The organism is Tamlana sp. 2_MG-2023 (assembly GCF_030548465.1).
Classification (GTDB): domain Bacteria; phylum Bacteroidota; class Bacteroidia; order Flavobacteriales; family Flavobacteriaceae; genus Pseudotamlana.
In genome coordinates, this window is the sequence record NZ_JAUOSF010000004.1 from 1 (window position 1) to 57,300 (window position 57,300).

At 35.0% G+C, this 57,300-nt stretch carries 60 protein-coding genes, 1 tRNA gene and 1 riboswitch; of the genes, 35 read left to right on the forward strand and 26 right to left on the reverse strand.

Translation table 11 applies throughout. From position 1 onward, the window contains the following. Both Q4566_RS07335 and Q4566_RS07340 read left to right on the forward strand, forming a co-directional pair. On the forward strand, window positions 1-225 hold a 225-nt coding region (locus tag Q4566_RS07335; protein ID WP_303419992.1), incomplete at its 5' end, for a hypothetical protein. 29 nt (window positions 226-254) lie between these two features. Continuing rightward, window positions 255-629 (forward strand): hypothetical protein, encoded by a 375-nt coding sequence (locus tag Q4566_RS07340; RefSeq protein ID WP_303419993.1) that lies wholly within the window; start codon window positions 255-257, stop codon window positions 627-629. A gap of 26 nt (window positions 630-655) precedes the next feature. Here the strand turns inward: Q4566_RS07340 and Q4566_RS07345 are convergent, their stop codons facing one another. The 3 genes from Q4566_RS07345 to Q4566_RS07355 all read right to left on the reverse strand — a co-directional run bounded on the left by Q4566_RS07345 (window position 656) and on the right by Q4566_RS07355 (window position 2,813). Next, entirely contained in the window at window positions 656-1,687 is a 1,032-nt protein-coding gene (locus tag Q4566_RS07345; RefSeq protein WP_303419994.1) for a nucleotidyl transferase AbiEii/AbiGii toxin family protein, read from the reverse strand. Continuing rightward, the gene (locus Q4566_RS07350; RefSeq protein ID WP_303419995.1) at window positions 1,680-2,282 is read right to left on the reverse strand and encodes a DUF6088 family protein; all 603 of its coding nucleotides are present in this window, start codon (window positions 2,280-2,282) and stop codon (window positions 1,680-1,682) included. The genes Q4566_RS07345 and Q4566_RS07350 overlap by 8 nt, the downstream gene beginning before the upstream one ends. A gap of 457 nt (window positions 2,283-2,739) precedes the next feature. Then, window positions 2,740-2,813 (reverse strand) — tRNA-Arg (locus Q4566_RS07355). 77 nt (window positions 2,814-2,890) lie between these two features. On the opposite strand from Q4566_RS07355, the gene Q4566_RS07360 reads away from it, so the two are divergent. From Q4566_RS07360 to Q4566_RS07380, 5 genes are all read left to right on the forward strand, one after another. Further along, entirely contained in the window at window positions 2,891-3,616 is a 726-nt protein-coding gene (locus tag Q4566_RS07360; RefSeq protein ID WP_368506590.1) for a Crp/Fnr family transcriptional regulator, read from the forward strand. A gap of 90 nt (window positions 3,617-3,706) precedes the next feature. Beyond that, the gene (locus Q4566_RS07365) at window positions 3,707-4,264 is read left to right on the forward strand and encodes a YeeE/YedE family protein (protein WP_303419996.1); all 558 of its coding nucleotides are present in this window, start codon (window positions 3,707-3,709) and stop codon (window positions 4,262-4,264) included. Window positions 4,265-4,280: 16 nt separating this feature from the next. After that, window positions 4,281-4,694 carry a DUF6691 family protein gene (locus tag Q4566_RS07370; protein ID WP_303419997.1) on the forward strand — a complete coding sequence of 138 codons (414 nt, stop codon included), beginning with the start codon at window positions 4,281-4,283 and terminating at the stop codon, window positions 4,692-4,694. 3 nt (window positions 4,695-4,697) lie between these two features. Continuing rightward, entirely contained in the window at window positions 4,698-5,489 is a 792-nt protein-coding gene (locus Q4566_RS07375) for a sulfite exporter TauE/SafE family protein (protein WP_303419998.1), read from the forward strand. Between the two features lie 76 nt (window positions 5,490-5,565). Next, window positions 5,566-6,978: a rhodanese-like domain-containing protein gene (locus Q4566_RS07380; RefSeq protein WP_303419999.1), complete on the forward strand. Its 1,413-nt coding sequence runs from the start codon at window positions 5,566-5,568 to the stop codon at window positions 6,976-6,978. Between the two features lie 221 nt (window positions 6,979-7,199). Here the strand turns inward: Q4566_RS07380 and Q4566_RS07385 are convergent, their stop codons facing one another. The 5 genes from Q4566_RS07385 to hutH all read right to left on the reverse strand — a co-directional run bounded on the left by Q4566_RS07385 (window position 7,200) and on the right by hutH (window position 13,265). After that, window positions 7,200-7,475, reverse strand: a complete 276-nt coding sequence (locus Q4566_RS07385; protein ID WP_303420000.1) for an ATP-dependent Clp protease adaptor ClpS — start codon at window positions 7,473-7,475, stop codon at window positions 7,200-7,202. Between the two features lie 11 nt (window positions 7,476-7,486). Beyond that, window positions 7,487-8,323 carry a 50S ribosomal protein L11 methyltransferase gene (prmA, locus tag Q4566_RS07390; RefSeq protein WP_303420001.1) on the reverse strand — a complete coding sequence of 279 codons (837 nt, stop codon included), beginning with the start codon at window positions 8,321-8,323 and terminating at the stop codon, window positions 7,487-7,489. A 205-nt stretch (window positions 8,324-8,528) separates the two neighbouring features. Continuing rightward, a complete protein-coding gene (gene hutI, locus Q4566_RS07395; RefSeq protein WP_303420002.1) occupies window positions 8,529-9,770 on the reverse strand; it encodes an imidazolonepropionase in 1,242 nt (413 codons plus the stop codon). Next, window positions 9,770-11,767 carry a urocanate hydratase gene (locus Q4566_RS07400; protein ID WP_303420003.1) on the reverse strand — a complete coding sequence of 666 codons (1,998 nt, stop codon included), beginning with the start codon at window positions 11,765-11,767 and terminating at the stop codon, window positions 9,770-9,772. The genes hutI and Q4566_RS07400 overlap by 1 nt, the downstream gene beginning before the upstream one ends. A gap of 7 nt (window positions 11,768-11,774) precedes the next feature. After that, a complete protein-coding gene (gene hutH, locus Q4566_RS07405; RefSeq protein ID WP_303420004.1) occupies window positions 11,775-13,265 on the reverse strand; it encodes a histidine ammonia-lyase in 1,491 nt (496 codons plus the stop codon). Between the two features lie 330 nt (window positions 13,266-13,595). Between hutH and Q4566_RS07410 the strand changes: the two genes are divergently transcribed. From Q4566_RS07410 to Q4566_RS07420, 3 genes are all read left to right on the forward strand, one after another. Further along, window positions 13,596-14,492 carry a LysR family transcriptional regulator gene (locus Q4566_RS07410; RefSeq protein ID WP_303420005.1) on the forward strand — a complete coding sequence of 299 codons (897 nt, stop codon included), beginning with the start codon at window positions 13,596-13,598 and terminating at the stop codon, window positions 14,490-14,492. Window positions 14,493-14,652: 160 nt separating this feature from the next. After that, window positions 14,653-16,479, forward strand: coding sequence for a DEAD/DEAH box helicase (locus tag Q4566_RS07415; RefSeq protein ID WP_303420006.1), 1,827 nt, complete (start codon window positions 14,653-14,655; stop codon window positions 16,477-16,479). A gap of 277 nt (window positions 16,480-16,756) precedes the next feature. Further along, window positions 16,757-17,536: a carboxypeptidase-like regulatory domain-containing protein gene (locus Q4566_RS07420; protein ID WP_303420007.1), complete on the forward strand. Its 780-nt coding sequence runs from the start codon at window positions 16,757-16,759 to the stop codon at window positions 17,534-17,536. Between the two features lie 105 nt (window positions 17,537-17,641). On the opposite strand, the gene Q4566_RS07425 is transcribed toward Q4566_RS07420, so the two are convergent. Then, entirely contained in the window at window positions 17,642-18,298 is a 657-nt protein-coding gene (locus Q4566_RS07425; RefSeq protein ID WP_303420008.1) for an RNA methyltransferase, read from the reverse strand. 173 nt (window positions 18,299-18,471) lie between these two features. Between Q4566_RS07425 and Q4566_RS07430 the strand changes: the two genes are divergently transcribed. From Q4566_RS07430 to Q4566_RS07455, 6 genes are all read left to right on the forward strand, one after another. Further along, on the forward strand, window positions 18,472-19,143 hold the full coding sequence (locus Q4566_RS07430) for an NAD-dependent deacylase (protein ID WP_303420009.1): 672 nt from the start codon (window positions 18,472-18,474) through the stop codon (window positions 19,141-19,143). 136 nt (window positions 19,144-19,279) lie between these two features. Further along, a complete protein-coding gene (locus Q4566_RS07435) occupies window positions 19,280-20,098 on the forward strand; it encodes a 2OG-Fe(II) oxygenase (protein WP_303420010.1) in 819 nt (272 codons plus the stop codon). Window positions 20,099-20,236: 138 nt separating this feature from the next. Continuing rightward, the gene (locus tag Q4566_RS07440) at window positions 20,237-20,485 is read left to right on the forward strand and encodes an FUSC family protein (protein ID WP_303420011.1); all 249 of its coding nucleotides are present in this window, start codon (window positions 20,237-20,239) and stop codon (window positions 20,483-20,485) included. A gap of 147 nt (window positions 20,486-20,632) precedes the next feature. Continuing rightward, window positions 20,633-21,190, forward strand: a complete 558-nt coding sequence (locus Q4566_RS07445; protein ID WP_303420012.1) for an REP-associated tyrosine transposase — start codon at window positions 20,633-20,635, stop codon at window positions 21,188-21,190. 111 nt (window positions 21,191-21,301) lie between these two features. After that, window positions 21,302-21,679, forward strand: coding sequence for a hypothetical protein (locus tag Q4566_RS07450; RefSeq protein ID WP_303420013.1), 378 nt, complete (start codon window positions 21,302-21,304; stop codon window positions 21,677-21,679). An 8-nt stretch (window positions 21,680-21,687) separates the two neighbouring features. Continuing rightward, the gene (locus tag Q4566_RS07455) at window positions 21,688-22,596 is read left to right on the forward strand and encodes an IS3 family transposase (protein WP_303420014.1); all 909 of its coding nucleotides are present in this window, start codon (window positions 21,688-21,690) and stop codon (window positions 22,594-22,596) included. A gap of 363 nt (window positions 22,597-22,959) precedes the next feature. On the opposite strand, the gene Q4566_RS07460 is transcribed toward Q4566_RS07455, so the two are convergent. Continuing rightward, on the reverse strand, window positions 22,960-24,195 hold the full coding sequence (locus tag Q4566_RS07460) for a glycosyltransferase family 4 protein (RefSeq protein WP_303420015.1): 1,236 nt from the start codon (window positions 24,193-24,195) through the stop codon (window positions 22,960-22,962). Between the two features lie 42 nt (window positions 24,196-24,237). Then, window positions 24,238-24,711: a heme-binding domain-containing protein gene (locus tag Q4566_RS07465; protein WP_303420016.1), complete on the reverse strand. Its 474-nt coding sequence runs from the start codon at window positions 24,709-24,711 to the stop codon at window positions 24,238-24,240. A 37-nt stretch (window positions 24,712-24,748) separates the two neighbouring features. Between Q4566_RS07465 and Q4566_RS07470 the strand changes: the two genes are divergently transcribed. From Q4566_RS07470 to Q4566_RS07480, 3 genes are all read left to right on the forward strand, one after another. After that, a complete protein-coding gene (locus tag Q4566_RS07470) occupies window positions 24,749-25,321 on the forward strand; it encodes an adenylosuccinate lyase (RefSeq protein ID WP_303420017.1) in 573 nt (190 codons plus the stop codon). 78 nt (window positions 25,322-25,399) lie between these two features. Continuing rightward, window positions 25,400-26,743 (forward strand): adenylosuccinate lyase, encoded by a 1,344-nt coding sequence (purB, locus tag Q4566_RS07475; RefSeq protein ID WP_303420018.1) that lies wholly within the window; start codon window positions 25,400-25,402, stop codon window positions 26,741-26,743. Between the two features lie 6 nt (window positions 26,744-26,749). Next, complete coding sequence (locus tag Q4566_RS07480; protein WP_303420019.1) at window positions 26,750-26,932, forward strand: hypothetical protein; 183 nt, start codon at window positions 26,750-26,752, stop codon at window positions 26,930-26,932. 70 nt (window positions 26,933-27,002) lie between these two features. On the opposite strand, the gene Q4566_RS07485 is transcribed toward Q4566_RS07480, so the two are convergent. The 4 genes from Q4566_RS07485 to Q4566_RS07500 are packed head-to-tail and all read right to left on the reverse strand — an operon-like array spanning window position 27,003 to window position 29,137. After that, window positions 27,003-27,545: a DUF4252 domain-containing protein gene (locus Q4566_RS07485; RefSeq protein ID WP_303420020.1), complete on the reverse strand. Its 543-nt coding sequence runs from the start codon at window positions 27,543-27,545 to the stop codon at window positions 27,003-27,005. A 12-nt stretch (window positions 27,546-27,557) separates the two neighbouring features. Further along, window positions 27,558-28,121, reverse strand: a complete 564-nt coding sequence (locus Q4566_RS07490; protein ID WP_303420021.1) for a DUF4252 domain-containing protein — start codon at window positions 28,119-28,121, stop codon at window positions 27,558-27,560. 37 nt (window positions 28,122-28,158) lie between these two features. Next, entirely contained in the window at window positions 28,159-28,641 is a 483-nt protein-coding gene (locus Q4566_RS07495) for a hypothetical protein (RefSeq protein WP_303420022.1), read from the reverse strand. After that, window positions 28,628-29,137 (reverse strand): RNA polymerase sigma factor, encoded by a 510-nt coding sequence (locus Q4566_RS07500; protein WP_303420023.1) that lies wholly within the window; start codon window positions 29,135-29,137, stop codon window positions 28,628-28,630. Before Q4566_RS07500 ends, Q4566_RS07495 begins: the two co-directional genes overlap by 14 nt. Window positions 29,138-29,314: 177 nt before the next feature. Between Q4566_RS07500 and Q4566_RS07505 the strand changes: the two genes are divergently transcribed. From Q4566_RS07505 to Q4566_RS07515, 3 genes are read left to right on the forward strand one after another with little or no spacing between them, the layout of a single operon-like run. Next, window positions 29,315-30,832, forward strand: coding sequence for a S41 family peptidase (locus Q4566_RS07505; RefSeq protein WP_303420024.1), 1,518 nt, complete (start codon window positions 29,315-29,317; stop codon window positions 30,830-30,832). Window positions 30,833-30,845: 13 nt separating this feature from the next. After that, window positions 30,846-32,324, forward strand: a complete 1,479-nt coding sequence (locus Q4566_RS07510; protein ID WP_303420025.1) for a S41 family peptidase — start codon at window positions 30,846-30,848, stop codon at window positions 32,322-32,324. Then, entirely contained in the window at window positions 32,317-33,042 is a 726-nt protein-coding gene (locus tag Q4566_RS07515; RefSeq protein ID WP_303420026.1) for a diphthine--ammonia ligase, read from the forward strand. Before Q4566_RS07510 ends, Q4566_RS07515 begins: the two co-directional genes overlap by 8 nt. 76 nt (window positions 33,043-33,118) lie before the next feature. Here Q4566_RS07515 and Q4566_RS07520 read toward each other — a convergent pair whose 3' ends face one another. Continuing rightward, the gene (locus Q4566_RS07520; RefSeq protein WP_303420027.1) at window positions 33,119-34,981 is read right to left on the reverse strand and encodes a TonB-dependent siderophore receptor; all 1,863 of its coding nucleotides are present in this window, start codon (window positions 34,979-34,981) and stop codon (window positions 33,119-33,121) included. A 64-nt stretch (window positions 34,982-35,045) separates the two neighbouring features. Continuing rightward, window positions 35,046-35,291: riboswitch (cobalamin riboswitch) on the reverse strand. Between the two features lie 90 nt (window positions 35,292-35,381). Between Q4566_RS07520 and Q4566_RS07525 the strand changes: the two genes are divergently transcribed. From Q4566_RS07525 to cobC, 4 genes are read left to right on the forward strand one after another with little or no spacing between them, the layout of a single operon-like run. Further along, window positions 35,382-35,885, forward strand: a complete 504-nt coding sequence (locus tag Q4566_RS07525; protein WP_303420028.1) for a bifunctional adenosylcobinamide kinase/adenosylcobinamide-phosphate guanylyltransferase — start codon at window positions 35,382-35,384, stop codon at window positions 35,883-35,885. Between the two features lie 6 nt (window positions 35,886-35,891). After that, entirely contained in the window at window positions 35,892-36,908 is a 1,017-nt protein-coding gene (gene cobT / locus Q4566_RS07530; RefSeq protein WP_303420029.1) for a nicotinate-nucleotide--dimethylbenzimidazole phosphoribosyltransferase, read from the forward strand. 10 nt (window positions 36,909-36,918) lie between these two features. Next, window positions 36,919-37,680, forward strand: coding sequence for an adenosylcobinamide-GDP ribazoletransferase (locus Q4566_RS07535; RefSeq protein WP_303420030.1), 762 nt, complete (start codon window positions 36,919-36,921; stop codon window positions 37,678-37,680). Beyond that, window positions 37,665-38,231, forward strand: a complete 567-nt coding sequence (gene cobC, locus Q4566_RS07540; protein WP_303420031.1) for an alpha-ribazole phosphatase — start codon at window positions 37,665-37,667, stop codon at window positions 38,229-38,231. Before Q4566_RS07535 ends, cobC begins: the two co-directional genes overlap by 16 nt. A 276-nt stretch (window positions 38,232-38,507) precedes the next feature. Here the strand turns inward: cobC and Q4566_RS07545 are convergent, their stop codons facing one another. Continuing rightward, window positions 38,508-39,158 (reverse strand): diphthine--ammonia ligase, encoded by a 651-nt coding sequence (locus tag Q4566_RS07545; protein ID WP_303420032.1) that lies wholly within the window; start codon window positions 39,156-39,158, stop codon window positions 38,508-38,510. Window positions 39,159-39,283: 125 nt separating this feature from the next. On the opposite strand from Q4566_RS07545, the gene Q4566_RS07550 reads away from it, so the two are divergent. The 6 genes from Q4566_RS07550 (at window position 39,284) to Q4566_RS07575 (ending at window position 44,632) form a co-directional block, all read left to right on the forward strand. Beyond that, window positions 39,284-40,384 (forward strand): ABC transporter substrate-binding protein, encoded by a 1,101-nt coding sequence (locus Q4566_RS07550; protein WP_303420033.1) that lies wholly within the window; start codon window positions 39,284-39,286, stop codon window positions 40,382-40,384. Beyond that, complete coding sequence (locus tag Q4566_RS07555; protein WP_303420034.1) at window positions 40,385-41,413, forward strand: iron ABC transporter permease; 1,029 nt, start codon at window positions 40,385-40,387, stop codon at window positions 41,411-41,413. It begins immediately after the preceding gene. Beyond that, window positions 41,413-42,207, forward strand: a complete 795-nt coding sequence (locus Q4566_RS07560; RefSeq protein WP_303420035.1) for an ABC transporter ATP-binding protein — start codon at window positions 41,413-41,415, stop codon at window positions 42,205-42,207. Before Q4566_RS07555 ends, Q4566_RS07560 begins: the two co-directional genes overlap by 1 nt. A 96-nt stretch (window positions 42,208-42,303) precedes the next feature. Beyond that, a complete protein-coding gene (gene rmuC / locus Q4566_RS07565; protein ID WP_303420036.1) occupies window positions 42,304-43,695 on the forward strand; it encodes a DNA recombination protein RmuC in 1,392 nt (463 codons plus the stop codon). A gap of 14 nt (window positions 43,696-43,709) precedes the next feature. Then, a complete protein-coding gene (locus Q4566_RS07570; RefSeq protein ID WP_303420037.1) occupies window positions 43,710-44,084 on the forward strand; it encodes a 6-phosphogluconate dehydrogenase in 375 nt (124 codons plus the stop codon). An 11-nt stretch (window positions 44,085-44,095) separates the two neighbouring features. Then, window positions 44,096-44,632 (forward strand): acyl-CoA thioesterase, encoded by a 537-nt coding sequence (locus tag Q4566_RS07575; protein ID WP_303420038.1) that lies wholly within the window; start codon window positions 44,096-44,098, stop codon window positions 44,630-44,632. 60 nt (window positions 44,633-44,692) lie between these two features. On the opposite strand, the gene carB is transcribed toward Q4566_RS07575, so the two are convergent. Then, on the reverse strand, window positions 44,693-47,545 hold the full coding sequence (gene carB / locus Q4566_RS07580; protein ID WP_303420039.1) for a carbamoyl-phosphate synthase large subunit: 2,853 nt from the start codon (window positions 47,543-47,545) through the stop codon (window positions 44,693-44,695). 113 nt (window positions 47,546-47,658) lie between these two features. Further along, window positions 47,659-47,820, reverse strand: a complete 162-nt coding sequence (rpmH, locus tag Q4566_RS07585) for a 50S ribosomal protein L34 (RefSeq protein WP_042495769.1) — start codon at window positions 47,818-47,820, stop codon at window positions 47,659-47,661. Between the two features lie 301 nt (window positions 47,821-48,121). Here rpmH and Q4566_RS07590 point away from each other — a divergent pair, with 301 nt between their 5' ends. Then, a complete protein-coding gene (locus tag Q4566_RS07590) occupies window positions 48,122-48,697 on the forward strand; it encodes a DUF2892 domain-containing protein (protein ID WP_303420040.1) in 576 nt (191 codons plus the stop codon). 103 nt (window positions 48,698-48,800) lie between these two features. Here Q4566_RS07590 and Q4566_RS07595 read toward each other — a convergent pair whose 3' ends face one another. Further along, complete coding sequence (locus tag Q4566_RS07595; RefSeq protein ID WP_303420041.1) at window positions 48,801-49,724, reverse strand: lytic transglycosylase domain-containing protein; 924 nt, start codon at window positions 49,722-49,724, stop codon at window positions 48,801-48,803. 36 nt (window positions 49,725-49,760) lie between these two features. After that, on the reverse strand, window positions 49,761-50,426 hold the full coding sequence (locus Q4566_RS07600; protein WP_303420042.1) for an alpha/beta hydrolase: 666 nt from the start codon (window positions 50,424-50,426) through the stop codon (window positions 49,761-49,763). Between the two features lie 115 nt (window positions 50,427-50,541). On the opposite strand from Q4566_RS07600, the gene Q4566_RS07605 reads away from it, so the two are divergent. After that, complete coding sequence (locus Q4566_RS07605) at window positions 50,542-50,838, forward strand: GNAT family N-acetyltransferase (protein WP_303420043.1); 297 nt, start codon at window positions 50,542-50,544, stop codon at window positions 50,836-50,838. Window positions 50,839-50,900: 62 nt separating this feature from the next. On the opposite strand, the gene mtaB is transcribed toward Q4566_RS07605, so the two are convergent. Further along, window positions 50,901-52,226: a tRNA (N(6)-L-threonylcarbamoyladenosine(37)-C(2))-methylthiotransferase MtaB gene (gene mtaB / locus Q4566_RS07610; RefSeq protein ID WP_303420044.1), complete on the reverse strand. Its 1,326-nt coding sequence runs from the start codon at window positions 52,224-52,226 to the stop codon at window positions 50,901-50,903. 151 nt (window positions 52,227-52,377) lie between these two features. Here mtaB and Q4566_RS07615 point away from each other — a divergent pair, with 151 nt between their 5' ends. Further along, window positions 52,378-54,000, forward strand: a complete 1,623-nt coding sequence (locus Q4566_RS07615; protein WP_303420045.1) for an ABC transporter substrate-binding protein — start codon at window positions 52,378-52,380, stop codon at window positions 53,998-54,000. On the opposite strand, the gene Q4566_RS07620 is transcribed toward Q4566_RS07615, so the two are convergent. From Q4566_RS07620 to Q4566_RS07635, 4 genes are all read right to left on the reverse strand, one after another. Next, window positions 53,984-54,682 carry a lysoplasmalogenase family protein gene (locus Q4566_RS07620; RefSeq protein ID WP_303420046.1) on the reverse strand — a complete coding sequence of 233 codons (699 nt, stop codon included), beginning with the start codon at window positions 54,680-54,682 and terminating at the stop codon, window positions 53,984-53,986. The two genes, Q4566_RS07615 and Q4566_RS07620, sit on opposite strands and share 17 nt — an antisense overlap. A gap of 91 nt (window positions 54,683-54,773) precedes the next feature. Further along, a complete protein-coding gene (locus Q4566_RS07625; protein ID WP_368506627.1) occupies window positions 54,774-55,487 on the reverse strand; it encodes a lysoplasmalogenase family protein in 714 nt (237 codons plus the stop codon). 167 nt (window positions 55,488-55,654) lie between these two features. Continuing rightward, window positions 55,655-56,830, reverse strand: coding sequence for a GlmU family protein (locus Q4566_RS07630; protein WP_303420047.1), 1,176 nt, complete (start codon window positions 56,828-56,830; stop codon window positions 55,655-55,657). Window positions 56,831-56,981: 151 nt separating this feature from the next. Further along, window positions 56,982-57,233 carry a type B 50S ribosomal protein L31 gene (locus Q4566_RS07635; protein WP_216066866.1) on the reverse strand — a complete coding sequence of 84 codons (252 nt, stop codon included), beginning with the start codon at window positions 57,231-57,233 and terminating at the stop codon, window positions 56,982-56,984. Between the last annotated feature and the right edge of the window lie 67 nt (window positions 57,234-57,300).

Sequence of the window (57,300 nt, forward strand, 5' to 3'; positions counted from 1 at the left end):
CTTCGTCTCATAATACTGTTCAAATTTAAAAATTATTATTCTACTTTTAAACAGTTCGATTTTAGGGGAAGCTTACAAAATAACGAAAACTGTTTAGCAGATTTAAACATCATGAAAATTGAGATTGGTATAAATAAAATGCAACAAAGCCAAAAACATAGTGCGCAGCTCATGCAGAGTTGCTTGCGGGAGGTTTTTGAAGATAAAAAAGAGGTATGTGTATAGTTTCAAATAACATCAAGTTTTGCACCTGTATGGATGCTAACGTAGATTTAGAAACACTTAATCATTACTGGGTGCTACACCGGTATAACAAAGATAAAATGCTAGATGTTATGGGCATGCCAATGCTACCTAGTCATTTAAACTCTAATTTTGAAGGAAATGAAAAGGCAGTACTAGAAGCTTTAAATACGCCAGGCACCTTTGATAAAGACATTGCTTTTAAACAAAAAGACCGGCTGGAAGTGGTCTTGTTTAATCATGAAAACACAACCTCTGAAACCTTGTATTTCAATTTTGAATTCACAGGAAAAACTTGGAAAGCAATAGAAGCCGATTGCTTTGCTATTATGAGTCGCTTTGATGAAGTGCAGCAGGGAGAAATTAAAGAAGATGATACTAAATAATAAATTGAATGAAGTTAACCTTTAACCTAAAAAGAAACTTCAAATTCCCAATTAAGGGCTTGTAAATTCACCTTTAGAGCTTCTAAATTTTCAATTAAGGCTTGAAATGAGGGTTTCTCTTCTTCGTATATCATGTCCTGCTTCATTTTAGTATAATCATCTTCCCACGCCTTGATAACGGTTGCTATCGGAATAGGGTTCAGCGTTTTAGGATTGTGTAAATTGTAATCTACATGTCCTACTCTTGCATATTTATAACGGTGTGATACAATGGTTTCATATAACTCCTTATCATTAAAAGCATGATCGGCAACCCCTGCTTGAGATAGTTGGAATATATCATACAAATGTCGGCTTAACCTATCTACTCGAATTTTTTCTTGAGGACGATGAAATTCCTCATGTAGCAGAAAAAGCTTTTCTAAAAAAGTACGTTCTGGGTTTACCGTTGGCACATTAAAAAGTGGAGCAACAAAATCTTTACCTTGATACACTTCATCTACTATAGAACCAAATACTCTTTCAGAAAAAGGCTCTCTTAATGACCTACAACTTATTTCTATTTGTACCCGAGGTAATATATAATCTGAAGCTAAAGTAATAACGTTAGGATAATATATTTCTAAAACTCTTGGATCCTGATCGCTATCCTGTGCTTCAATAATTTTAAAATTCAAATCATGATATCCACGGTTACTAAATTCCTGCTTTAAATCTTCGAAAAACGTGCCAGTGGTATATATACCTGCTTCTTTTCTAAGTTTCTTGATTTGAGTTTTTGAAATATCCCCATCGTAGCCATCAAAAAATGTTTTATCTATGGCTAAATCAATATCTTCAGAAAAACGATGAATTAACTTCCATGCTTTGCTTAAAGAAGTTCCGCCTTTAAACACCAAATGCTTGGCTATATCCATTTGAAAAATAATTTCTAAACTCCTGCTCACCCACCAATCTTTTTCAACAGCAAAAGGTGTCATTCCTTGTTCGGCTGCAATAGCATTAAAAACAGCAACCTTTTCTGTATTCGCTATCGTATAAAATGTGGGCTTAGTCATTAATCAATGCTTTTTTCATTATTTTTTGAATCCAAACAGGAGCTAGAGCAATATCATGCCCTAAATGCGTTTGATTTTCTTCCTTTAGCAAATTTATTATTTTATCTTCTTCTTTTTGACTTACTTTTTTATTTCCTATTTCCTTTAACGCCTGAATAACTAAACGGCTTATAGCGCCTTTTGCTAATAGATTTTTAGGTGTCGTTTTTTTAAATTTAATACTGCGCTTTCCTAATTTTATTTCCCGAGGTGAACCATCGGTTAGCAACACAATATTCATAGGAACTTGAGTACTTAAACCTAAAGCATTTAAAGCATAGCTTCCAGTAGGTACCGTTCTTATTTTATCGCGTTTAGCAATAGCTTCCGCAATTTCTTCTGCAGTAGGAATTATGGGGCCAATTAAAGCACTAATTTTTGGACGCACATATATACCATGCGCTACTCTTGTAATAACTTTTTTATCTTCTAACCTATCTAGCGCTTTACGAACAGCTTCAGCAGTACCATAATGCACATAGTCTCCAGGCATTACCAAAACCCCTTTTGGCTTACTCTTTATAGATTTTTCTATTTTATTTTCAACACTTTCCATGGAACAATAAAATTTATTATGTCACAAATTTAGTAAATATTTGTGACATAATAAGCAGTGGTTTATTTAATCTATTAATGGTCAACCACACTAAAAACTTTATTTCGAAAGGCTCTTTTTGCTAAATTATTTACTTGATGATACTATTTAATGTTTAAATATTAAATAATTTAGAATGTAGTAAGTGTACTAAATGTAGCTCAAAAAAAAAGATTTTTTTTTTGAGTGGAAATGCTAATTTTAAAAAAGTGTGAATATTGTGTGAATATGAAAAACAAAAAAGGGCTTACATTTCTGTAAACCCTTATAAACTCTAGTGACCTCGACTGGATTGACTGTGTCTTTCCAGATAAAGCTCCGCTTTGAAAATCAACAAAAGAAAACACACTGCTCTAAAAAACAAAAGCAAGCTATGTTTTTTAGCTTGCTTTATTTTCAACTTGTGTTGATTTATTCGTGACCTCGACTGGATTCAAACCAGTAACCTCTTGAGCCGTAATCAAGTGCGCTATTCAGTTGCGCCACGAGGCCTTATTTTGTGGGTGCAAATATACATTATTATTTAAAACATATGCAAACTTTTTTTATAAAAATCTAATTGATTATTTTTGAAGCGTCTAAAAATATTGAGCTTAGCTTCAGTTAAAAATGAAGATCAGTTAAAAAACTTAATATTCAACTTTCAAAACCTACATCCTATTCCTATGGAAACGAATTTATTAACAGAAATTTACAAGCACCACTTAGATGAGAACCTCATCAAAGAGATTATTGAAGTAGGCGTGTATAAAACATTTGAGAAAGATGAAATTATTATAGACATCAATCAAACCCTTAAATATATGCCGCTTTTATTGAGTGGAAATATTAAGATTTTACGGGAAGATCAAGACGGTAATGAACTGCTTATCTATTTTTTAGAAGCTGGTGAAACCTGTACCATGTCGTTAACCTGTTGTATTGGCACCACAAAAAGTAAAATTAGAGCGGTTGCTGAAAGTGACTCGGCTCTTATTATGGTTCCAGTTGCGTACATGGACAAATGGTTTCAAAGTAATGAAAGCTGGCGCCACTTCATTTTAGAGAGTTATCAAAATCGTTTTGACGAAATGCTAGAGGCTATAGACAATCTGGCTTTTATGAAAATGGACGAGCGTTTATACAAGTACCTAAAAAATAAAACCGTGCTTCATGAGTCGAAAAACATCATCATCAAGCATCAAGACATTGCAGAAGATTTACACACCTCTCGCGTGGTAGTTTCGCGCCTCTTAAAACAATTAGAAAACGAGCAAAAAATAAAATTAAGTCGGAATAAAATCGAGATTTTATAAACGCTTACCACCTCCCTACCCTGCTTAGGTAACATTTATCACAAACCAACCGCTTTCAAGGTTCTACTTTTGTGGCATAAAACTAAAAGCATGGAACATATTTTAAACCCGTGGCCTTGGTATATTTCTGGGCCGCTAATTGCCATTGTTATGGCACTACTACTCTATTTCGGAAAAACATTTGGCATGTCCTCAAACCTCAGAACGCTTTGTGCGATTGGAGGTGCTGGAAAATTTGCCGATTTCTTTAAATTCAACTGGAAAGACCAGCTTTGGAACCTAACAGTCGTTCTAGGTACTATTATTGGTGGTTTTATTGCCGTTCATTTTCTCTCGAATGATAGTGGCACCATATTAAATCCTACCACCATTTCAGAACTTCAAAATATGGGTTTTGAAAACCCCGGAGCGACCTTAGTTCCAGATGAAATGTTCAGTTTTGAAGCGATATCATCAGCAAAAGGATTAATTCTTTTAATTCTAGGCGGACTCCTTGTAGGCTTCGGAACACGTTACGCTGGTGGTTGTACTTCTGGACACGCCATTACTGGCCTAAGTAGTTTACAAAAACCATCACTTATAGCTGTTATCGGCTTTTTTATAGGGGGTTTAATTATGGCTAACTTCATATTACCGCTTATTTTTTAATTCAAAACCTAATCAAATGAAATTCATAAAATTTTTACTCGTTGGTATATTCTTCGGAATTGTATTGGTGAAATCTGAAGCCGTTTCATGGTTTCGTATTTACGAAATGTTCCGCTTTCAATCTTTTCACATGTATGGCATCATCGGTTCAGCTATTGCAGTTGGCGTCGCCTTTTTACAAATTTCTAAAACCGGGCGTATTAAAACTATAAAAGGCGCCGATCTTTTTGTTCCAAAAAAGGACAACGGTGTTACGCGATATATTATTGGAGGTATCATTTTTGGTTTAGGCTGGGCGCTAGTAGGCGCATGCCCTGGACCTATGTACATACTACTAGGTACTGGTGTTTGGAGCATGTTAATCGTTATTGCTGCAGCTATTGTTGGCACATTTATTTACGGCGTACTTAAAAACAAACTACCTCACTAAACTATGGACAGTATTCACTTTATTGGATATATTGGCGCATTAATCGTTGGTCTGGTTTTAGGCTTAATTGGTGGTGGCGGATCTATCTTAACGGTACCTCTATTGGTTTACCTTTTGGCTTATAATCCTATTGTAGCAACAGCCTATTCGCTTTTTGTTGTAGGGATTACGTCGTTGGTGGGCACATACCATAAGTACAAAAAAGGTTTGGTAGATTTTGAAATTGGCTTAGCCTTTTCATTCCCTTCATTTTTAGCCGTATATCTATCACGCCGATTTTTAGTTCCCAATATTCCTGATACCCTGATGACTGTTGGAAGCTTTGAGCTCACCAAAGACATTGCGATCATGGTCTTTTTTGCCTTTATCATGCTTTTTGCTGCCATATCCATGATAAAAAAGAAAAAAAATTTAACACCATCTACTGGTAAACAAGCCTATTACAAAACCTTCATACAAGGGGTTACTATAGGTGCTATTACAGGTTTAATAGGTGCTGGCGGTGGTTTTCTCTATGTGCCTGCTTTAGTACTTTGGGCTAATATTCCTATGAAAAAAGCGGTAGGAACCTCATTAATTATAGTCGCTATCAACTCTTTAATTGGTTTTTTAGGCGATGTGCAAACCTTAGACATTGAATGGGTTTTTCTCTTAACCTTCACAGCCATTTCTGTAATAGGTATCCTAATCGGTAGCTATTTTTCAAAATTTGTTAGCGCTAGAAAACTTAAAACAAGCTTTGGTTATTTTGTGCTCATAATGGCGGCATACATTATTTACAGAGAGCTTATGTAGCTCAATGTCATATAAGTTACAAAGTAATCCATTAGAGTTTTCTAATTTTGAAGTAACAAATAAAAAATATAACATTATGAAAATCGAACAAATTTATACAGGATGTTTAGCACAAGGTGCTTATTATATAGAATCTAACGGTGAAGTGGCTATTATTGACCCACTTCGTGAAACACAGCAATACGTGGATAAAGCTTCCGCGGAAAATGCCACTATCAAATATATTTTTGAAACACATTTTCACGCCGATTTCGTTTCTGGGCATATTGATCTTGCTGAAAAAACAGGAGCCACTATTGTTTATGGTCCTGGCGCTGATACCGATTATGATATCCACACCGCTAAAGATAACGAAGTTTTTAAACTCGGAAACATTGCCATAAAAGTATTGCATACCCCAGGACACACCTTAGAATCTTCAACGTTTTTGTTGATTGATGAAAACGGAAAAGAGCATGCTATTTTCTCGGGAGACACTTTGTTTTTAGGTGATGTTGGGCGTCCCGATCTTGCTATAAAATCAGATTTAACCAAAGAAGATTTAGCAGCCATGCTTTTTGATTCTTTACGTAAAAAAATCATGACACTTCCAGACGACGTTATTGTTTATCCTGCGCATGGTGCCGGTTCTGCCTGCGGAAAAAATCTAAGTAAAGAAACCGTTGGGGTTTTAGGTGATCAGAAAAAAACAAATTACGCCTTAAGAGCCGATATGACTAAGGCTGAATTTGTAAAAGAAGTGCTTGATGGTATTGCACCACCACCACAGTATTTTGCAAAGAATGCCATGATGAACAAATCGGGTTACGATACTTTTGAAACCATTTTAAAACAAGGGAATACCCCTTTAACCCCTGAAGCTTTTGAACATTTAGCAAACGAAGAAGGCGCTCTAGTTTTAGATGTTAGGAATGAAAAAGACTTTGTAAAAGCCCACATACCGAATTCTATTTTTATTGGAATTCACGGCGGATTTGCCCCTTGGGTTGGCGCTTTAATTACCGATTTAAAACAACCTATCCTTCTAATTACTCCTGAAGGCAAAGAAGAAGAAACCGTGACGCGTTTATCTCGTGTTGGATACGATAATACTTTGGGGTACTTAGAAGGTGGTATCGAAGCTTGGGAAAAGGCAGGAAAAGATATTGAAACCATTGAATCTATTCCTGTTGAAGCATTTTCTAAACGTTTTAAAGCTGAAAACATTCAGGTTTTAGATGTTCGTAAAGATGGAGAATACAAATCGGAACATTTAGAAGGTGACTCTGTTAAACATTTTGCTTTAGATTTTATTAATGACAACATGAATGCCATTGATAAAAATCAAGAATATTATCTGCATTGTGCAGGAGGTTACCGTTCGGTAATTGCAGCTTCTATTTTAAAAGCACGCGGTTTTGATAAATTAGTTGATATTGCAGGTGGCTTTGCTGCTCTTAAAGATTCTGATTTACCAACAACAGACTTTGTTTGTCCTTCGACATTATAAATCTAGCACACCTTAATAAGGAAAAGATTGTTTGAAAGATTTTCTTTTTCGTCAACCTGAACTTGATTCAGCTTCTCACAATGATAGGAATCAGCATGATGAGATTCTGAATCAAGTTCAGAATGACGTAAGTGCGAAACGGTTGAACAGATAAACGATTAAACAAATCAACATCTAAACAGTTAAACGGCTATACAAACAGGTTCTGAATGACAAAAAAATTATACTATCTCAGCACTTAAACCTGCTTCAAGAAGCATAGAACAACGTGGTTTTAAGTCGTCGTAATCACCAGTTTTCACAGTACATTTTCCGTTATAATGAACAATTAACGAGCATTGCTCTGCTTGTTCTGCGGTGTGATCACACACATAAATAAGGGTTTCTATAACATGATCGAAGGTATTCACATCATCGTTATATACTACTATTTCATTTTGAGTGGAAACCGCTTCCTCGAGCAGTACCTCTTCGGATGTTTTTTCTTTCGTACTCATCTTTTTTTATTCTAATTTATAAATTTTAAAGCAACCCAATTATTTCGTTCTAGTTTCTCTTCAAACTTTAACGCCTGTTTTTCACATTCTTCTTGAATAATTGGGATGTCATCATTGTAAAAGCCGCTTAAGAAAATCGTACCATTGTCATTCAAACAAGACGCGTATGTTTTCAAATCTTGCAACAAGATATTTCGGTTGATATTCGCAATAATCACATCGTACTTTTTACCAGCTAAAACGGCAGCGTCTCCTTCAATAACGGTGATATGCTCACAGTTATTACGTTCAACGTTTTCTAAACTGTTTAAATAACACCAATTGTCATAATCTACAGCGTCTAAGGGTTGTGCGCCTTTCATTTCAGCTAAAATGGCCAAAACACCAGTACCGCAGCCCATATCTAAAACCGATTTACCTTTAAAATCATTTTTTAAAATGTGCTGAATCATCATGTGTGTGGTTTCATGATGTCCTGTACCAAAACTCATTTTTGGTTCAATAATAATGTCATATTCGGTATCAAACTTATCGTGAAATGGTGCACGTACCGCACAAACATCATCAACAACAATCGGATTAAAATTCTTTTCCCATTCGGCATTCCAGTTGGTTTGCTCGATTTCGCTAAATTCGTAAGTGATCTCGAATTCATCTGATGCTAAAATTTGAATATCAGCAAGAATATCAGCATGCCATTCATCCTTTTGAATGTAAGCTGTTGCCCCCTGCTCTGTTTCTACAAAGCTCTCAAAACCAGCATAACCTAATTCTGCAATTAAAATCTCAACCGCTGGTTGTAAAGGTGTTACCTTAAATTCGTAACCTATATAAATGATATTCGACATAGTTATTTTTTTCGGACTACAAAGATAGAAGTTAAAGTCGAAATTATACGAATTGTTGTCATAAAGAGTTCATAAACTTAACATCCTGTTTAAGATGAACAACAAACTAGAAAGTACTAATCATAACCTAAAAGTAGCGAAATTATTCAAAAACTCTTTCCTACTGTACTAATGACGTCTCGACTTTAATTACATAAACCTTTCATCAAACCTGCTCCATACCATTCAAATAAACCGTTTCTATTTGATTGTTTCCGAAAGAATATGGGATAAACGAATACGAATGTATTGGTTTTGTGAGAATCAAGTTTGCCAGCTTTCCTTTTGTGATTGATCCCACCTGTTTTTCTAGACCCATCGCATAGGCGCCATTAATGGTTGCGGCGTTTATGGCTTCTTCGGGGGTTAATTTCATTTTAACACAGGCCGAGGAAACAGCAAAATTCATATTTCCTGATGGTGAAGACCCTGGGTTATAATCGGTTGCTAAAGCTAATGGTAATCCAGCATCAATCATTTTTCGTCCCGGTGTGTATGGGATTCCTAAAAAGAACGAACATCCTGGTAACGCCACTGGCATGGTTGACGTGTTTTTCAAGGCTTCAATATCTTCATCACGCATTTCTTCTAAATGATCTACCGAAAGGGCTTCATGCTCAATTCCTGCTTGTACACCGCCAATCGCCGTGAATTGATTGACATGTATTTTAGCTCTTAATCCATGTTTTTTTCCTGCTTCTAAAATTCGATGGGTATCTTCCACCGAAAAATACCCTGTTTCGCAGAAAACATCTACAAAATCAGCCAACCGCGCTTCAGTCACTAAAGGAATCATTTCCTTAATGAGGTAATCCACATAATGCTCTTTATTGTTTTTAAAATCCTCAGGAACAGCATGCGCGCCTAAAAATGTGGCTTTAATAGGTAAATCATAATTTTCCTTTAAACGCTTAATCACGCTGAGCATTTTTAATTCCGATTCTAAAGTTAAGCCGTAGCCGGATTTAATTTCAACAGCTCCTGTTCCTAAAGCTATAATTTCATCGAGGCGATTTTTGGTTTCTTTATATAATTCACTTTCTGAAATCGCTTGTACTTTTTTAGCTGAATTTAAAATACCTCCGCCTTTTTCAGCAATTTCTTGGTAGCTTAATCCTTTTATTTTATCTACAAATTCCCCTTCTCTATTTCCTGCATAAACCAAGTGTGTATGCGAATCGCACCACGTTGGTAACATCATTTTTCCTTTAGCATTAACTACTTGGTTTACATCAACATCATTAGGACAATCATGCATTGGTCCGAAATCACGAATGACATCATTTTCAACTAAAAGAAAGGCATTTTTAATGGTTGGTAGTTCTGCCATGGCTTTCCCTGAAACAAAACGCGTGTGTTCATCTCTAACTTGAAGCAATTCTTTAATATTCTTAAATAAGGTTTTCATTAAAATAAGTTTTCTAATAATTGATTATCTACTAAATTAGGAATGGTCACTTTTAAATTTGGCGTGCGCTCCATTTCACGTTTTATTGCGAACAAAGCTTCATCATTTCTTGCCCAACTGCGGCGTGCAATACCATTATTCACATCAAAAAACAGCATACTTTTAAGGCGTTCTTCAGCTTCTTTGGTACCATCTAATAGCATCCCAAAGCCGCCGTTCACCACTTCGCCCCAGCCTACGCCACCTCCATTATGAATGGACACCCATGTGGCACCTCTAAAACTATCACCAATGACATTATGAATCGCCATATCGGCTGTAAATTTACTACCGTCGTAAATATTTGAAGTTTCTCTATACGGCGAATCGGTGCCACTCACATCATGGTGATCACGACCTAAAACTACGGGGCCAATGTCGCCATTTCCTACCGCATTATTAAAAGCTGCAGCTATTTTGGCGCGTCCTTCGGCATCAGCATACAAGATACGCGCTTGTGAGCCCACCACCATTTTATTTTTCTTAGCATCTTTTATCCAAGTGATATTATCCTGCATTTGCAGTTGAATTTCTTCAGGAGCCGTTTTCATGATGTCTTCAAGAACTTGAGCTGCGATAGCGTCAGTTTTATCCAAATCTTCCGATTTCCCTGAAGCACACACCCATCGGAAGGGTCCGAAACCATAATCGAAACACATCGGTCCTAAAATATCCTGTACATAAGACGGGTATTTAAAATCTATATTATTTTCAGCCATCACATCGGCGCCAGCACGTGAGGCTTCTAACAAAAAGGCATTTCCGTAATCGAAAAAATAAGTACCCTTCGCGACGTGATTATTTATCGCTTTGGCATGTCGCCTTAATGATTCACGCACTTTGTCTTTAAAAACCTCAGGTGCTTCACGAATTAATCGGTTTGATTCCTCATACGATAAACCAGCTGGATAGTAACCGCCTGTCCACGGAATATGCAAAGAGGTTTGGTCGGAACCCACATGAATGAATATGTTTTCTTCATCAAAACGTTCCCAAATTTCAACCACATTTCCAATAAAAGCTATGGAAACCACTGCTTTCGAATCTTGTGCTTTTTTTACGCTTGCTACTAAATCATCTAAATTATCAATCAACACATCAACCCAACCTTGTTCATGACGTTTGGTTGCTGCTTTGGCATTCACTTCAGCACAAATAGTAATACAACCAGCGATATTTCCCGCTTTAGGTTGTGCGCCACTCATGCCGCCTAAACCAGCTGTTAAAAATATTTTTCCTGCGGAAGTATCTGTTTTTTCTAACACTTTACGGAAGGCATTCATCACGGTAATCGTAGTGCCGTGTACGATGCCTTGCGGACCAATATACATGAACGAACCCGCTGTCATTTGTCCGTACTGCGTCACCCCCAAAGCATTAAATTTCTCCCAATCGTCAGGTTTGGAATAATTCGGAATCATCATACCATTAGTCACAATAACGCGTGGTGCATTTTTAGACGACGGAAACAAGCCCATGGGATGACCAGAATACATGTGTAAAGTCTGCTCATCGCTCATGTTCGCCAAATACTGCATGGTTAAAAGGTATTGTGCCCAATTTTGAAATACCGAGCCATTACCACCATAGGTAATTAATTCTTCGGGATGTTGTGCCACTGCAGGGTTTAAATTATTCTGAATCATCAACATAAGAGCAGCCGCTTGCGTTGATTTCGCAGGATATTCTGAAATACCTCTAGCATAAATATCATAATCTGGTTTGAAGCGATACATGTATATTCTACCGTATTCTTTCAGTTCTTGGGCGAATTCTGAAGCTAATTCTTCATGCCAATCCTTAGGAAAATAACGCAACGCATTTCTTATCGCCAGTTGTTTTTCTTCAGTAGATAAAATATCTTTTCGTTTTGGAGCGCGGTTGGCATCCTTCGGATAATTATATTTTGAAGGCATTTTACTTGGAATGCCTTGTAATATCTGTTCTTGAAATGTCATTGCTTTTCTACTTTAAATTGAACGCTTGCGTTTTCACCAAATGCACCATGTTTTGAATATCATCCTTTAAAAGTCTGTCGCTCTCTAATTTAGGAACGATTTCGCGAATAATACGATGATTGTCTTCAATAATATCTGAAAAAGTATTCGGACGCCTAAACTCAAGGGCTTGAGCGCCATACATAAGTTCGATGGCCAGTATTTTTTCTAAATTTCCTAAAATCTGATTGAATTTACGACCAGAAATACTGCCCATAGAGACGTGGTCTTCCTGACCCAATGAGGTTGGTATACTATCTGCGGAAGGCGGAAAACACAAGGATTTATTTTCAGTAACTAAAGCTGCGGTAGTGTATTGCGGAATCATAAATCCGGAATTCAAGCCGCCACCCGTGGTTAATAAACGTGGCAATCCGAACTTACCTTCAATTAAAAGGTAACAGCGTCGATCTGAAATATTCCCCAATTCCGCGGAAGCGATAGACGCATAATCTAAGGCCATAGCAAGCGGTTGCCCGTGGAAATTACCTCCCGAAATCGCTTCGGTATCACTTAAAACAATAGGGTTATCGGTCACTGAATTCATTTCAATTTCTGCCAATTCCAACACATGGTAATAGGCGTTTCTTGAGGCCCCATGCACTTGCGGAATACAACGCATCGAATACGGATCTTGAACACGCTCGCAGTTTTCATGCGAATTCACATTCTGAGAGGAATACAATAACATGGTCATGCGTTCGGCAACTTCAATACAACCTTTAAACGGACGAATTTTATGTAATTCATCACGAAATGGTTGAGAACTTCCTTGGTAACCCTCAATACTCATGGCACCGCAAACATCGGCGAGATCTAGCAAATATTCCATTTTTTTTAAGCCTACAATCGCGTGAGCTAAAATAAATTGTGTGCCGTTTATTAAACCCAAACCTTCCTTAGCTTGAAGTGCCATAGGTTCTAAGTTATGCTGATTTAAAACTTCTTTTGCATGTTGCATGCTATCGCCAACCCAAAAATCGCCTTCACCTAAAAGTGGTAAAAATAAGTGTGACAAGGGTGCTAAATCTCCCGAAGCACCCACCGAACCTTGTTCTGGAACGACTGGCAGTAAATCATTTTCTATAAAATATAAAATACGTTCAATCAATTCTAAACGTACGCCAGAATATCCACGACTTAAAGCATGTACTTTACAAATCATCATGATTTTAGATAATTCCTTATCAATCGGGTTTCCCACTCCTACCGCATGTGTAATTAGCAAATTCTCCTGCAGTTTATTGGTTTCTTCAGGCGTAATTTGCACGTCGCATAGCGGTCCGAATCCTGTATTTATACCATAAACAGCCTTATCGGAACTTGCCATTTTTTCAACTTTAGCACGACAATTTTCAATTTGGATCACCGCTTCTTCACAAATAGTGGCTTTTAGCGTGCCTTTTGCAATGGCCAGCACTTTGTTTACAGTTAGGGTGTCTATTCCGTATTTGAACATGATTTTATGGTGTTAATTTTACTGAAATCCGTTTTATTGTCATAATGCTTCTATGTCGTCATACCGAACTTGATTCGGTATCTCATAACATTGCAAATCAAAAGCTTAGGATGAAGAGGTTGTCTAAAAAGTATTAAAGCACGTCATTCTGAACTTGATTCAGAATCGCATCATACTGATAACCAATCATTATGAGAACCTGAATCAAGTTCAGGTTGACGGAAACTTGACTTTTTAGACAGCCTCGACAGCTTACTAATTTTGACTACCTACAAAATTATCTATAAATTTGATACCAAATAAGACCATTAGTTTAACAAACTAATAACTATGAGTTATCAAATAGAATTAAGACATATCAAATATTTTTTAGCTGTTGCTGAAGCACTACACTTTAGAAAAGCTGCGGAAAAACTATTTATTTCACAGCCCGGATTAAGTCGGCAGATAAAAGATATGGAAGAAGCTTTGGGCGTTAAGCTTTTCGACAGACATAATCGCCAAGTCCTTCTAACCCCTGCTGGAGTTTATTTAAAGGAAGAACTTTCGAAGAATTTAAAACATCTCGACATTATTTTAAACCACACCAAACATCTGGAAGAAGGTAAAGATGGTGAACTGAAATTTGGTTATGTGGGTTCTGCCATGCAACAAATTATCCCCGAATTGCTTATAAAATTCACTAAAAACCACCCTAAAGTTTTATTCAGCTTGAAGGAAATGGGCAACATCAAACAAATTGAAGCACTCTTAGCTCAAGACATTGATATAGGTTTTGTGAGACTGGAACGCATCCCAAGAGGTTTGGACAGCACACTTATTTTAAAAGAGCCTTTTTGCTTGGTTTTACCCGAAAATCACCCCATTAGTGCTTCAAATTTTAAAAATATACTTCAGCTAAAAAACGAATCGTTCATATTATTTGACCCTCAATACAGTGCCTCCTATTATGAAAAAGTGATGGGAATTTTTGATGATGGCGGCTTCACACCTATGGTTTCACATAACACCATTCACGCCGATTCTATTTACAAATTGGTTGAAAAGGAGTTCGGAATTTCTATTGTTCCAAAATCTTTAACGACTTCAAACAACCCAAAAATAAAATTTATAGAATTGGATATGATACCTCAACGCACCTCGCTTTCAGCCATTTGGAAGAAAGACAACAGCAACCCTATTTTAACAAAAGTGCTCACTCTAATTCATAAGGAAATCACAAAGTAGTTCGAATCACAAATAAAAGACTATCTTTGCCGCTTGAAACTCAGAAAAATGAGTTTAAATTCCTCAGAGTGAGGATGTGTTACTAGGAGTTTAAGGTTAAGTATGTCGATTCGCTTCTTATGTAACACCACATAAAACAATCGAATACTTATATTTAAGAATGAGCACATTCCAAGAATTAGGTCTTAATGACGACCTATTGCGAGCAATTACAGATTTAGGATTTACAGAACCTAGTGAAGTTCAAAACAAAGCCATCCCAATTTTATTAGAATCTGAAACCGATTTAGTGGCATTAGCCCAAACCGGAACAGGAAAAACTGCAGCATTCGGATTTCCAATGTTAGAAAAAATTGATGTGGATAGTAGAACCACTCAAGGTTTAATCTTATCTCCAACTAGAGAACTTTGTTTGCAAATTGCTAACGAAATGAAAGCCTATGGTAAATATTGCAAAGGCCTTAATGTCGTTGCTGTTTACGGTGGATCTAGTATTTCCGATCAAGCCAGAGATATTAAACGTGGCGCACAAATTATTGTAGCGACGCCTGGTAGAATGAAAGATATGATTAACCGTAGAATGGTTGATATTTCTAAAATTCAATATTCTGTTTTAGATGAAGCCGATGAAATGTTAAACATGGGTTTCAAAGAAGATATCACAGATATTTTATCACACACACCAGAAGATAAAAACACTTGGTTGTTTTCTGCAACCATGCCTCGTGAAGTAGCATCTATTGCTAAAAAATTCATGAACAATCCACAGGAAATTACTGTTGGAAATAAAAACGAAAGTACAAGTAACGTATCTCACGAATACTATTTAGTAAACGCTAGAGATCGTTATAACGCGTTAAAACGTTTAGCAGATGCAAACCCAGATATCTTTTCGGTAGTTTTCTGTAGAACAAAACGTGATACTCAAAAAGTGGCCGAACAACTTATTGAAGATGGTTACAATGCAGGGGCTTTACACGGTGATTTGAGTCAGAACCAACGTGATTTGGTGATGAACGCTTTCCGTAAAAATCAAATTCAAATGCTTGTAGCGACCGATGTTGCTGCTCGTGGAATTGATGTAGACGATATTACACACGTTATTAACTACCAATTGCCAGATGAAATTGAAACTTATACTCACCGTTCTGGACGTACAGGACGTGCTGGTAAAACAGGGGTTTCTATGGTGATTGTTTCTAAAAGTGAAGTTCGTAAAATTAAAAGTATCGAACGTATTATTAAACGTCAGTTTGATAAGAAAGAGATTCCAGATGGTATGGAAATCTGCGAGGTACAATTAATGTCGTTAGCAAACAAAATTCATACGACTGAGGTTAATGATGAAATTGAAAAATACCTTACCAGCATTAATGAAATGTTTGAAGACACTTCAAAAGATGAATTGATTAAAAAATTCTTCTCTGTTGAGTTTACGCGTTTCTTTAATTACTACCAAAAATCTAAAAACTTAAATGTTGCTGAAGGTTCTCAAGATAGAGAAGGCGGACGTGATTTTAACCGTGGTGGAAACGATTCAACCCGTTATTTCATTAACGTAGGTTCTAAAGATGGTTTTGATTGGATGAAATTGAAAGATTTCTTAAAAGAACAACTAGAATTAGGTAGAGATGATGTCTTTAAGGTTGAAGTAAAAGACAGTTTTTCATTCTTTAATACTGAAAACGAAACGAAAGAAAAGGTTTTAGCATTCTTTACAGATTTTAAACATGAAGGTCGTTTTGTAAATGTTGAAGTTTCTGAAAATCGCGGTGGCGGAAGACGTAACGACAGACGTGGCGGTGGCGGCGGAAAACGTCGTGACGGTGGAAATCGTGGTGGCGGAAGACGTGACGACAGAAAAGGGGCTTCTGGAAACAGAGGTGACAGACGTCGTAGCGAAGGGTCTTCTAAACCAAGACGTTCAGATTCTGGAGGTGATTCTGGAGGCGGAAACTTCTCTAGACCAAGACGTTCAAGAAGATAATAATTTATAAACAAGGGGCTACCTAAAAAGTATTGAAATTCGTCATTCTGAATTTATTTCAGAATCTCATCATACTAGTTACTAAGTATTATGAGAACCTGAATCAAGTTCAGGTTGACGGTAAATTTACTCTTTAGTTAGCCTTTTTGCTTTAAACACCGCTATTTCGTACCTTTATTGTAATACCTTTTTGTTAATTTTTAGTCAAAATAAAACTATAAATATTTTTCAAACATTTAGTTTATTACTTTTACCCCCTAATCAACGTTAAGCTTTTATGAAACGCTATCTCTTTTTATTAACCGTACTATTTATTTCTGCTGTGGGTTTCTCACAAGAAGAAGCAGATAAAGTATTAGGTGTGGTTATAAATGCATCAAACGATGCAAAATTAGAAAGCGTAAATATTGTGAACTTAAATCAGGTAATTGGTACAACTACCAATGCTGATGGTGAGTTTTCCATTTCAGCAAAAGTTAATGATACCCTTCACTTATCCTATCTAGGATTTAAATCGATTAAAGTTCGTGTTACGAATGACTGGTTAAAGTTTGGTAGTGCTGAAATTGAATTAACCGAATTGGCACTAGCTCTTGAAGAAGTTGTAGTGAATCAACTAAGACTTACGGGCTATTTAGAAGTAGATATCAAACAAGTTCCCGTTATAAACGACAATTACCGTTATCAGATTTCTGGACTTGAAGGTACAGGTTACGAAGCCAGTAAAGAATCTGGTTTAAACAAAGTGATTGGATCTCTTTTTAATCCTGCCGATTTCTTACACCGCATGTTTGGAAATAAACCAAACGAGCTTAAAAAGCTTAAAAAAATGAAGGAAGACGATGAGATTAGAAACCTTTTAGCCTCTCGTTTTGATAGAGAAATGCTTACCGTTTTACTGCAAGTTGACCGCGTAGATTTAGACGAAATTGTGAGTCAGTGCAACTATTCTAAAGGTTTCATTCAATCGGCTAACGATCTTCAAATTCTTGATGCCATTAGCGAATGTTATGAAGAATACAAAGTATTAAGTCGCGGCAGAAATCGTAAGATTTAATACTCATTTAAATTTCCGGCATAAAAGCACCCCTATAATCCCCTCAAGGGGATAATTTAATACTCAATAATTTTAAGATATTAAACGTATTGAAAATTAAGCCCCTTATTCCTTTGAATAAAAACGACTCACCACATCCTCATAGCTCTTAATCGTTTTTTTACACCAATCAAGGCGCTTTTCGTTAATTTCATCTTCAGTAAGTTGCCAAGAAATATTGCTTTGTCTCAACTTGGTCGTGACATGCTGTAAAATAATCGCGGCAGAAACTGAAATATTTAAACTTTCTGTAAAGCCTACCATAGGAATCTTCAAAAAGCAATCGGCTTCATCTAAAACGGCTTGCGACAAACCTTCTGTTTCTCTTCCGAAGAAAAAACAAGATTTTTTACTGATATCAAAATCATGCAACTCGCAGTCATTGGCATGAGGCGTAGTGGCAACAATTTGATAGCCTTTTTGTTTTAAATCAGATATACAGGTTTTTACATTTTGATAACGATTTAAATCTACCCACTTCTGGGCTCCCATAGCAATTTCGCGATCTATAGTTTTAGAATTTTGTTCCTCTATAATATTCACTTCCTGAATACCAAACACATCACAACTACGCATCACCGCACTGGTATTATGCAGTTGATACACGTCTTCGGTAGCGACTGTAAAATGCTTAGTACGTTGGGGCAAAACCGTATCAATACGCTGCTTTCTATTTTCGGTTAAGTAAGTTTCTAAATGTTCTAGGAGTTTTAAATCAATCATGGTTCAAAAATACGTAATGTGAATAGGAAGCGCAACGTGAGTTCGTTTTCTTTAATTAGAAATTCTATTTACAAAATTAACTCATCACACAAAAATGCAAGTCGTATTGACGCTAAAGTTATTATATTTGAAGGGATTCCCGCCTTCGCGGGGATGGTAAATAGTTTTTAAACATGAAACACATCGTTGTACTTACAGGAGCGGGCATGAGTGCCGAAAGTGGCATCAATACCTTTAGAGACGCCGATGGTTTATGGGAAGGCCATGATGTTATGGAAGTCGCCACTCCTGAAGGGTTTACGGCTAATCCGGAATTGGTTTTAAACTTTTACAACCAACGCCGCAAACAACTTTTTGAAGTTGAACCCAATCAAGCACATTTTGATTTAGCTGAACTGGAAAACACATTCAAAGTCAGCATCATTACACAAAATGTTGACGATTTACATGAACGTGCTGGCAGTACCAATGTAATTCACTTACATGGCGAATTACGCAAAGTAAAAAGCACTTTTGATGAAAATGATGTCTTACCTTGGGATAAAGATTTAGTTTTAGGTGATTTGTGCAAAAAAGGACATCAATTACGACCGCATATCGTTTGGTTTGGCGAAGCGGTTCCAATGATTGAAAAAGCCATAGAAATTTGTGAAACTGCCGATATTTTAATGATTATAGGCACTTCCATGCAAGTTTATCCCGCTGCGGGCTTAAAAGATTATGTTCCCGAAAACACACCAACCTATTTTATAGACCCCAAACCTAATATTAGTAGTAGAAAGAACTTAACTGTGATTTCAGAACCTGCAACTTTAGGACTTCGAAAAGTAATTAGCCGTTTATAATTACTTTTCGTATTTCAATAACTGCTTAAAAACGGTCCGAAGTTCTAGTTAACTATTTTTAGCTAAAAAAGAAATGGCAATCAAAGAAGAAAACACTGCAGAAATTTAAAATTATAGACCACTAAACTAAACGACCATGAAAAGAGATGAAATAGCTAAACATATCTTGAACCGATTAAATCAAGACAAAGAATCGCTTAAGCAACAATATGATGACTCCAAAAGCAAAATAGGCTACTTCTACATAGATAACCTTTTACCTTCGGAAATTGTTAATGAAATAAATAATCAGTTTCCAAGTCAAAGCAAAATGTCTCTCAAAAAAAGTTTAAGAGAAAACAAGTATGTTGCAGCTCAAATGAATAATTACGATCCCATTTTGGAGGAGGCTATATACGCTTTTCAAAACCCAGAGGTCGTTAATTGCATTAAATATATTTGTAGTATAGATGATCTTCAACCCGATGAATACTTATATGCCGGCGGACTTTCTTCCATGAAAAAAGACCAGTTTTTAAATCCGCATTTAGACAATTCACATGATAAAGACAGAAACAGCTGGCGTGTTCTAAATTTACTTTTTTATGTGACTCCAAACTGGAATGATGAAAACGGCGGAAACTTAGAGTTATGGCCAAACGGTTTAAAGGAAAAACAAACAACTATACCTTCTAAATTTAACAGATTAATTGTAATGGCTACTCACCAATCGTCATGGCATTCCGTAAGTCCTGTAATTGTTGATTCTTCCAGAAATTGTGTGTCTAATTATTACTTTTCAGATAATCCCTTACAACCTGATGATAAGTTCCATGTTACCACTTTTAGGGGGAGACCAGAACAAGTTATCATAAATCAAGTTTTAAAAATTGATTCCTTTTTAAGAATGAATATTCGTAAGCTATTTAAAAAAGGAATTAAAGAAAACCCACATGTTTACAAGAAGGATAATTAAAAAATAATGTTGACGCGTTTTAAAATAACATTACAATTTATTCTTAGCGGGAATCCCGATACGGCTACAGCGGGGCTTAGAAAAGTGATGACTGATTTAGAAACGTATTAAGAACAACTAAACACTAACGATCAACCAATGACAAAAAGAAAATTAGAACAACTATCTGATGAAGAACTATTAAATAAAAAGAAATCTCTAAAACGTTCTAAACTGATTAAGGCTGCACTTATCGGTTTTTGTATTGGAATTATAGTTTACAGTGTTGCTGAAAATACGTGGGGACTTGTAACGCTTATTCCTGTTTTTTTTGTTTATAAACTAGTTAATAATTCTAAAAAAGATAAAGAACTAGAAACCATTTTAAAGAAACGAAATTTAGATTAAAACACGTATTTAAAATACTATTAAACTGTGTGCTAGCGCTCGTTTGTAACGAGTGCCCATAACAAAAGAATAATATCATGGTGTTTTTTTTATAACACAGACATAAAAAGCACCATAATTAATTATACCTTCCTGTATTTTAGATTTATGAGTAGAAAATATAAGTTTCATAATAAATCAGGCTTGTATGTTGTTTCCTTTGCCACTGTTTACTGGTTAGATATTTTCACAAGACAAGTATATTTTGATGTTTTGTCAGAAAGTATAAACTATTGCAGAGCGGAAAAGGGAATGGAAGTATACGCCTATTGTTTTATGCCTAGTCATGTGCATTTAATTTTTAGGTCAAGCACAGATAAACCGACAGAACTATTAAGAGACTTTAAGAAGTACACTGCTAAAAAACTAATTAAAACCATTAAAGACAACCCACAAGAAAGCCGAAAAGATTGGTTGTTATGGATGTTAGAACGAGCAGGTCAAAAACAAGGGAATATTAGTAAATATCAATTTTGGCAACATCATAATAAACCATTAGAATTATGGAGCGATACCGTAATCAAACAAAAAATAGATTATATACATAATAACCCTGTTGAAAGTGGTTTTGTTTCTGAAGCTATAGATTGGAAGTATTCTAGCGCTAGAAATTTTCAAGACGACCATACTATTTTAAAAATAGATGAATCTGGTTTTCTAGGATAACCTTAAATTATTTAGCAGTTGTTGCAAACGTAGCTCTAGACATAAAATACTATGATTTTTTTAATAATGCTGTCTTGTCCTGAAATAGGTTTACACAAAAAGTGTAAAAGTATGGAAAGATATTCAAAAGAGCATTCCTCAAAATTTCAAAACAGGTATAGTGAAGAGTTCAAAGCATTTATTTGTAAAGAATTTTTAACAGGGACGTTAAAACGCCGCCAAATAGAAGATAAATATAATATTGGTCATGGCTCATTAACAACATGGTTAAAGGACAAAGGTTATGATTATTCAAAACCAAGTATTGTATCTTTACCAGCCATGGCAAATCAATCAAATGAAGCACCTAAAAAAAGCAAAGAATCCTTATCTCAATTAAAGAAAGAACTTCAGGAAGCTAAATTATTAGCAGAAACTTATAGAAAAATGATTGAGATAGCAGAACAAGAATTTAAAATTAAGATTGTAAAAAAGTCCAATACCAAGTAATCCAAGAGATGAAAAACCTTTATCCAAAGGTAAGTTTAGGCAGGTTCTGCCGATTACTTGGTATTACACGTCAAGCATACTATCAACATTTTTGGTATCGAGAACAATTATCTTTTGAAGAGGATTTAATTGTGTCTGAAGTACATAAAATTAGAAAGAACCATCGTCATATGGGTGGTAGGAAATTGTATGAACTCCTACAGCCCTTTTTATTAGCTCATCAGATAAAAATGGGTAGGGATAGATTATTTGATGTTTTATCAGCTCACCATCTTCTGGTTAGACGACAAAAGAAACAAACGATCACGACAAATTCTTTTCATAGGTTTAAGAAGTATTCAAACCTAATCAGGGATTTTGTTCCTGTTAAACCAAACCAATTATGGGTAAGCGATATTACATATTGGAAACTAGAAACTGGGTTTGTCTATATTAGTATTATTACTGACGCTTATTCTCGAAAAATTGTTGGGTACCATTTAGCAGACAGCTTACAAACTTCTGAAACAATTCAAGCATTACTATTGGCTATTGATAGTTTGCCTAAAGACCGTGAAGGTAAAAGTGCACCGATACATCATTCGGATAGAGGAACACAATATTGCAGTAATGAATATGTAAAACTATTACAAGCCATTAATATCGAGATTAGTATGACAGAAAACGGAGATCCATTAGAAAATGCAATAGCGGAAAGAGTAAATGGAATAATAAAAGAAGAATACTTGAATGATTACGCTATAGGAAATATAAAAGAAGCTAGAGGACTATTAGCAACTGTCGTAAATCTATACAATCAAGAAAGACCTCATATGAGTATTGGAAACCTGACTCCGGATCACGTTCATCAAAACGATATAAAAACAGAAAAATTATGGAAGAATTATTATACAAAAAGTCCTATCATTGTAAATTAATAATAGGACTAAGGATAAGTTGTAAACCTATTTTAGGATTAATGTAAAATATGTAAACTTTTTTTAGGACGAGACATGCTCATCGGCACTCGTTCCAAACGAGCGCTAGCACAGCTAGAACCAATAAATAGAATTGAACTTGGAATTTTGATTTTCTTGACAAATGGTAATCAGCACTAGTTATAAACTATCGTCATCCGCACTTAAGCTAAAATTCAGTTATCAACTGAAAAAAATAAAGATATCTAAGCTCTTAAAAAACGAAATTTAGATTAAAACACGTATTTACAGTACTATTAAACTGTGTGCTAGCGCTCGTTTGTAACGAGTGCTTTTAATGAAAAAAGAAAAAATGCAAAACCACTAAACTCTATTCTTTTCTTCAATCCACTTACTCATAAACTTAGTACTTTGCATGCTATGATGCTGCAACATTTGTCCGGTGAAATTATTTAAACGTCTTTCTTCGAGATTCAAAAAAGTATCATTTAACAAATTTAAAAACGTTTTCTGAAACTCTACTTTACTAAAACGCTCATTTATAACAGGGAATCCGTTTTGTTGCTTTTCAGTCCAAAGTGATTGATTTTGATAGATTTCAACCGCTTTATTTGCAAATTCCTGCGGATCATCTTCTATAAATCCGTTAGGTTCAAAATCACCAAACATGCCTTCCGAAGCTATGCTAGACATGATGCTTGGTGTACCGTTTTGCATGGCGTCAACGAGCTTCCCTTTTAAACCTGCTCCAAAACGTACGGGTACCAAACAGGCTTTTGCTTGTTTCATCACAGTATTCACATCTTCCGCAAATCCTTTTATAAAAAAACCTTGTTTTTCATTATGCAGTTGCGTGACTTTTTGTGTCGCATAAGCCCCATAAATATGTAATTCTGCTTTTGGTAATTGTTTTTTTATGAGTGGCCAGATGGTTTCCTTTAAATATAAAACGCCATTATAATTGGGTTCATGCAAAAAATTTCCGATGGTGATAAAATGTTCCCGTGCTTCAAATATTGGTAAGGTTTTTATTGCTTCCGCGGAAATAGACTCCAACATAAAAGGCAAATACACCAATAAAGACGTATCAACCATAAACTGATTTTTAAGCAAATCCATTTCAGCTTCTGAAATCATTAAACTCAAATCACATCTATAAATACTTGCTATTTCACGTTTGGCTACCTCATTAAACAGATAACTTTTATCAAATGGTTTCCCTTCTTTAAAAGCTTGTTGCCTGCCCTTTCGTAAACAATGTAAATCTTCAGTATCTAGAATTTTGATGGCATTTGGGCATTGTTCTGAAACCCGCCAACCAAATTGTTCTTCCATCATAAAACGGTCAAACAGCACCACACTGGGGTTTAATTCTGAAATAAATTTATCAAAACTTTCATTATTGAGATCGATAGCCACTTGTGAAACTCCAATAGTTTCTAAATCAAAAGCATTATCACTTTTAGCACAAGGACTCGCAAAAGTGATCTTGTAGCCATCAGATTGAAAGGTTTCAATAAGTTGCATCATGCGACTACCAGCTGCAGAACTCTTTGGTTCTGGCCATACAAAACCAATAATGAGCAAATTCTTGTTCATCCTAACAAACTAAGTGACTTAAATAAGAAAAGAAAAATTGAATTATTCAACAGGTAATTGCAAAGCATAACCAGCACGCACTACCTTCGCCCACTCTACAACGGACTGAATTTGTTCAGCGCTAAGATTCGCTTCAGTGTGTGTCCACGTGTAAGAATTTAATGGCATCTCTTTTTCTTCAACCATTTCGATAAGTTCATCAAATTTATGGTCTTTTCTTTTTACTGAATTGTCTACCCAATCAGAAAAATTTAAATGCTTCTTTCCGTCCTTAACATGCCCAGCTAACCAATAATTTACAGGCGTAATCTTATCATACCATGGGTAACGCGTCACATCACTATGGCAATCATAACAGGTTTCTTCTAAAATACGTTTTACATCTTCTGGCGGATTGGTTTCTGCAACGAAAGGTTCAACAGACTTTAAATCGCCTTCATTTCTTTCTGGCCCGAAAAACTGAGCAACTACAAATAACACGAGTAATGCCAAAAACACTTTTTTCATTATCTTCAATTTTTTAATTTTAAAAAAATAAAAATAAGAAATCCTTTTGACTACCAATCAACTTTACGAAGAATTAAATAAGGTAAACCACTCCAAAGAAAAGCGGCTGCTTTACGCTAATTTAATATTGGCAAACCCTGATTTACTACCCAAAATATTAGATATTCTATTTATGGTAGATGATAAAATGTCTCCCAGAGCCGGATGGGTACTGGAATTTATGTGTAGCGAAAACGTAGAGCCACTACTTCCCTATTTAGATATTTTTACAGCAAACATTCATAAAGTGCATTTAGATTCTGCCGTTCGTCCTGTGGCCAAAATATGTGAATTGCTTGCAACACACTATTCTTCAAAAGAAGATAAATCCGTGAAAACGGTTTTAACAGAAACACATAAAGAACGTATTATTGAAACTTGTTTTGACTATATGATTAACGATGAAAAGGTTGCTGCAAAAGCCTATGGCATGACCACACTTTTTATGCTCGGCCATGAATACGACTGGGTGCACCCTGAATTAGAAATCATACTAAATCGTGATTTCGCAATACAAAGTGCCGCTTTTAAAGCAAGAGCACGTCATATTCTAAAAAAGTTAAAAAAACGAAAAACCTAAAACCAAAATCTTAAGCTTTTAGCATTCAGTCTTCCGTTGAAAAAACCTATATTTGCAACTTCTTAAAATCTAAAATTTATGTCATTATCAGCATTAAATGCCATCTCTCCAATTGATGGTCGTTATAGAAGTAAAGTTAGCGAATTGGCTCCTTATTTTTCTGAGGAAGCTTTAATAAAATACCGCGTTTTAGTTGAAATAGAATATTTTATTGCGCTTTGCGAAATTCCATTACCTCAATTAGAATCGGTTGATGCTTCTGTATTTGACAGTTTAAGAGCGATATACAAAGATTTTTCTACGGAAGATGCCCTAGCCATTAAAAAAATTGAAAGCGTAACAAACCACGATGTTAAGGCTGTGGAATATTTCATCAAAGAAAAATTTGATGCTTTAGGATTAGCTGAATACAAAGAGTTTATCCACTTCGGATTAACCTCTCAAGACATTAACAACACCGCCATTCCTTTAAGTATCAAGGAAGCTATAACCGATGTTTACATTCCAGAATACACGATTATTCTAAATAAATTAAAAGATTTATCTAAAGACTGGGCGGCTGTTTCTATGTTGGCAAGAACACACGGGCAACCAGCTTCCCCTACACGTTTAGGAAAAGAAATTGAAGTTTTTGTGGTGCGTTTAGAAGCACAATTCAATATCTTAAAAGACATTCCTAATGCTGCTAAATTTGGTGGTGCAACAGGAAACTTTAATGCACACCATGTGGCTTACCCAAATAACGACTGGAAAGCTTTTGGAAGCCATTTTGTTGAAGAAAAACTAGGTTTACACCACTCTTTTCCAACAACTCAAATTGAGCACTACGATTTTATGGCGGCTTTATTTGATGCTTTAAAACGTATTAACACCATCATTATCGATTTAGATAGAGACATCTGGACTTACGTGTCTACAGATTATTTCAAACAAAAAATTAAAGCTGGTGAGGTAGGAAGTTCTGCGATGCCACATAAAGTAAACCCTATTGATTTTGAAAATTCTGAAGGAAACTTAGGTATTGCTAATGCGATTTTCGAACACCTTTCGGCTAAATTACCTATCTCTAGATTACAACGTGATTTAACAGATAGCACCGTTTTACGTAACGTTGGTGTACCATTAGGACACACATTAATTGGTTTTAAATCGACTTTAAAAGGTTTAAATAAATTACTTTTAAACGAAGCTAAATTTGCTGAAGATTTGGAAAACAACTGGGCTGTAGTTGCTGAAGCGATTCAAACGATTTTACGTCGTGAGGCCTACCCGAACCCTTATGAAGCTTTAAAAGGTTTAACTCGTACAAATTCGAAAATAAACCAAGAGTCTATTTCAAATTTTATTGACACTTTAGAAGTTTCTAATACAATAAAAGACGAATTAAAACGTATTACACCTAGTAACTATACAGGAATTTAATAATATATGCTAAGCGATAAACAATCTTTGATTCTTACCATAGTGATGGTTGCTGGAATTTTCACTTTCGGAATTCTAGAAATCTTAGATAATTTTATTGTTTTAACTATTTTAACGCTTATTTTTTCTACGGTGGTTATTAATTTGATTTTGGTTCAGAAAAAATCACGTCGAAACCCAGAGGAATAATATAAACGTTTTATAACATAAAAAAACGGGCCATTTGAAATTTTCAAATAGCCCGTTTTTAGTTTATAGCTTACTTAAAGAAATTCACAATGTTTTCAACCTTGTCTTTATCGAAATCTGCTTTTTGCATGGCTTCCATTAAAGTTGCTAATTTTTCTGGATTCATATCGCTTCCTAATACACGTATAATTCCGAAGCCTTTTTCTTGAGAGCTTCCAAAAATAATAAGCTCATCGGCCACATCATCGGTTCCTAAATATTTCACCGTAATGTAATCCCCTTTAATATTAAACGCCATTAAATCGTTATACTTTGAATCGTTTAAAATGTTTTTTACTTTGGCAACTTCCGCTTTGTAAGTATCCAAATTATCGGCGTTTACCTTAAACCCAATAAAATTTAATTTATCAACGGAATGATAGGCTTCCATTTGCTTCTCAGTAAAATTCGATTTATCAACTTCGATCATAGACAACGGAAAATCTTGAGAAATAAAATCTTTAGTTTCTTGATGCTCTACAAAATAACGTTGCAAACTGGCCTTATCACCACAACTCGTAAAACATAGCGCTAAACTAATTGTTAAGAAAAAATACTTGATTGATTGTTTCATATCTAGTTTGTTTTATTGCTTCTTTTCAAGGTGTTCCCCTCCAGGGATATTCATCTTATCGGTAAGTTTCGAAATCTGTTTTAAATCGATATCACCAGTAAGTGAAACCACTACAGTTTCAATCTCTCGCTTTTCTCCATTAACCTCAACACCTTGATCTTTCAGTATTTTATCGACACCATTTACAAAAATTAAAAGCTCTTTAACGTGATCGACATCCTTTCCTTCTTTAACATAAAATTTTACATCGGTGCCATCGTCCCTAACCTCCATCAATTCTTCTAAACTATTTGAACGCGAAGACACCCACTTCGAAATATCGCCAGCAATCGATTTGTTAGCCGTTACAATGGTTTTAAAACTGGTAATACTCTTTACCATATCCATATAAGCTTCAGCTTCAGGATCGTCTACATTGATCCCCATTTTTGCAATCATTTGAAACATTTTTGGCTTTATCGAAACGTAAGTCACATCGGTATTATCGCTATATTTTTCGAATATATCGCTTTGGGTCCATCCTGCCATTGGAGAAAGCAAGACAGCCAATATTAGTATTAAAAATTTATTTTTCATGGTCTTTGTTTTTATGTGATTTGAAATTTTCATAGTTCTATTGTTTTTGTTTTTTAAATATAATTTGGGTTGCATTTTCTAATTCATTTAGGTAATTTAAAGTTGCAGTACCTTTGTTTACTTCATCTAGATAGCCTACAGTTGCCGTGCCTTGATTGAGTTTCTCCGAAATCATTTCTAAAGATTTAGTAACCTCAAGATAAGCCAATTCAGGGTCATCAAAAGTTCCTAAATCCTGACTTTCGTTGGAACGGCTAAAATAAAACCCCAACAGTAAAACAACTGCTGCCGCCGCAGAAATCCATTTTAAAACATACTTTTGTTCTGTTTTTAAAGGAAGTTTTTTTGTAAAAACCTCTTCTTCATTTGCTTTAAAATAAGCAAACATAGGCTTATACACGTCTAGGTGCGCTGGTACATCCGCTTCGGCAAAATAACGTTTTAACTCCCGCTCTTCGGCTAAGGTCGTTTCTGCATGATCGTACTTTTCTAGTAACGCTTCTATTTTATTTGATTCCATAATTATGTGTATGAGTCAATTTTTCTCTAATCGTTTTCCTTGCTCTTGATAAGGCCACACGAACTGCTGTTTGGTTCATATCTAGCATTTTGGCAATCTCATCAAAATCATACGCTTCAATATCTCTTAACTGAATAATTAACCGTTGTTGTTCTGGCAAATTTTCAATAATTTTTTCAACCCAAGTCAGACTATCATTCAGCTCAACTTGCTTTTGCAATGCCGTTTGCTTGTCTTCGTAATTGCTATGAACAATTTTCAGATTCTGAGATTGCTTCGACTTCAGCTTATCAAAACAATAATTCTTTGTCATCGTCATAGAAAAAGCTTCCACATTTTTATACGCTTTTATTTTCGCTTTATTCTTCCAAAGCTTAATGAGTACTTCTTGGGTGGCGTCTTCGGCTTCTTCTGTGGAAACCAATAAACGCTTAGCCAAACGAAACACTTTGTCTTTAAAAGGTGTTACAATATGTAAAAACTCTGTTTGAGTCATTTTTGGGTTTAGTTAAAAAATAGCTTTCTAGGTCTATTTGTTATTACGACGAACACATGCCTTTTTTGTTACAAATAAATTACTAAAGAGAGGCATTATTTTTTTAGTACGCAATAATCTCTGTAAATTTAGAGTTTATTTGACGACGAACTTAAAACCTATAAATTCTTATCATACATGAAGAAACTTAAAATCTTTACGTCCCTCACACTATTATTCTGCCTATTCAATTTAACACTGAGTTGCTCTAAATCTGATGATGATATAACACCAGATGAAAAAGAAACTGATGAACCTATAGTTTTGAATAATGAAGTTAATGATTTTGTATGGTTAGGTTTGAATGAAATTTATTTATGGCAAGATGAAGTTCCTAATCTAGCTGACGATAAGTTTTCTAATACCGATGATTATTTTAAATTCCTAAACACTTATGATACGCCAGAAAGTCTATTTGATGATTTGTTGTATCAGCGTGGTGATGTCGATAAATTCAGTTTTATTGTAGATGACTATAGAACTTTAAATAATGCCTTTCAGGGAATTTCTAAAAGTAATGGATTAGACATTGGCTTGGTGAGAATTAGCAACACCAATGATATTTTTGGATATGTTTCATACGTCGCAAATAATTCTGATGCCGCTACAAAAGACATTAAAAGGGGTGACTTTTTCATGTTTGTTGATAACGAACAACTAACGGTTGATAATTATGGAGAATTATTATTTGGAACCAATGATTCTTACACATTAGGAATGGCAACGATCACCAATACTACGATAGAACCCAATGGTAAAAATGTAACATTAACCAAAACAGAATTTACCGAAACTCCAATACACATAAGTAAAGTAATAGAAGCTCAAGGCATAAAAGTAGGCTACTTAATGTACAACAGTTTTATAGCTAATTTCGATAACGAACTCAATACAACTATTGCAGATTTAAAAGCGCAAGGGATTACAGAGCTAGTTTTAGACTTAAGGTACAACCCAGGAGGTCGTGTTAGTTCTGCTTTAGCTTTATGTAGTATGATTACGGGGCAATTTCATGATGATGTTTTAATTAAAGAGCAGTGGAATTCTAAATATCAAAATTATTTCGAACAAGAAGACCCTGAATTCTTAATCAACCGATTCCCTAACGTACTTTTAGATGGGACATCAATTTCTTCGTTAAACTTGAGTAAAGTTTATATTCTAACCACAAACGGAACAGCATCTGCAAGCGAATTAATTATTAATGGCTTAGACCCTTATATCGATGTGGTTCAAATTGGCACAAATACAACAGGAAAATACACTGCTTCTGTAACTTTATATGATTCTGAAGATTTTGGACAAACAAATGCCAACCCAAATCACACCTATGCCTTACAACCTTTGGTTTATAAGTCCACCAATGCAAATGGTGTTTCAGATTATTCTAATGGTTTAGTACCAGATTACTTAATGACTTACCAAACCAGTAACGGGAGCACCACTGAAGGAGAAAACCTTGTTAACATGGGTGCTTTAGGTGATGAAAATGAGCCTTTTTTAGCAACGGCCTTATCTCTAATTTCTGGTACAACCACAAAAGCAAATCAAACAAACAAAGCTATTATAGGTTTAGAAGTAGAACATATTGCAGAGTCTAATGATTTTAAACCCTTGAAAAAAGGCATGTTTACAACTTTTAAACAACCAAATTAAATCCTACTTTTAAATGAATCGAATAAAAATTTCCATACTTATATTATGTGCTTTCCTAGCGGTAAGTTGTTTTGAAGACCTAGACGATCACGGCACTACAACTAATGAAATTAATGATTTCGTATGGAGTGGTATGAATCTATTTTATCTGTATAAAGATGATGTTCCCGATCTTGCCAACAACCGCTTTACAAATACTGGTGATTATAGAAATTATTTAGATGGTTTTTCCAACCCTGAAGATTTATTTGAAAGTTTAATTTACAACAGACAAACGGTAGACCGCTTTAGTTGGATTGTAGATGATTATATTGCCTTAGAAGAATCTTTCAAGGGCATTAGTATGACCAACGGTATGGAATTTCAACTGTATCGCTTTTCTTCTACAGACTCTGGTGTTTTCGGGGTGATTACCCATATATTACCAGACACTAATGCTAGTAGCCAAGGGTTAACTCGTGGCGATGTATTTTATGCTGTTGATGGTACCGCGTTAAACATTAGTAACTATTCACAACTTTTAAGTCAGAACAGTTATAGCATTGAACTAGGCCTATACGACGATAATGATACCGATGAAAGAGATGACGATTCGATCACGCCTTTAGGCCAAAATATAGCTTTAACTAAGTTTGAATATTCTGAAAACCCTATTTATATTCACGAGGTTTTATCTGTTGATAATAGAAAAATTGGTTATTTAATGTACAACGGTTTCACTGGTACCGAAGCCTACAACAACCAATTGAATAATGTTTTTGCAGATTTTAAAGCCGAAACCGTAAATGATTTGGTTTTAGATTTACGCTACAACTCAGGAGGTTCGGTAAATACCGCTATTTTACTGTCTAGCATGATTACTGGACAATTTAAAGGTGATATATTTTGCACCGAACAATGGAACTCTGAGTTTCAAGCAGCTTTTGAAGAAGACAACCCCGAACAACTTATTAATCGGTTTGTAGACAATAATAACGGTGCTGCATTACATAGTTTAAATCTTTCAAAGGTCTATATCCTTACTACAGAGAGAAGTGCTTCCGCAAGCGAATTGGTTATAAACGCTTTAATCCCATACATTCAAGTGGTGCAAATAGGAACCACAACAGCTGGAAAATATCAGGCCTCTACCACAATATATGATTCTCCCGATTTTGGGCGCCAAGGTGCCAATCCAGGACATACCTATGCCATGCAACCTTTAATTTATAAATCACTTAATGTTGATGGTGTAACCGATTATTTCAACGGTCTTCCCCCATCAATTGAAATAGCCGAAAACATTCTTAATCTTGGAATTTTAGGAGACGTTAACGAACCGCTTCTAGCAGCGGCGATTTCAGACATAAATGGCACCGCTAAACAAGCTAGCAGTAAAAGCTATCCTATGGAAATTTTAAAAAGTAGCAACGATTTTAAAACCATGCAACCTGGTATGCACGTGGACAAAATATTACCTTCACATTTAAAAAATCAGCTTAATTTTGAATAAAAACAAAACCTACTTCAATTGGAGTTCAGGAAAGGATTCGGCCTTAGCTTTATACCATCTTTTACAGGATGAAAATTATCAAGTTGATGAATTAATAACCACTGTAAATAGTCATTACAACCGGGTGTCCATGCACGGACTTAGAAAAGAACTGCTTACCGCTCAAACCGATGCCATTAACATTCCGGCGCGACTTATTGAACTACCTGAAATGCCAAGTATGGAAGTCTATGAGGAGAAAATGCTAGACATGGTGACGCGCCTAAAAAACGAAGGCTTTACACACAGTGCCTTTGGTGATATTTTCCTTGAAGATTTACGTGTTTACAGAGAGAAACAATTAGCCAAACAAGGCTTTACCGCGGTTTTCCCCATTTGGAAACGTGATACCAAAACCCTTTTAAATGAGTTTTTAGATTTAGGTTTTAAAACCATTATCGTTTGTGCCAATTCTAAATATTTTGGAGAAGATTTTGTGGGCACAGTCATAGATAAAAACTTCATTGAAAACCTACCTAAAGGCGTTGACCCCTGTGGTGAAAATGGTGAATTTCACACTTTTTGTTTTGATGGGCCTATTTTTAAAAATCCCATAGAGTTTACGATTGGCGAAAAAGTACTACGCGAATATAAAAAACCAAAAACCGAAGACGACGATTCGATTTGTAAAAGTGATGCCGAAACCTACGGGGTTTGGTATTGTGATTTAATGCCTTAAAAAAAGCGATTTAAAGTGTTGAATTTAGATTCAGCACTTTAAATCGCTCCTAAAAAGCTATATCAGGGTAAAACGCTTACAACGTTAACTGCAGCCCTACTCTAACATTTCTTCCTTTTGTAGTGTACTGTGATATTTCTAAATAATCTTCATTTAATATATTGTCTATACCTGCGAAAAATTTAATCTTATTTTCAAGCACTGTATGACTGATATAAAAATTAACCAAACTAAAACTATCCAAAGTAACATCGCCATTATCTAATCTATCACCTGTATACTGGTAAGATAAAGATGCAAATGTTTTAGGACAAAAGTCGTAGCCTACAAGTAAGTTTCCTTTATGCTCTGGAATCCTTACAGGCTGACCTTCTTTATTTTCAGCAAACATATAATTCGCTGTAACAGTTAAGTTTTTAATAGGTGTGGCATTCACTTCAAATTCTACACCATGAAAACGGACTAAATCGGCAGAATTTAAGTACCCCAGCGTATTATCATAAATGAAAAAGTTCTCTTCTTCCCTGTTAAAATAAAGTCCGCTAACTCTAAAATTGTTAGAAAATTTAAACTCCAAACCGCCTTCAATCGTTTTGTTTTCCTCAGGTTTTAAATCAGGGTTTGCACCAAAATAGCCATGTAATTGAGATAATGACGGTGCTATAAATGAGGTGCTATAAGAAGCAAAAACCTTACTATAAGAATCGTTATCCTTTTTGAAAACAAAAGAAGGATTTACATTATAGGTAAAATGCGTCCCATATTCACTGTGATTATTTAATCGCCCACCCATGTTCACGTTCAATCCAAACTTAGAAACATAAACAACATTAGCATAAGGATCTACTATGGTAAACTTTTTTTCCTCATCAAACAAGGCTTCATTTTCAAGAACATTTACACCTACAATAGTATAAAATGATTCATCAAAAACGTACTTATTATAAAGGTCGAATATGTAATTCTTAGATTCGAAAACTGAAGGATAATCGGAAATAAATTCACGATTATATTCTGAATATGCGCCATTAAAATTCACACTTCCGTTTTTATAAGTGTATTTCGCGGTCATACCTACACGCGATTGATCACTGTTAAACTGATCATCAGTATCGGCTAAACTAAAACTAGCATCGTAACCATCAATTCCTGATTCAATATCTGTAAAATTCCCAAACACGCCTATTGAAAAGGCATCACTAAAATTGTAACCCAAATTAACATCTACACCCAATTTTGAAAACGGATCTTTTTCATTAGCATCAGTAATAACTGCAGACATACCGTCTGTGTATTGCTGACTAAAAGCTGCCCGGTAGGTAAACTTATCTAAGGTTCCGCCCAGAGTCACACTGTTATTAAAATCACTTAAATCGTAGTCCTGATCGTCTTGTGATTGATTTGTTCCAATACTAGAGCCAACAACTGCACTTATTTTTTTAGAGCTTGCTTTTTTTGTTGTAATATTTATAACAGCCGTAGCTGCACCACTTCCGTATAAAGTACTGGCTGCACCTTTTATAATTTCAATGGATTCTATCTGACTTAAGTTTAACAACCTAAAATCGTACTCACCATTAATTTGCGAAGGATCTCCAATTTGTACACCATCAACAATAACTAAAACTTGACGGTTACGGCCACCACGAACATAAACACCTAAATTTTGTCCAGCATTACTTCTGCTTCCGTTAATTTCAACACCAGATTGGGCGTTAATCAATTCAGCTACTGTTCTTCCCTGATTTTTCTCTATATCTTCCGAGGAAATTTTAATAACTGTTTTTCCTGAATTTTCACGTTTTAATTCAAATCGTGAATCTGAAATTACAACTTCATCGAGTTGTTCCAATTTAGCTGAATCTTCTTGCTCTTGAGCAAAACCAACTAGTGACATCCCTAAACATAGGATGCCAAAAACATGTGTTTTTTTGTGCATTTTAATACTATTAATCGAGAATCGCATGGAAATACATACGCAAACTTTTATCCCGAAAGTTTAACTTATTTTGTTTGAATGTGGCAGGTCTCCTGACTTGTTTTATGTTATTTCACCTTCCCAGCTAAAGGCCAGTGGTATTGAAGTTAATAACATCCTTTTAAAAGGTGCTGAACATCCCGATAGCAATCGGAACAGCATAAACTTACAGTTGCGGGAACAGTTCTGGAATTAATTAAAAATTGCACCAGATTCCCTTTTAATCCGTTTAACTTCAAAATTAAACAGAACCAAAATTCGCTGCAAATGTACTATCTATTTTTAGAATCAAAATCTTTTTTAGAGGTTATTTCTTAAAAAAAGATTAATATTTGTAATTCTATTTAAGCACTAAAAAGTTATGATTTATTACATCACAGGAGGAGAACGCTCAGGGAAAAGTAGTTACGCCCAAAACTTAGCTTTGTCGTTTTCCAACAGTCCGAAATACATTGCCACCTCAAGAATTTGGGACGATAACCACAGAGCACGTATTGAACGCCATATTGCTGATCGTGATGAATGTTGGACTTCCATTGAAGAAGAAAAAGTGCTTTCAAAGCACATTAGTTCTAATGAAGTCGTGGTTATTGATTGTGTCACCTTATGGCTCACAAACTTTTTTATAGACACTAAAAACAACATTGAAGAATCACTAGAGTTAGCGAAGATAGAGTTCAACAAACTCCTCAATCTGGACGCCACAATTATTATCATTTCCAATGAAATTGGTATGGGGGTACACGCTCAAACTGAAGTAGGTAGAAAATTCACTGAGCTTCAAGGTTGGATGAATCAACACATTGCCAAAAATGCCAATAAAGCCACGATGATGGTATCAGGAATTCCCTTAAATTTAAAATAACCCCTCATGATTAAAACCGACTTAAAACAAGCGCTTCAACACAAAATTGACACAAAAACCAAACCACTTGGTGCCCTTGGTAAACTGGAAGATTTAGCTTTTAAAATAGGTTGTATTCAAAACACTGAAACGCCTAAAATTTCAAAACCAGTGATTGTTGTTTTTGCTGCCGATCATGGTATTGCAGCTAAAGGTGAAGTAAATCCGTTTCCTCAGGAAGTTACCGCTCAAATGGTTTATAACTTCGTGAATGGGGGTGCTGCGATAAACGTATTTAGTAAAACAAACGACATCGAATTAAAAGTCGTTGATGCTGGCGTGAATCATACTTTTGATGCTGAATTAAATATTATTGATGCTAAAATTGATTTTGGTACAAAAAACTACCAATTAGAGCCAGCTATGACCCAAGCACAATGTACTGAAGCTTTTACTAAAGCAGGAGCTATTGTTGAAGAGCTTCAAAAAAAAGGTTGTAACACCATTGGTTTTGGTGAAATGGGGATTGGCAACACCTCTTCAGCAGCTTTATTAATGAGCTATTTCACAATAACGCCTATTGAAGACTGCGTGGGTTCTGGCACGGGATTAGATCCTGAAGGCATTTCGAAAAAAGCCAAAATTCTATCTGAAGTTTATAACAAATACGCTCCAAAATCAGCACAAGAGGCCTTAGCTACTTTTGGCGGATTTGAAGTTGCCATGCTATGTGGAGCAATTCTTAAAGCATCCGAATTAAACATGGTGATCGTTATTGATGGTTTTATTGTCACTGCTGCACTTTTAGCCGCTACGGAGATTAAATCTGAGGTTATTGAAAACTGTGTTTTTGCACACAGCTCAGACGAGCAAGGACACCAAAGAATGTTAGCGTTTTTAGAAGCTGAACCGCTTTTATCTCTAGGCTTACGTCTTGGTGAAGGTACCGGTGCAGCTTTGGCGATTCCTCTTTTAAGGGCATCTGTAGATTTTTTAAGCGATATGGCTAGTTTTGAAAGTGCTGGTGTAAGTAACGAATCTTAATACAAAATTAATGAAACGAGAGCTCCAAATTTTCCTCACTGCCATGATGTTTTTTACCCGTATTCCTTGTCCGAAATGGGTAAATCATGAACCTGAGTTTTTAACAAAAAGTTCTAAATATTTCTCTTTAATAGGCATTATCGTAGGAAGCATTGGAGCCCTGGTTTATTATGGCGCTTCATTTATTTTTTCTACGGAAATTTCTATTGCCCTAAGCATGGTAGCCACTATTTATACGACAGGCGCTTTTCACGAAGATGGTTTTGCTGATGTTTGCGACGGCCTTGGCGGTGGATGGACCAAAGAGAAAATCCTACTCATTATGAAGGATTCGCGATTGGGCACCTATGGCGCTGCGGGGTTGGGCTTAATTCTAGGTATAAAGTTTCTAGCGCTTACAGACACACCGGTGTTATTAATTCCGTTAACCATCATTTCCGGTCACAGTTTAAGCCGTTTTATTGCTACAACTTTAATTTACACCCATCCTTACGTTCGCGACACCGACGACAGTAAAGCTAAACCTGCTGCAAAAAGCATGAGTTTCTTCATGTTAGTGAGCTCGGCAGTTTTTGGAATTCTACCACTTTTCTTTTTTAAAACACCACTTATTTTTCTATGCATCATACCGTGTTACTTAGCCAAAATGTACTTAGCGGCGAAGTTTAAAAAATGGATTGGCGGACAAACGGGCGACTGTGCTGGTGCGGTGCAACAATTTTCAGAAGTTATCTTTTATTTAAGTGCTTTGGCTTTATGGAAATTTATTTAATCAGACACACCACTCCTGCGGTGGAAAAAGGGATTTGTTACGGACAAACAGATTTAGACCTCGTTGAAAATCACGAAGAAGAATTTAAAGCCATTTTATCAAAACTTCCGAAAAAAAAAGAATTTTGTGTGATTTCTAGTCCGTTGAAACGCTGTACAAGCTTAGCCGAAACATTCAGTGAAACCGTAGTTTTAGAACCGCGTTTGAAAGAACTTAACTTTGGTGATTGGGAAATGCAAGCTTGGAACGACATCCCAGAAGAAGCAATGATGCCTTGGATGACAGACTTTGTAAACGTGGCCGTTCCAAACGGAGAATCTTACGTGCAACTGGCTTCACGGGTGCAAGCTTATTTTGAAGATTTAGCGCATTCTAACACCCCAAAAGACCACATCATTGTTTGCCACGCTGGCCCGATGCGTGCTTTCTTGGCTCATGTTTTAGATATTCCGCTTAAAGATTCCTTCAAAATTAAAATACAATACGGCGATGTGTTTCATTTGAAATTAGAAAACGGAAATTTTCAGTTGATAACACCAATAGATTTATAACAAGTCACAAACTAATAATTTCATCTTTTTGGCACCACGAGTGGAAGCCGGATTTTTGACATAGCAACGCTCTTGACTGCACTGTCATAAAAATAATAAGACCCTTCAGGTTTTAAAAACCTGAAGGGTCTGCAAGGCTTAAACCAAAAAAACGATAATATCATCATTTTTCAAACTCATTATAACGGGCCTCGAACTGGCTGCAACTACATATTTAACACATTGATTTACAGACAAACAATAAAAAACTAATATAGATGCTTATTTTCGACCTATCTATTTTTTAAGCTCCAAAACCGCGAAATTATAATTACTAGACACAGCTTTTTCTGTAATTTCAACATCAACTTTATGCTTAAAAAAAGGTGCGTTAATCACCAAGGTATGGAATTCACCATTTTCACCACAGGCATCAACCCCTTTGTTTTCAAGTTCCTCTACTAGTTCGGCTGTAATGGTTCTTCCCAAATAATCGGGACCTAATTCTTGATTGCAAGACACAATAACGGCTTCGATACCTGCTTCAATCATTTCTAAAACCAATTGTTTTCTGTTGCCCTGCCACAAAGGTAAAACGGCTTCCAAATTCGCTGCTGCGGAAACCTTTTCTTCCCAAGCACGATGCGATTCAATATCAATATCACCAAAAACGGCATGTGAAATCGGGTAATCTTTCACAATTCTTTGTAAATTCTCTATGTATTTGACTTCGTAATCCGTCCATGTACTGCTAAAAAAGTGGATAGGTAATTGTAAAGCTTCAGCCTGGGCTTCTAAAACAAGTTTAGGTATGCCATGTGACCGTGATCGATCTCCAAATTCGTTCATTACATTTAAAAGTACAGCTGGCTTAAACCCTAATTTTGTTGCCTTATAAAACGCATAACAACTGTCTTTTCCACCACTCCAAGAACACAAAAAATTCATCTATTTTTATTTAATTTGCTCAAAAGTAACTTTAAGTCTGTCGTAATACAAAAAAATTATTGACCTTTGAACTTCAATTTTAGTCCATGCGTTTTTTAATTTTACTCTCCCTTAGCTTCCTTTTTTTGACTTCCTGTAAGGATGAAAAAAAAGAAAACCATGCCGTTCCTGCAGCTGAAGCATTCCCTGAAAACATTAAATATGCCAAAGGGTTTACAATTATAAACCACAATAATTACACTGAATTAATCGTAACTTCTCCATGGCCAGGTAGTCAGGATGCCTTTCGTTATATTTTGGTAAAGGATGACAAACACATTCCTGATTTTCGTGAATCTGCTGTAGTTATTAAACTTCCTGTAGCCAAAGTAGTTGCTATGTCTACCACCAATATTCCCGCTTTAGAATATTTAAATGTAGAAAATCGCTTGGTTGGTTTTCCGGCTACAAAATACATTTCTTCTGAAAAAACGAGAGCTCTTATTGATAATGGGCAAATCAAAGATTTGAACAACGATTTAGAAATTAACATGGAATTATTTCTAGAATTGCAGCCCGATTTAGTGATTGCGTTTACCGTAAACGGAAAAAATAAATCTTTAAAACAAATTGAAAAATTTGGTTTCCCTGTCGTTTTAGATGGTTCTTGGACAGAAGAACATCCTCTTGGCCGCGCCGAATGGATTAAATTCATGGGGGCGCTTTTTAACAAACAAGAAGAGGCTAACAGTATTTTTGAGAAAATTGAAGCCGATTATTTAGAAGCCAAACAACTCGCATTGCAAGTGAATGAAAAACCGGTGACCTTTTCGGGCTCTATGTTTAACGATGTTTGGAATGTACCAGGAGGAAAAAGTTTTATTGCAAAATATTTTGAGGATGCAAACACCAATTATTTGTGGAAAGACGACTCTTCAAACGGTAGTATTCAACTCAATTTTGAAAATGTTTTAGAACGTGCCAACCAAGCAGAATTATGGATTGGAGCTGGCGCTTTTCAAACGCTTGACGCCATGAAAAATAGCCATAAAGGTTATAGCTATTTTGATGCATTCAAAAATAAAAACATATATACGTACACGAAAAAAATAGGTCCAAAAGGCGGCTTACTTTTTTACGAATTAGGGCCTTTACGTCCAGATCTTATTTTAAAAGATATCATCAATATTTCACACCCTGGATTATTAGATGGCTATGAAAATTACTTTTTTAAACGTTTAGATTAGTTGCAAAATACCAAAAAATACCAACTGATATTTTTAGCATTAATTCTGCTACTACTCCTCTGTTTTTTTATAAACATTAGCTTGGGGTCTATTTCTATTCCTAATGTTGAAATTTTCAAAACAATATTCGGAAAATCAGCCCATATGTCTTGGCATCATATCATTATGGACTACCGCTTACCAAAAGCCTTTACCGCTATTATCGTAGGGTCAGGCTTAGGTATTTCTGGATTGATGATGCAAACACTTTTTAGAAACCCTTTAGCAGGACCTTTTGTTCTGGGGATTACTTCTGGCGCCAGTTTAGGGGTTGCTATAGTCACAATGGGCACTTCGCTTTTTGGAGGTTTGCTTTTAGGCGTTTTAGCTTCAAAATGGACCTTAGTTATGGCAGCTACTTTAGGTAGTTTTCTAGTGCTTCTAACCGTTTTAATAGTATCTACGAAAGTTAGAGATGCTATGGCGATATTAATCATCGGGCTCATGTTTGGAAGTATTTCTGGAGCCGTGGTCAATGTACTTTCTTATTTTAGTTCAGCTGAAGAATTACAGCAATATTTCTTCTGGGGTTTTGGTAGTTTAGGAAACCTATCATGGAACGAATTGCTCATTCTCTTTATACTTTATGCCGCCGGAATCCTCTTAAGTTTAGCAGCGATAAAAAGTTTAAACTCTTTATTATTAGGTGAAAACTACGCAAAAAGTTTAGGTCTAGACATCAAAAAAAGCAGATTACTTATTATTACTTCAACCAGTTTATTAGCCGGTACTATTACCGCATTTGCTGGACCAATAGCTTTTATAGGTTTAGCCATTCCGCATATAACTAGGCAAGTTTTTAGCACATCCAACCATAAAATATTATTGCCAGCTGTATTTTTATTTGGAGCCATAATCATGCTGATTTGTGACAGTATTGCACAATTACCATCAAGCGATTATACCCTACCCATTAATGCCATAACCTCTTTAATTGGTGCGCCTGTAGTGATTTGGTTATTGGTAAGAAAACGTAAAATGATGTTTTAATGAGAGATTTAAACACACATATCGTTTTAAAAACTGAAGATTTATCGATAGGTTACAACTCGAAAAAAGAATCTACTGTTATTGCATCCCATATTAATATTGCCTTGCAAAAAGGTGAATTAGTAGGTTTAATAGGTGCCAACGGTATTGGAAAATCAACACTTTTACGCTCATTAACAAACGTCCAACCTAAATTAAGTGGCGGTATTTTTATAAATGATACCCCCTTAGAATCACATTCAAATTTAGAATTGGCTAAGGTTTTAAGCTTAGTACTTACCGAAAAGTTAGCATCTAAAAACCTTACTGTTTTTGAATTGGTAGCCTTAGGAAGACAGCCTTACACCAATTGGATTGGAAATTTTTCAGCAGAAGATATTCAAATCATAAACCGTTCGCTCTCACAAATTAAAATTGAAAACTTAAAGGACAAAAAGTGTTTTGAATTGAGCGACGGACAACTTCAAAAGGTCATGATTGCTCGTGCTTTAGCTCAAGACACCGATATAATTATTCTAGATGAACCTACCACGCATTTGGACATGTATCACAAAGCATACATTTTAAAACTACTTCAAAAATTAGCTAGAGAAACACAAAAGACAATTTTATTTTCGTCTCATGAAATCGATTTGGCCATTCAACTTTGTGATAAATTAATTGTAATGACTAATGAAACGGTGGTTTCAGATGCGCCTTGTAACCTGATTTCAAAAGGCACATTCGACTCCTTATTCCCAGAAGATTTAATTGTTTTTGATGCGAATACAGGAACTTTTAAGGTGAAAAAGTAAGAATCTATAAAATCAAATTCTAAACTTTAAATCTTATAGCGGGCAACTTCTAACTTCAAGCTAAAAAATTTATCTTTGATAATATTTTCTTTATAAATGAACGACAATATCATTCTAATTATCGCCATCCTAATTGCTGCTGCCATTGGCGTATATATAGGCAGACTTATCACACAACTAAAAAGCAAGAGTGAAAAAAGTACTTTAGAAGAACGCAACACCAATTTGTTGCAACAGCTTTCTGAAATCAAATTGCAAACCGAAAATGAAAAACAGAAAGAAAAGGAATACTTCAGCAATCAGTTGGAAGATTTAAAAGTAACCATATCTAAGGTAGAAATCGAACGCGAAGCAATTCGTCGTGAAAAAGATTTTTTAAATACGGAATTAACCCGAAAAAACGCTGAATTTGAAAGTCTGCAACTTAAAAATGATGAACAAAAAGCTGAAGTAGAACAGCTTCAGGAGAAATTCACGAAAGAATTTGAAAATCTTGCCAATAAAATTCTAGATGAAAAATCGGAGAAGTTCACCCTTCAGAATAAAGAAAACATCAAGAATATATTAAGTCCGTTACAAGATAAAATTAAAACTTTTGAAGAAAAAGTAGATACCTCTCAAAAGGAAAGTATCATGATGCATTCCGCATTAAAAGAACAGTTGTTAGGTTTGAAAGACTTAAACCTACAAATGACCAAAGAAACCACCAACCTCACGCGTGCCTTAAAAGGTGATAGTAAAATGCAAGGCAACTGGGGCGAATTGGTTTTAGAACGCGTTTTAGAAAAATCTGGATTAGAAAAGGATAGAGAGTATTTTGTACAGCAAAGTTTTACCAGAGCCGATGGTTCTAGAGTTTTACCTGATGTCGTTTTAAGTTTGCCAGACGGTAAAAAAATGATTATTGACAGTAAAGTGTCTCTAACAGATTATGAGCGTTTGGTAAATGCCGAAGATGAAGACAAACCGATGTACTTAAAAGCGCATGTGAATTCTATAAAACGTCACGTAGACCAGCTTTCAGAGAAAAACTATCAAGATTTATATGATATGGAGTCGCCAGATTTTGTACTCATGTTTATTCCTATAGAACCGGCATTTGCCGTTGTTGTACATGAAGATAACTCAATTTACAACAAAGCCTTTGAAAAGAACATTGTCATTGTAACCCCTTCTACCTTATTGGCCACGTTACGTACGATTGACACGATGTGGAACAATGAAAAACAACAGCGTAATGCTCTTGAAATTGCAAGACAAGCAGGCGCGCTTTACGATAAGTTTGAAGGTTTAGTAACCGATTTAACAGGCGTTGGAAAAAAGATTGATGCTGCAAAAAGTGATTATTCATCTGCTATGAACAAACTAGTTGACGGAAGAGGAAACATCGTTACCAGCATTGAAAAGCTTAAAAAAATGGGTGCTAAAGCTAAAAAAGCACTACCTGAAGCCATTATTAAACGTGCACAAGAAGACGACAACATCTAATACATGATATCAAAATGAAAATTATTATTAAAATTATTATCGCCCTTATTATCCTTGCTACTGGGTTTTTATGCTTTTTATATTTTGCTAAATATAGTGAAGGTGTTCGTGCCGGGGAATTAGTGAAATTCACAAAAAAAGGTTTGATAATTAAAACTTGGGAAGGCCAAATAAGTCAAGGGGTTTCCGAATCTCAGTTTTTTGAATTCTCGGTTGAAAAAAGCAATCAAACCGTTATAGACGACCTTAATAATTTTCAAGGAGAATATGTGAAACTTCATTATTTCGAGCGTTACAGAGACCTATTTTGGCTAGGACACACCAAATACTTTGTAACTAAAGTTGAAAAAATAAAAAGAAACGAAAAGATTAACCAAACCAACGAATAAATAGTAACTATATGTTTAAACACGCAACAGAATCTCAGGTTTCTATAACCCAGCTCATGCTACCTTCCCACTCTAATTTTAGTGGTAAAATTCATGGTGGGCATATTTTAAGTTTAATGGATCAAATTGCTTTTGCTTGCGCTTCAAAGCATTCAAGACACTACTGTGTCACAGCATCAGTAAACCGTGTAGACTTTCTAAATCCTATTGAAGTAGGCGAATTAGTAACATTAAAAGCATCGGTTAATTACACTGGAAAAACATCTATGGTTGTTGGACTACGTGTAGAATCTCAAAACATTCAAACCGGAGAAATAAAACATTGTAACTCTTCTTATTTTACCATGGTGGCGAAAGATGAAAATGGTAACAATGTAAAAGTCCCTGGCTTAATTTTAGATAATGTACAAAGCATAAGACGCTTCGCAAGAAGTATTGCCAGGCAAGAACAAGCAAAAACTAGGAACTCACAATTTAAATCTTCAGAGTTTAAATTTGAAGATCATCTCGAGTTTTTAGAATCACAAAATGCTCAAGTAGAGTTATAAAAAAAGCCGCTAAAAGCGGCTTTTTTTGTATTACACTATACTATTATTTAGTATATTTTATTATTTACTTAAGTACATTTTACGTCTTGCATACAATTCGTAAAAAGCATCATCTTTCAAGCTATCAATAAATAAAATACTTTCTCCAGTACTCTTCATTTCAGGCCCTAACCTCTTATTTACATTATGGAATTTATCGAAAGAGAACACAGGTTGCTTGATTGCGAAACCATCTAATTTAGGTTGGAAATCAAAATCCTTAACTTTCTTATCCCCTAACATGATTTTAGTGGCATAATTCACATAAGGTTCACCATAAGCTTTAGCGATAAACGGTACCGTTCTAGAAGCTCTAGGATTCGCTTCGATGATATAAACCACATCATCTTTAATTGCGAACTGAATATTTATTAAACCAACGGTATTTAAAGCTAATGCAATTTTCTTAGTATGGTCTTTTATTTGTTGCATTACCAATTCACCGAGGTTAAACGGAGGTAATAAAGAGTTACTATCTCCAGAGTGTACACCACAAGGTTCGATATGCTCCATAATTCCTATGATATACACATCTTCACCATCACAAATGGCATCAGCTTCAGCTTCAATGGCACCATCTAAATAATGGTCTAACAACAATTGGTTGCCTGGCATTCTTCCTAATAAATCAACAACGTGTTTTTCTAATTCTTCCTTGTTGATTACAATTTTCATACCCTGACCACCTAATACATACGAAGGACGTACTAATATTGGGAAATCTAATACATCTGCAATCGCTGCAGCTTCATCGGCTGTTGTAGCGATATCAAATTTAGGGTAAGGAATATCATTTTCCTTTAATAAGTTAGAGAACAATCCGCGATCTTCAGCTAAATCAAGTGCTTCAAAGCTTGTTCCTAAAATTTTAATACCATATTTGGTTAACTTTTCAGCAAGTTTTAAAGCTGTTTGCCCACCAAGTTGTACGATGACACCTTCTGGTTTTTCATGCTTAATAATATCGTAAATATGTTCCCAGAATACCGGCTCAAAGTATAATTTATCGGCCGTATCAAAATCGGTAGAAACCGTTTCAGGGTTACAGTTAATCATGATGGTTTCGTAACCAGCTTCCGCGGCAGCTAAAACACCATGAACACAACAGTAATCAAACTCGATACCTTGTCCGATTCTATTCGGTCCAGATCCTAGAACAATCACTTTTTTCTTATCTGAAACCACACTTTCATTGTGAGAGTATGGCTTACCACCCGCAGTTTCCATCTCACCTTCAAAAGTTGAGTAGTAGTAAGGTGTTTTTGCTTCAAACTCTGCAGCACATGTATCTACTAATTTGTAAACACGGTTGATACCTAATTCCTCTCGTTTATTATAAACTTGACTCTCTAAACAGTTAAGCATATGCGCGATTTGACGGTCGCCATATCCTTTTTGCTTCGCTTCTAATAACAATTCTCTGTTGATAGAATCGATAGTAAACGTTGAGATTTCATTGTTTAAGAAATGTAATTCTTCGTATTGTTTAAGGAACCACATGTCGATTTTAGTAATCTCATGGATTCTACTTAATGGAATCCCCATACGAATCGCATCATAAATAATGAATACACGATCCCAAGATGCGTAAGTTAATTTCTCAATAACTTGCTCGTAGTTGGTATTTTCTTTACCATCTGCACCTAAACCATTACGTTTAATTTCTAGAGATTGGGTGGCCTTGTGCAAAGCTTCTTGGAACGAACGTCCAATTCCCATAACCTCTCCTACAGATTTCATTTGAAGACCTAAAGTTCTATCAGATCCTTCAAATTTATCGAAATTCCAACGTGGTATTTTTACGATTACGTAATCTAAAGTTGGCTCAAATAAAGCTGAAGTAGATTTTGTAATTTGATTATTTAATTCATCTAAATGGTACCCTAACGCTAATTTAGCTGCAATTTTCGCAATTGGATATCCTGTTGCTTTACTTGCTAATGCTGAAGAACGTGATACACGAGGGTTAATTTCAATGGCGATGATATCTTCTTTTTCATCTGGAGAAACTGCAAACTGTACGTTACATCCTCCGGCGAAATCACCAATACTACGCATCATATGAATAGCCATATCACGCATTTTTTGGAACGTTCTATCGCTTAAGGTCATCGCTGGAGCTACTGTGATAGAATCACCAGTATGAATTCCAATCGGGTCCATATTTTCAATAGAACAGATGATAACTACATTATCATTTGAATCTCTAAGTAACTCTAACTCATATTCTTTCCAGCCTATTAAAGCCTTATCGATCATGACTTCATGGATTGGAGAAATCTCTAAACCACGTCTTAATAACTCGTCAAAATCTTCTTCTTTATATACAAAAGATGCTCCTGCTCCTCCAAGAGTAAATGAGGCTCTAATGATTAAAGGGAAACCAAATTCTTGAGCAATTTCTTTACCTTTTAAGAAAGAAGTCGCTGTTGCTTGAGGCGCCATAGGAACCCCAATTTTAAGCATCAACTCTCTAAACTTCTCACGATCTTCAGTAATATTAATCGCATCAATATCAACACCAATAATTTCTACATCAAAATCTTTCCAAATACCTTTTTCATCAGCCTCAATACATAAGTTTAATGCGGTTTGTCCACCCATTGTAGGTAAAACAGCATCAATTTGAGGGTGTTCTTTTAGAATTTGAACAATTGATTTTGTTGTTAACGGTAGCAAGTAAACATGATCGGCCATAGTAGGATCTGTCATGATAGTTGCTGGATTAGAGTTGATTAAAACTGTTTCAATCCCATCTTCTCTAAGCGAACGTAATGCTTGAGTTCCTGAATAATCAAATTCACATGCTTGCCCAATTACAATCGGACCTGACCCAATAATAAGTATTGATTTAAGTTTTGGATTTTTCGGCATTTTACTAGTTATTATGTTGTATTATAATATTTTACAAAAGTAACAATAAGAAGATATAAAAAAAGGCGTTACACTTAAGTAACACCTTTTATATTATAAACAATTGTTCATTATTATTTTTTATGTCTAGTTTCAGTAGATACAGACAATTTTTTTCTCCCTTTAGCTCTTCTACGTGCTAATACCTTTCTACCGTTAGCAGAAGCCATTCTTTCTCTGAAACCATGTTTGTTTCTTCTCTTTCTTTTAGAAGGCTGAAATGTTCTTTTACTCATTGTCTTATATCTTTAATTCTGAAAATGTAATTTTTTTATACCCTTGGTCTTTCTTCAAAACCGAGGGCAAATATACAAAGACTTTTAACTTTCACAAACCATATTTAAAAAAAATTTCAATAAATTTTATTTTCTAACCAAAAGCATGTAAGACCTTTATATATTAAGGATAAGCCCATCCTTTTGTTATACAACTTTATATTAAATTTGATAAAAATTTAGTTTCTTTGCAGTCTTAAACCAACAAAAAAGTGTCAAATTTAAGAAATACGCACTTCAAAGTTAATCGAAACAAGACAATATGTTCAATAAAATTATAAAACTTATTATCGCCGCTGGCATTTTGGCTTATGCCGTTTATCAATTTACAGAAAGTAATATAGGGAATGGCATCATGCTTATCCTATTAGCTGGTATTTTTATCTTCCTGTATTTTAAGAATGAATTTATCTTATTAGCTTTTTTAAAGTTACGTAAGCAAGATTTTGAAGGCGCTAAAAGGTGGTTAGACAAGATTAAAAACCCAGAGGGCGCTCTAGTAAAAAAGCAACAAGGCTATTACAATTACCTTCATGGTATCATGGTATCGCAAACTAACATGAATGAATCTGAGAGATATTTCAAAAAAGCCATTGATTTAGGCTTGTCTATGGATCATGATTTAGCGATGGCAAAGTTAAATTTAGCAGGTATTGCTTTTTCTAAACGTAGAAAGCAAGAAGCGACAAAGTTATTAAGCGAAGCTTCAAAACTTGACAAACAAGGCATGTTAACCGATCAAATAAAAATGATGAAGGATAATATGAAGCGTGCACAAATGCCAAACCAACATTATGGTGCTGGTGGATCTATAAGGGCTCAAAAGCGTAGAGGATAAAAAAGTGATACTACTTAAAAACATAAAAAAGCTCAAAACTTAAAGTTTTGAGCTTTTTTATGTTTTTAAGTTATCTCAAATAAAGTGACTTTCTACGCCGATCTTATTGCGGATAAGAACCTTTCACTGGAATTTCGATGTGATACAGCTTTCTACTCGCATTATTAAGCTTTGGTTCACGCAACCAAGGGTTATGAATTTTTAATATCTTATAATTAATATCAAAATCTTTGGCAAATCTGGCAAAATCAGTGACTACTGTATCCACTTCTACTTTAAAAGTAGGCACTTCAGTATATAAATCTTTCTCTCTAAAATTAAATCCATACTTAAGTGGGTTAGATAATATTTCTTTTAAGGCCACAATTCTAAATACGTAGCGCCCCGTTTCTTCTCCTAACAACAAATCGTAGTAGTCTGTTACCATTTGTTCATTTAATCGTCTTGATATACCTGTATTTCCTGCATTATAAGCAGCCGCTGCAAGCGTCCATGTTCCTAGTAGTTTTTTAGACTCTAAAAGGTATTGACAAGCAGCTTCGGTGGATTTCTCAAGGTTATAACGTTCATCAACATTATCGTTGACTTCTAATCCATATTCCCGAGCTGTTGCTGGCATAATTTGCCAAACACCACGAGCTCCAGCCGGAGATACGACGTTAACCAAACCACTTTCTATAACCGCTAAATACTTAAAATCATCTGGAACACCATATTTTTTCAAAATAGGTTCAATTACAGGAAAATATTTATGCGCACGTTTAAACATTAATAAACCGTTAGATTGCCAGTAGGTATTCACCAGTAGCTCTCTATCCATACGTTCATAAATATCTGGATTTTTTAATGGCAGGGGTTCGCCAGCTAAGTTTAAATCGTCTGGCACCTGTAAAGCATAAACGTTATATCCATTAACGCTTTGTTTCTCAAAATTTTCATCGGTTGGCGCATCTTGCATGGCATAAATAAACACGCCACATAAACTTAGCAAGCCAATAAATATCAATCCTTTTTGTATCATTTTCATTTCTTGAATTTTCCATTAAAGGTAAAGAAAATTCAATTATTCTGCTAATATAATTCTAGGTAAGTTAGCGTTGAACCACCTGTATTTATTAATAATCATAATATGTACCCCGTCAGGAATCGTAATACAATTAGAAATATACTGTATAGGAAAAACAGGATCTTTATCGCCGTGAATATGAATAATATCGGATTCATGGGCTTCTTGATCCCAACAGACCATTTCTTTAATAGCCCAACTTAAATACTTAGGATCATTTACAGAAAGATACTTTTTATAAAGTTCTAAACGCTTGACCAATACTTTTCCGAAAGCGTATTTTTCAAAAACATCAATTTTACTTGCTAGTTGCGTTGGAACTATTTTATAAGCCCCTGTAACTCTAGCCAATTGCATTTTTTTAGGTAATTCAAACTTTGTTTTAACGCTGGATACAATAATAAGTTTACGAACTGAAATGTGTTTATTGATTTCCTGAACCAAGACCCCTCCAAAGGAAACCCCTAATAAAACAGGGTTCTCATGTTTAATGTGCTTAGTCATTCGCAAAGCATAATTGGAAATAGACTCGTCATTTAAAGGCAGCATCCACTCTAAAAAGTGCAGCTGAAACCTATCCTCCGGTAAGTCTATATATTCAAAAATATTTGGGCCAGCAGCCATCCCCGGCATGAGGTAAATATGTATTATCTCTTGACTCATAAGGCATTAACTATAAATTTACTTTTTCTTAACGATTTTTTTTCGTACTTTTGCGCAAAGTTTGAATAAATAGCCCTCACTATTTAAGATTCCTATAGAACTAAAATAAGACAAAATGGTTGAAGCTGCAGAATTAATTGACAATGATTTTTTACGTCAATATGAGATTAAGATAGATAATCATTTAGCAATAATCGAATACTCTTTACAAGAACGAAAAATATTTCTAACAAAGATGATTGTCCCTGAGGAGATCACAGATGAAAACTTTTCAAAAGATTTCTTAACCTTAGTTTTCGAACAAATACAAGAACGCAATCTGAGCGTTGTTCCAACAAGCCCTGAAATCGCTAAATTTGTAAGAAGCAATAGAAAGTACAAACGTATGCTTCCTGTTGGAGTAAGAATATAATCGCTAAATCGATTTATGATAGTATTAAAATCTGAAGTTTATCGCTTCAGATTTTTTTTGTTTTAAGCTGTAAGCGCATCTACAAAATCGAAACGCACTAAACCATCATCATCAATTTCGGTAAGCGCCACATCATGTAAAGTATTCACTAATTCTGGATTCCATGGTGTTTTAACTTTTACGTAGTTTTCGGTAAATCCGTGGATATAGCCTTCTTTATTTTCACTTTCAAACAACACCGTTCTACTTGTTCCTAGCTGACTTTCATAAAAGGCACGACGCTTCTTAACCGATAAGCCTCTAAGCATTTTACTTCGTTTAGACCTTACATTTCCAGGAACAACACCTTCCATACCTACAGCTTCAGTATTATCACGTTCTGAATAAGTAAACACATGCAAATAAGAAATATCTAGTTCGGCCAAAAAATTATATGTTTCTAAGAAATGTTCATCTGTCTCCCCAGGAAACCCAACAATAACGTCCACACCAATACAGGCGTGCGGCATCACTTCTTTTATTTTTGAAACACGATCCACATACAATTCTCGCATGTAACGACGTTTCATTTTTTTAAGAATTTCGTTTGTTCCAGACTGTAACGGAATATGAAAATGTGGTACAAAAGCTCTCGATTTAGCCACTAAATCAATAGTTTCATTCTTTAGTAAATTAGGTTCGATAGAAGAAATTCTTAAACGCTCAATACCTTCTACTTTATCTAATTCTGTAACCAAATCTAAAAAAGTATGTTCGTGTTTTTTATTCCCGAACTCCCCTTTTCCGTAATCACCAATATTCACTCCAGTTAAAACAATTTCTTTAATGTTCTGTTCAGAAATTTCCTTGGCGTTTTTTAAAACGTTATCCATAGTATCACTTCTTGATATGCCTCGCGCTAGCGGAATCGTGCAATAGGTACATTTATAATCGCAACCATCTTGAACTTTTAAAAAGGCACGTGTTCTATCGCCAATGGAATATGAACCCACGTAAAAATCGGCATCCTCAATTTCACATGAATGCACTTCACCAAAATCATTTTTAGTTAAATCATTAAGGTAATCGGTAATTTTAAATTTTTCGGTCGCTCCAAGCACCAAATCCACACCATTAACATCGGCTAACTCTTGAGGTTTCAATTGCGCATAACACCCTACAGCTGCAACAAAGGCATCTTCATTCGATTTTTGAGCTTGTTTAACTATGGTTTTAAAACGCTTATCGGCATTCTCGGTTACCGAACAGGTGTTAATCACATAAATATCTGCTTTTTCAGAAAAATCAACCCTATCAAATCCTTCCTTACTAAAATCTCTTGCTATGGTAGAAGTTTCTGAAAAATTTAATTTACAACCTAAAGTATAAAATGCGACTTTCTTATTCATGGTATTTTGTTATCCTGAATTTGCTTCAAGATCTTTTAAAAATTATCTTTACCTTTTCTCATTTATGAACCAAAAGAAGAATTTCTTTCAGGAAATTAGGACACTTTGTTCATCTCGATATGAGCGTGCAAATTTACAACTAATTAGTTATATGATAAAACCTAAGTTAAAACAAATAATCAACTATTTATCAATTAGTTATATTGCCCTTTTATTTTTTTCTTGCAAGTCTGACCTTGACATAAATAGAGATCATTTAGTTTTTAGGTATAACGAGTATGCCAACATAAACACTTTGGACCCTGCTTTCTCAAGAACACTTCAAGACAACTCGGTATGTAATCAAATTTTTAACGGATTAGTACAATTGGATGATGAATTGAATATTCTACCTTGTATTGCTAAAAATTGGACAGTCTCTGAAGACGGTATCACCTACCGTTTTAACCTTCGTAACGACGTCTATTTTCATAATCATAAATTATTCGGAAAAGACTCCACCAGAACGGTTGTCGCTAATGATTTTAAATACAGTTTAAACCGCTTAAGAGATGAAAAAATAGCCTCTCCAGGCAGCTGGGTTTTAAATAAAGTAGATGACTTTAGCGCCATAAACGATACTATTTTTGAAATAAAACTGAAGCAACCATTCCCCGCTTTTATCGGACTCTTAACCATGAAGTATTGCTCGGTTATCCCTAAAGAAGTTGCTGATTTTTATGGTGCCGATTTTAGAAGCCACCCCATAGGTACGGGCCCTTTTAAGTTTAAACGCTGGGAAGAAAACATTAAATTAGTTTTTAGAAAAAACCCTAATTATTTTGAAAAAGATAAAAAAGGAAACAAACTTCCCTATTTAGAAGCTGTTTCTATTACTTTTTTACCCGATAAACAAAGTGAGTTTTTACAGTTTGCCCAAGGGAATATCGATTATATTTCAGGACTTGATGCTTCCTATAAAGATGAATTATTAACCGCCAGCGGAAAACTGCAAAAGCGCTACTCTGAAACGGTAAACATGATTCGTGGCCCCTATCTAAACACAGAATATTTAGGGTTTTACTTAGATTCTGAAACTCCAGAAATACAATCTGTACTACTTAGACAAGCCATAAACTATGGTTTTGATCGCAAGAAAATGATTGTATATTTAAGAAACGGTATTGGTAACCCTGCTAACGGTGGTTTTATACCCATCGGACTTCCTGGATATGACGCATCTATTGGTTACACCTATCAACCACAAAAAGCCAAAGAACTTGTTGCTCAATTTATTAATGAAACTGGTATTTCCAATCCTCAAATCACTTTAGTTACCACTAGTAATTATCTTAGTTTTTGTGAATTTATACAACGGGAACTTGAAAAAACAGGACTAAATATTCAGGTTGATGTCATGCCTGAAGCTTCGTTACGCTCGGCACGATCTAATGGTAAGGTAGACATGTTTAGAAGTTCTTGGATTGCCGATTATTTAGACGCCGAAAATTACCTATCCATATTTTACAGCAAAAACTTTGCGCCCAACGGATCAAACTACTTTCATTATAAAGATGAAAAGTTTGATAGTTTATACAACACGGCGTTTACGGTAACCGATATCGAAAAAAGAAAAAAAATATACACGACCATGGATTCTTTAGCCATGCAAAAAGCACTCATGGTGCCTTTATATTATGATGAAGTCATTCGTTTTACGCGAAAAAACATTAAAGGCTTGGGCGTAAACCCTATAAACCTCTTAGAACTAAAACACGTTAAAAAGGATTTTTAGACTCAGTAATTTTTTCTGTTATAATACCATGCACAATTAAGTAAATACCTGTCGCGTAAAAGAACATGATACTAAAGTCCTGATAGGGTACATTAGTTTTAAAGGTCTTTATTACCATTATCCCTTCTGAAAGCATATAGCACAACACACCTACAAACACAAAAAGATAGCTCTTTTCATCTACCACGCCTTTTCTTAAATAAGCAAATTGACACAGTAAAAGTGATATAAAATAACTGATTATTGTTGGTAGAAAGAAGTGACCTAAATCATCAAACATATAACTTACTAGACCTACGGTATAGATAAATATTACTATTGAAAACGGAATTAATCGGCGTACTTTAAAATCGGATCTATGTGAAAACCGAAAACACAAAAATAATTTTGCAACCGAATATATAAATAGACTAAAAACCAAAAGGTAAATATTTTCATGATCTATAATTAAAAAATCACTAACAAAAAAGCAAGCCAAAGCAAGCATAGTCCAAGAATAATCACTGTTTTTAGATGCTGTATTATTATAATAAAAGTATAAAATCAACAATCCCATTACCGGTGGTTTTGAAATATAGCGATATGGCCAAATTGGCAAATTGATTTTAACAATAGTATCTATAAATAGAACAATATAAAAAACGATGAAAAAAAATTTCTTATCTTTTAAAATGTTCAACATGCTAAGGGATCCAAAATGTGAGGTTAAATTGTAGTGAATTTATCATCTACCTTCTTAAAGGTAATAAAAATCTGAATAATTCCCTTTCAAATCAAAAAAGATATTTCGGTTCAATTCTTTTTTCTATGATAATACCATGAACAATTAAATAAATACCAGTCGCATAAAAGAACATGATACAAAAATCTTGATAAGGTAAATCGGTTTTAAAGGTGTTCACAATTGTAAAACCTTCTGAAACCATATAACATAAAACCCCTATCAATACATAAAGATAACTTTTTTTATCTACCGCTTCTTTTCTTAAATAAGCAAATTGACACAGTAATAGAGAAATAAAATAACTAACTAATGCAAACAAAAAGTAATTACCAAGACCTTCATAGATATATACTATTAATCCTACCGTATAGATAAAAATAACAATTGAAAAGGGAATTAACCGACTCACCTTAAAATCAAATTTATGCGAAAAACGGAAGCATAAGAAAACTTTTGCTAAGGTATAGACCACAAAACTTGAAACTAATAAAGTAATATTCTCCCTGTTTATAATTAACAAATCTGCCACAAAAAAACAGGCTAATGCCGACATTACCCAGATAAAATTCCTTGTTTTTGAAGCCGTATAATTAAAATAGTAATATAGAACGACAAGCAATATAACCGGAGGCTTAGAAAGGAAACGATAAGGCCACGGATAGTTAGACTTAACTACCGTATCTATAATTAGGAAAACAAAAAAAAGTATTGCAAACTTTCTTTTATCCTTTAAAATGTTCAACATACCATTCAATTTGGGCATAATGGATTGCTAGTTTAAAGTATAAACATCAATTACATTCTCGGGGAATTTACAAAAAAAAATAACACCCTAACTAAAGCCGCTGTATTTGAAATAAATATCCTTAAGACACTAACTTAATTTAACAACGGATTAAGTCCAAATTTTAGGTAGTCATGAAACTCATATTAATCACGTCTAAACTTCTTAGACTCCTCAAAAACATGCTCTAAAATAGCTTTGTCTTGATTAGAAAGATCAAACCCACGTCTTGACATAACCACATCAGCCACCTCAAAAGCTTTTTTCGTTAAATACGTTGTGAAGCCACTACTACCTCCCCAACTAAAGCTAGGTACAAAATTACGAGGAAAACCACTTCCAAAAATATTAGCACTTACACCTATTACAGTTCCTGTATTAAACATGGTATTAATACCACACTTACTGTGATCGCCCATCATGAGTCCGCAAAACTGCAGGCCGGTTTTGGCGAAACCTTCAGTTTGATAATCCCATAAACGAACTTCAGCGTAGTTGTTTTTTAGGTTAGAATTATTAGTATCTGCTCCCAAATTACACCATTCGCCCAATACCGAATTTCCTAAAAAGCCGTCATGTCCTTTATTAGAATAACCAAACAACACAGAATTATTTATTTCGCCACCAACTTTACTATAAGGTCCCACAGTAGTGGGGCCGTAAATTTTGGCTCCCATTTTAACAACAGCTCCATCACACAACGCAAAAGGCCCACGAATGATCGATCCTTCCATAATTTCGGTGTTTTTACCAATATAAATAGGACCCTTTGAAGCATTTAATGTTACAAATTCCAACTTAGCGCCTTCTTCTATAAATATGTTTTCGGCAGCAATTACGTTGTTACTTGCTGGGATGGGTTTAGATTTTCGGTCTTCTGTGATTAAATCGAAATCTTCCTGAATGGCTTCTCCATTTTTTGAAAAAATATCCCAAGTATTATTTATCTGAATAGTATCAGCATCAAACTCAATAGCTTCGTAAGCATCAAAATCGATATCTTCTTGCTCTTCTTTAGCAAAAAAAGCAATCACATCTTCTCCGTTAAAAATGGCTTGATTTTCCTGGAGCTCTTTAATCATTTCCGCCAATTCCATATTAGGAAGGTAAGATGCGTTTATCATCACATTATCTTCCATTTCTACCATAGGGAATTTATCGGACAAGTAATCTTCGGTTACTGTTGTGCTTGTACAATCTAAAAAAGACTCCCACTTTTCTCTAATGGTTAAAATACCAACACGAATATCGGCTACGGGTCTTGTATAAGTAAAAGGTAACAAATTGTTACGCGAAGGACCATCAAAAAGAATGTAGTTCATTTTTAGATATAAAATTAAAAGTTAGGTTGTCGAGAATATTTTCTCAAAAACACCTAACTTAAGTTTTGCAAACCAAAAATAGCTTAATTAACTAAATAAAAAAAGCCTCTCTACAATAGAAAGGCTTTTAAAAATATATTTTTTGCTAAAATTATTTCTTAAACTTAGCATATTTAGTTTTGAACTTGTCAATTCTACCAGCTGTATCTACTAATTTAGATTTTCCTGTGTAGAAAGGATGCGATGTTCTAGAAATCTCCATTTTTACTAATGGGTATTCAACGCCATCAACTTCAAGAGTTTCGTTAGTATCTGCTGTAGACTTAGTTAAGAATACATCGTCGTTAGACATATCTTTAAATGCTACAATTCTATAATTTTCTGGATGTATACCTTTTCTCATCGCTAAATGCTTTATTGTTACTTTCAATTTTGGAGTGCAAATTTAGTTATTTTTTACAACTACGCAA

What these genes read in the sequence shown, in the direction of transcription:
- Q4566_RS07340 (WP_303419993.1), top strand. Translation starts at nt 255, where the DNA reads ATGGATGCTAACGTAGATTTAGAAACACTTAATCATTACTGGGTGCTA.
- Q4566_RS07345 (WP_303419994.1), bottom strand. Translation starts at nt 1,687, where the DNA reads ATGACTAAGCCCACATTTTATACGATAGCGAATACAGAAAAGGTTGCT.
- Q4566_RS07350 (WP_303419995.1), bottom strand. Translation starts at nt 2,282, where the DNA reads ATGGAAAGTGTTGAAAATAAAATAGAAAAATCTATAAAGAGTAAGCCA.
- Q4566_RS07365 (WP_303419996.1), top strand. Translation starts at nt 3,707, where the DNA reads ATGGAACATATTTTAAACCCGTGGCCTTGGTATATTTCTGGGCCGCTA.
- Q4566_RS07370 (WP_303419997.1), top strand. Translation starts at nt 4,281, where the DNA reads ATGAAATTCATAAAATTTTTACTCGTTGGTATATTCTTCGGAATTGTA.
- Q4566_RS07375 (WP_303419998.1), top strand. Translation starts at nt 4,698, where the DNA reads ATGGACAGTATTCACTTTATTGGATATATTGGCGCATTAATCGTTGGT.
- Q4566_RS07380 (WP_303419999.1), top strand. Translation starts at nt 5,566, where the DNA reads ATGAAAATCGAACAAATTTATACAGGATGTTTAGCACAAGGTGCTTAT.
- Q4566_RS07385 (WP_303420000.1), bottom strand. Translation starts at nt 7,475, where the DNA reads ATGAGTACGAAAGAAAAAACATCCGAAGAGGTACTGCTCGAGGAAGCG.
- prmA (WP_303420001.1), bottom strand. Translation starts at nt 8,323, where the DNA reads ATGTCGAATATCATTTATATAGGTTACGAATTTAAGGTAACACCTTTA.
- hutI (WP_303420002.1), bottom strand. Translation starts at nt 9,770, where the DNA reads ATGAAAACCTTATTTAAGAATATTAAAGAATTGCTTCAAGTTAGAGAT.
- Q4566_RS07400 (WP_303420003.1), bottom strand. Translation starts at nt 11,767, where the DNA reads ATGACATTTCAAGAACAGATATTACAAGGCATTCCAAGTAAAATGCCT.
- hutH (WP_303420004.1), bottom strand. Translation starts at nt 13,265, where the DNA reads ATGTTCAAATACGGAATAGACACCCTAACTGTAAACAAAGTGCTGGCC.
- Q4566_RS07410 (WP_303420005.1), top strand. Translation starts at nt 13,596, where the DNA reads ATGAGTTATCAAATAGAATTAAGACATATCAAATATTTTTTAGCTGTT.
- Q4566_RS07415 (WP_303420006.1), top strand. Translation starts at nt 14,653, where the DNA reads ATGAGCACATTCCAAGAATTAGGTCTTAATGACGACCTATTGCGAGCA.
- Q4566_RS07420 (WP_303420007.1), top strand. Translation starts at nt 16,757, where the DNA reads ATGAAACGCTATCTCTTTTTATTAACCGTACTATTTATTTCTGCTGTG.
- Q4566_RS07425 (WP_303420008.1), bottom strand. Translation starts at nt 18,298, where the DNA reads ATGATTGATTTAAAACTCCTAGAACATTTAGAAACTTACTTAACCGAA.
- Q4566_RS07430 (WP_303420009.1), top strand. Translation starts at nt 18,472, where the DNA reads ATGAAACACATCGTTGTACTTACAGGAGCGGGCATGAGTGCCGAAAGT.
- Q4566_RS07435 (WP_303420010.1), top strand. Translation starts at nt 19,280, where the DNA reads ATGAAAAGAGATGAAATAGCTAAACATATCTTGAACCGATTAAATCAA.
- Q4566_RS07440 (WP_303420011.1), top strand. Translation starts at nt 20,237, where the DNA reads ATGACAAAAAGAAAATTAGAACAACTATCTGATGAAGAACTATTAAAT.
- Q4566_RS07445 (WP_303420012.1), top strand. Translation starts at nt 20,633, where the DNA reads ATGAGTAGAAAATATAAGTTTCATAATAAATCAGGCTTGTATGTTGTT.
- Q4566_RS07450 (WP_303420013.1), top strand. Translation starts at nt 21,302, where the DNA reads ATGGAAAGATATTCAAAAGAGCATTCCTCAAAATTTCAAAACAGGTAT.
- Q4566_RS07455 (WP_303420014.1), top strand. Translation starts at nt 21,688, where the DNA reads ATGAAAAACCTTTATCCAAAGGTAAGTTTAGGCAGGTTCTGCCGATTA.
- Q4566_RS07460 (WP_303420015.1), bottom strand. Translation starts at nt 24,195, where the DNA reads ATGAACAAGAATTTGCTCATTATTGGTTTTGTATGGCCAGAACCAAAG.
- purB (WP_303420018.1), top strand. Translation starts at nt 25,400, where the DNA reads ATGTCATTATCAGCATTAAATGCCATCTCTCCAATTGATGGTCGTTAT.
- Q4566_RS07480 (WP_303420019.1), top strand. Translation starts at nt 26,750, where the DNA reads ATGCTAAGCGATAAACAATCTTTGATTCTTACCATAGTGATGGTTGCT.
- Q4566_RS07485 (WP_303420020.1), bottom strand. Translation starts at nt 27,545, where the DNA reads ATGAAACAATCAATCAAGTATTTTTTCTTAACAATTAGTTTAGCGCTA.
- Q4566_RS07490 (WP_303420021.1), bottom strand. Translation starts at nt 28,121, where the DNA reads ATGAAAAATAAATTTTTAATACTAATATTGGCTGTCTTGCTTTCTCCA.
- Q4566_RS07495 (WP_303420022.1), bottom strand. Translation starts at nt 28,641, where the DNA reads ATGGAATCAAATAAAATAGAAGCGTTACTAGAAAAGTACGATCATGCA.
- Q4566_RS07500 (WP_303420023.1), bottom strand. Translation starts at nt 29,137, where the DNA reads ATGACTCAAACAGAGTTTTTACATATTGTAACACCTTTTAAAGACAAA.
- Q4566_RS07505 (WP_303420024.1), top strand. Translation starts at nt 29,315, where the DNA reads ATGAAGAAACTTAAAATCTTTACGTCCCTCACACTATTATTCTGCCTA.
- Q4566_RS07510 (WP_303420025.1), top strand. Translation starts at nt 30,846, where the DNA reads ATGAATCGAATAAAAATTTCCATACTTATATTATGTGCTTTCCTAGCG.
- Q4566_RS07520 (WP_303420027.1), bottom strand. Translation starts at nt 34,981, where the DNA reads ATGCACAAAAAAACACATGTTTTTGGCATCCTATGTTTAGGGATGTCA.
- Q4566_RS07525 (WP_303420028.1), top strand. Translation starts at nt 35,382, where the DNA reads ATGATTTATTACATCACAGGAGGAGAACGCTCAGGGAAAAGTAGTTAC.
- cobT (WP_303420029.1), top strand. Translation starts at nt 35,892, where the DNA reads ATGATTAAAACCGACTTAAAACAAGCGCTTCAACACAAAATTGACACA.
- Q4566_RS07535 (WP_303420030.1), top strand. Translation starts at nt 36,919, where the DNA reads ATGAAACGAGAGCTCCAAATTTTCCTCACTGCCATGATGTTTTTTACC.
- cobC (WP_303420031.1), top strand. Translation starts at nt 37,665, where the DNA reads ATGGAAATTTATTTAATCAGACACACCACTCCTGCGGTGGAAAAAGGG.
- Q4566_RS07545 (WP_303420032.1), bottom strand. Translation starts at nt 39,158, where the DNA reads ATGAATTTTTTGTGTTCTTGGAGTGGTGGAAAAGACAGTTGTTATGCG.
- Q4566_RS07560 (WP_303420035.1), top strand. Translation starts at nt 41,413, where the DNA reads ATGAGAGATTTAAACACACATATCGTTTTAAAAACTGAAGATTTATCG.
- rmuC (WP_303420036.1), top strand. Translation starts at nt 42,304, where the DNA reads ATGAACGACAATATCATTCTAATTATCGCCATCCTAATTGCTGCTGCC.
- Q4566_RS07570 (WP_303420037.1), top strand. Translation starts at nt 43,710, where the DNA reads ATGAAAATTATTATTAAAATTATTATCGCCCTTATTATCCTTGCTACT.
- Q4566_RS07575 (WP_303420038.1), top strand. Translation starts at nt 44,096, where the DNA reads ATGTTTAAACACGCAACAGAATCTCAGGTTTCTATAACCCAGCTCATG.
- carB (WP_303420039.1), bottom strand. Translation starts at nt 47,545, where the DNA reads ATGCCGAAAAATCCAAAACTTAAATCAATACTTATTATTGGGTCAGGT.
- rpmH (WP_042495769.1), bottom strand. Translation starts at nt 47,820, where the DNA reads ATGAGTAAAAGAACATTTCAGCCTTCTAAAAGAAAGAGAAGAAACAAA.
- Q4566_RS07590 (WP_303420040.1), top strand. Translation starts at nt 48,122, where the DNA reads ATGTTCAATAAAATTATAAAACTTATTATCGCCGCTGGCATTTTGGCT.
- Q4566_RS07595 (WP_303420041.1), bottom strand. Translation starts at nt 49,724, where the DNA reads ATGAAAATGATACAAAAAGGATTGATATTTATTGGCTTGCTAAGTTTA.
- Q4566_RS07600 (WP_303420042.1), bottom strand. Translation starts at nt 50,426, where the DNA reads ATGAGTCAAGAGATAATACATATTTACCTCATGCCGGGGATGGCTGCT.
- Q4566_RS07605 (WP_303420043.1), top strand. Translation starts at nt 50,542, where the DNA reads ATGGTTGAAGCTGCAGAATTAATTGACAATGATTTTTTACGTCAATAT.
- mtaB (WP_303420044.1), bottom strand. Translation starts at nt 52,226, where the DNA reads ATGAATAAGAAAGTCGCATTTTATACTTTAGGTTGTAAATTAAATTTT.
- Q4566_RS07615 (WP_303420045.1), top strand. Translation starts at nt 52,378, where the DNA reads ATGATAAAACCTAAGTTAAAACAAATAATCAACTATTTATCAATTAGT.
- Q4566_RS07620 (WP_303420046.1), bottom strand. Translation starts at nt 54,682, where the DNA reads ATGTTGAACATTTTAAAAGATAAGAAATTTTTTTTCATCGTTTTTTAT.
- Q4566_RS07625 (WP_368506627.1), bottom strand. Translation starts at nt 55,487, where the DNA reads ATGCCCAAATTGAATGGTATGTTGAACATTTTAAAGGATAAAAGAAAG.
- Q4566_RS07630 (WP_303420047.1), bottom strand. Translation starts at nt 56,830, where the DNA reads ATGAACTACATTCTTTTTGATGGTCCTTCGCGTAACAATTTGTTACCT.
- Q4566_RS07635 (WP_216066866.1), bottom strand. Translation starts at nt 57,233, where the DNA reads ATGAGAAAAGGTATACATCCAGAAAATTATAGAATTGTAGCATTTAAA.